At 70.9% G+C, this 47,322-nt stretch carries 34 protein-coding genes, 8 tRNA genes, 1 other RNA gene, 1 pseudogene and 1 riboswitch; of the genes and pseudogenes, 26 read left to right on the plus strand and 18 right to left on the minus strand.

The window, feature by feature from the left end:
- The 3 genes from ACFU5K_RS10335 to ACFU5K_RS10345 form a co-directional block, all read left to right on the plus strand.
- Nucleotides 1-375: transposase (locus ACFU5K_RS10335; protein ID WP_384058831.1), on the plus strand; the 375-nt coding region annotated here is incomplete at its 5' end.
- Nucleotides 376-618: 243 nt separating this feature from the next.
- A riboswitch (cobalamin riboswitch) is annotated at nt 619-693 on the plus strand.
- Between the two features lie 90 nt (nt 694-783).
- Nucleotides 784-4,383 carry a cobaltochelatase subunit CobN gene (gene cobN / locus ACFU5K_RS10340; protein ID WP_384058833.1) on the plus strand — a complete coding sequence of 1,200 codons (3,600 nt, stop codon included), beginning with the start codon at nt 784-786 and terminating at the stop codon, nt 4,381-4,383.
- 73 nt (nt 4,384-4,456) lie between these two features.
- Nucleotides 4,457-5,203: an IclR family transcriptional regulator gene (locus tag ACFU5K_RS10345; RefSeq protein WP_384058835.1), complete on the plus strand. Its 747-nt coding sequence runs from the start codon at nt 4,457-4,459 to the stop codon at nt 5,201-5,203.
- A gap of 99 nt (nt 5,204-5,302) precedes the next feature.
- On the opposite strand, the gene ACFU5K_RS10350 is transcribed toward ACFU5K_RS10345, so the two are convergent.
- Complete coding sequence (locus ACFU5K_RS10350) at nt 5,303-6,037, minus strand: SDR family oxidoreductase (protein WP_384058837.1); 735 nt, start codon at nt 6,035-6,037, stop codon at nt 5,303-5,305.
- Nucleotides 6,038-6,184: 147 nt separating this feature from the next.
- Between ACFU5K_RS10350 and ACFU5K_RS10355 the strand changes: the two genes are divergently transcribed.
- Together ACFU5K_RS10355 and ACFU5K_RS10360 are read left to right on the plus strand one after the other, a co-directional pair.
- Nucleotides 6,185-6,661 (plus strand): RrF2 family transcriptional regulator, encoded by a 477-nt coding sequence (locus tag ACFU5K_RS10355; protein ID WP_384058932.1) that lies wholly within the window; start codon nt 6,185-6,187, stop codon nt 6,659-6,661.
- Nucleotides 6,662-6,867: 206 nt separating this feature from the next.
- A complete protein-coding gene (locus ACFU5K_RS10360; protein ID WP_384058839.1) occupies nt 6,868-7,815 on the plus strand; it encodes an ABC transporter ATP-binding protein in 948 nt (315 codons plus the stop codon).
- Nucleotides 7,816-7,830: 15 nt separating this feature from the next.
- Here the strand turns inward: ACFU5K_RS10360 and ACFU5K_RS10365 are convergent, their stop codons facing one another.
- From ACFU5K_RS10365 to ACFU5K_RS10375, 3 genes are all read right to left on the minus strand, one after another.
- Nucleotides 7,831-8,724 carry a phosphorothioated DNA-binding restriction endonuclease gene (locus tag ACFU5K_RS10365; RefSeq protein WP_384058841.1) on the minus strand — a complete coding sequence of 298 codons (894 nt, stop codon included), beginning with the start codon at nt 8,722-8,724 and terminating at the stop codon, nt 7,831-7,833.
- Between the two features lie 94 nt (nt 8,725-8,818).
- Nucleotides 8,819-11,269 (minus strand): helicase-associated domain-containing protein, encoded by a 2,451-nt coding sequence (locus ACFU5K_RS10370; protein ID WP_384058934.1) that lies wholly within the window; start codon nt 11,267-11,269, stop codon nt 8,819-8,821.
- A 278-nt stretch (nt 11,270-11,547) separates the two neighbouring features.
- Nucleotides 11,548-11,635 (minus strand) — tRNA-Ser (locus ACFU5K_RS10375).
- Between the two features lie 132 nt (nt 11,636-11,767).
- Between ACFU5K_RS10375 and ffs the strand changes: the two genes are divergently transcribed.
- The 6 genes from ffs (at nt 11,768) to ACFU5K_RS10405 (ending at nt 20,443) form a co-directional block, all read left to right on the plus strand.
- Nucleotides 11,768-11,864, plus strand: an RNA gene (gene ffs, locus ACFU5K_RS10380) — signal recognition particle sRNA small type.
- Nucleotides 11,865-11,943: 79 nt separating this feature from the next.
- Entirely contained in the window at nt 11,944-14,187 is a 2,244-nt protein-coding gene (locus ACFU5K_RS10385) for a DNA polymerase III subunit gamma and tau (RefSeq protein ID WP_384058843.1), read from the plus strand.
- A 107-nt stretch (nt 14,188-14,294) separates the two neighbouring features.
- Entirely contained in the window at nt 14,295-15,548 is a 1,254-nt protein-coding gene (purD, locus tag ACFU5K_RS10390; protein WP_384058845.1) for a phosphoribosylamine--glycine ligase, read from the plus strand.
- A 321-nt stretch (nt 15,549-15,869) separates the two neighbouring features.
- Nucleotides 15,870-17,621: a hypothetical protein gene (locus ACFU5K_RS10395; protein WP_384058847.1), complete on the plus strand. Its 1,752-nt coding sequence runs from the start codon at nt 15,870-15,872 to the stop codon at nt 17,619-17,621.
- A 184-nt stretch (nt 17,622-17,805) separates the two neighbouring features.
- Entirely contained in the window at nt 17,806-19,269 is a 1,464-nt protein-coding gene (locus tag ACFU5K_RS10400; protein ID WP_384058849.1) for a N,N-dimethylformamidase beta subunit family domain-containing protein, read from the plus strand.
- 247 nt (nt 19,270-19,516) lie between these two features.
- Nucleotides 19,517-20,443: a phosphoribosylaminoimidazolesuccinocarboxamide synthase gene (locus ACFU5K_RS10405; RefSeq protein ID WP_384058851.1), complete on the plus strand. Its 927-nt coding sequence runs from the start codon at nt 19,517-19,519 to the stop codon at nt 20,441-20,443.
- A gap of 46 nt (nt 20,444-20,489) precedes the next feature.
- On the opposite strand, the gene ACFU5K_RS10410 is transcribed toward ACFU5K_RS10405, so the two are convergent.
- From ACFU5K_RS10410 to ACFU5K_RS10430, 5 genes and pseudogenes are all read right to left on the minus strand, one after another.
- Nucleotides 20,490-20,565: transfer RNA gene (locus ACFU5K_RS10410), tRNA-Gly, on the minus strand.
- A gap of 22 nt (nt 20,566-20,587) precedes the next feature.
- Nucleotides 20,588-21,017: pseudogene (locus tag ACFU5K_RS10415) on the minus strand (DNA-binding response regulator); the annotation flags it as partial.
- Between the two features lie 249 nt (nt 21,018-21,266).
- A tRNA-Gly gene (locus ACFU5K_RS10420) sits at nt 21,267-21,339 on the minus strand.
- Nucleotides 21,340-21,418: 79 nt separating this feature from the next.
- A tRNA-Gly gene (locus ACFU5K_RS10425) sits at nt 21,419-21,490 on the minus strand.
- A gap of 152 nt (nt 21,491-21,642) precedes the next feature.
- Nucleotides 21,643-21,978 (minus strand): Lsr2 family protein, encoded by a 336-nt coding sequence (locus ACFU5K_RS10430; protein ID WP_384058853.1) that lies wholly within the window; start codon nt 21,976-21,978, stop codon nt 21,643-21,645.
- Between the two features lie 387 nt (nt 21,979-22,365).
- Between ACFU5K_RS10430 and purS the strand changes: the two genes are divergently transcribed.
- The 8 genes from purS to purM all read left to right on the plus strand — a co-directional run bounded on the left by purS (nt 22,366) and on the right by purM (nt 30,989).
- Entirely contained in the window at nt 22,366-22,617 is a 252-nt protein-coding gene (gene purS / locus ACFU5K_RS10435; protein ID WP_384058854.1) for a phosphoribosylformylglycinamidine synthase subunit PurS, read from the plus strand.
- Nucleotides 22,614-23,294: a phosphoribosylformylglycinamidine synthase subunit PurQ gene (purQ, locus tag ACFU5K_RS10440; protein WP_384058856.1), complete on the plus strand. Its 681-nt coding sequence runs from the start codon at nt 22,614-22,616 to the stop codon at nt 23,292-23,294. Before purS ends, purQ begins: the two co-directional genes overlap by 4 nt.
- Entirely contained in the window at nt 23,291-25,540 is a 2,250-nt protein-coding gene (gene purL, locus ACFU5K_RS10445; protein ID WP_384058858.1) for a phosphoribosylformylglycinamidine synthase subunit PurL, read from the plus strand. Before purQ ends, purL begins: the two co-directional genes overlap by 4 nt.
- A 108-nt stretch (nt 25,541-25,648) precedes the next feature.
- Nucleotides 25,649-26,173, plus strand: coding sequence for an ArsR/SmtB family transcription factor (locus tag ACFU5K_RS10450; RefSeq protein ID WP_384058860.1), 525 nt, complete (start codon nt 25,649-25,651; stop codon nt 26,171-26,173).
- Between the two features lie 79 nt (nt 26,174-26,252).
- On the plus strand, nt 26,253-27,047 hold the full coding sequence (locus ACFU5K_RS10455) for a sterol carrier family protein (protein ID WP_384058862.1): 795 nt from the start codon (nt 26,253-26,255) through the stop codon (nt 27,045-27,047).
- Between the two features lie 37 nt (nt 27,048-27,084).
- Nucleotides 27,085-27,939 (plus strand): META domain-containing protein, encoded by an 855-nt coding sequence (locus tag ACFU5K_RS10460; RefSeq protein ID WP_384058863.1) that lies wholly within the window; start codon nt 27,085-27,087, stop codon nt 27,937-27,939.
- Nucleotides 27,940-28,328: 389 nt separating this feature from the next.
- Entirely contained in the window at nt 28,329-29,855 is a 1,527-nt protein-coding gene (gene purF / locus ACFU5K_RS10465; protein WP_384058865.1) for an amidophosphoribosyltransferase, read from the plus strand.
- Nucleotides 29,856-29,915: 60 nt separating this feature from the next.
- The gene (gene purM / locus ACFU5K_RS10470; protein ID WP_384058867.1) at nt 29,916-30,989 is read left to right on the plus strand and encodes a phosphoribosylformylglycinamidine cyclo-ligase; all 1,074 of its coding nucleotides are present in this window, start codon (nt 29,916-29,918) and stop codon (nt 30,987-30,989) included.
- A 153-nt stretch (nt 30,990-31,142) separates the two neighbouring features.
- On the opposite strand, the gene ACFU5K_RS10475 is transcribed toward purM, so the two are convergent.
- Nucleotides 31,143-31,400: a DUF3073 domain-containing protein gene (locus ACFU5K_RS10475; RefSeq protein ID WP_073750911.1), complete on the minus strand. Its 258-nt coding sequence runs from the start codon at nt 31,398-31,400 to the stop codon at nt 31,143-31,145.
- Between the two features lie 345 nt (nt 31,401-31,745).
- On the minus strand, nt 31,746-32,837 hold the full coding sequence (locus ACFU5K_RS10480; RefSeq protein WP_384058869.1) for a Leu/Phe/Val dehydrogenase: 1,092 nt from the start codon (nt 32,835-32,837) through the stop codon (nt 31,746-31,748).
- A gap of 177 nt (nt 32,838-33,014) precedes the next feature.
- On the opposite strand from ACFU5K_RS10480, the gene ACFU5K_RS10485 reads away from it, so the two are divergent.
- Together ACFU5K_RS10485 and bldC are read left to right on the plus strand one after the other, a co-directional pair.
- Nucleotides 33,015-33,860 (plus strand): hypothetical protein, encoded by an 846-nt coding sequence (locus ACFU5K_RS10485; protein ID WP_384058871.1) that lies wholly within the window; start codon nt 33,015-33,017, stop codon nt 33,858-33,860.
- Nucleotides 33,861-34,521: 661 nt separating this feature from the next.
- On the plus strand, nt 34,522-34,728 hold the full coding sequence (gene bldC, locus ACFU5K_RS10490; protein ID WP_003949541.1) for a developmental transcriptional regulator BldC: 207 nt from the start codon (nt 34,522-34,524) through the stop codon (nt 34,726-34,728).
- A gap of 547 nt (nt 34,729-35,275) precedes the next feature.
- Here bldC and ACFU5K_RS10495 read toward each other — a convergent pair.
- The 3 genes from ACFU5K_RS10495 to hrpA form a co-directional block, all read right to left on the minus strand.
- Nucleotides 35,276-35,623: a DUF6274 family protein gene (locus ACFU5K_RS10495; RefSeq protein WP_384058873.1), complete on the minus strand. Its 348-nt coding sequence runs from the start codon at nt 35,621-35,623 to the stop codon at nt 35,276-35,278.
- A gap of 141 nt (nt 35,624-35,764) precedes the next feature.
- Nucleotides 35,765-35,839 (minus strand) — tRNA-Asp (locus ACFU5K_RS10500).
- Nucleotides 35,840-35,955: 116 nt separating this feature from the next.
- On the minus strand, nt 35,956-39,903 hold the full coding sequence (gene hrpA / locus ACFU5K_RS10505) for an ATP-dependent RNA helicase HrpA (protein ID WP_384058875.1): 3,948 nt from the start codon (nt 39,901-39,903) through the stop codon (nt 35,956-35,958).
- Nucleotides 39,904-40,277: 374 nt separating this feature from the next.
- Between hrpA and ACFU5K_RS10510 the strand changes: the two genes are divergently transcribed.
- Nucleotides 40,278-41,051 carry a DsbA family protein gene (locus tag ACFU5K_RS10510; protein ID WP_384058877.1) on the plus strand — a complete coding sequence of 258 codons (774 nt, stop codon included), beginning with the start codon at nt 40,278-40,280 and terminating at the stop codon, nt 41,049-41,051.
- A complete protein-coding gene (locus ACFU5K_RS10515; RefSeq protein ID WP_384058878.1) occupies nt 41,048-41,878 on the plus strand; it encodes a cytochrome c biogenesis CcdA family protein in 831 nt (276 codons plus the stop codon). Before ACFU5K_RS10510 ends, ACFU5K_RS10515 begins: the two co-directional genes overlap by 4 nt.
- 54 nt (nt 41,879-41,932) lie before the next feature.
- Here ACFU5K_RS10515 and ACFU5K_RS10520 read toward each other — a convergent pair.
- From ACFU5K_RS10520 to ACFU5K_RS10535, 4 genes are all read right to left on the minus strand, one after another.
- A tRNA-Phe gene (locus ACFU5K_RS10520) sits at nt 41,933-42,009 on the minus strand.
- 22 nt (nt 42,010-42,031) lie between these two features.
- Nucleotides 42,032-42,106, minus strand: a tRNA-Asp gene (locus ACFU5K_RS10525).
- A 38-nt stretch (nt 42,107-42,144) separates the two neighbouring features.
- Nucleotides 42,145-42,217 (minus strand) — tRNA-Glu (locus ACFU5K_RS10530).
- Nucleotides 42,218-42,394: 177 nt separating this feature from the next.
- Nucleotides 42,395-43,912 carry a metallophosphoesterase gene (locus ACFU5K_RS10535; protein WP_384058880.1) on the minus strand — a complete coding sequence of 506 codons (1,518 nt, stop codon included), beginning with the start codon at nt 43,910-43,912 and terminating at the stop codon, nt 42,395-42,397.
- 125 nt (nt 43,913-44,037) lie between these two features.
- On the opposite strand from ACFU5K_RS10535, the gene ACFU5K_RS10540 reads away from it, so the two are divergent.
- From ACFU5K_RS10540 to ACFU5K_RS10550, 3 genes are all read left to right on the plus strand, one after another.
- A complete protein-coding gene (locus ACFU5K_RS10540; protein WP_384058882.1) occupies nt 44,038-44,400 on the plus strand; it encodes a metallopeptidase family protein in 363 nt (120 codons plus the stop codon).
- Nucleotides 44,401-44,551: 151 nt separating this feature from the next.
- Nucleotides 44,552-45,115, plus strand: a complete 564-nt coding sequence (locus ACFU5K_RS10545; protein WP_384058884.1) for a hypothetical protein — start codon at nt 44,552-44,554, stop codon at nt 45,113-45,115.
- A 240-nt stretch (nt 45,116-45,355) separates the two neighbouring features.
- Nucleotides 45,356-47,322 (plus strand): DEAD/DEAH box helicase (locus ACFU5K_RS10550; RefSeq protein ID WP_384058936.1); only part of this gene is annotated, 1,967 nt, incomplete at its 3' end.

The following is a 47,322-nucleotide window of genomic DNA, read 5'->3' on the forward strand; positions in this document are numbered from 1 at the left end:
GTCCTCGACCTGGACGAGGACATCGCGACAGCGGAGTGGGAGTTCCGACGCCGCACGAAGATCGAGGAGCTGTTCCGGGACACCGCATACGGCGCCGGGCTGAACCATCTGCCCTCCGCCTCGCACGCCGTCAACGCAATGTGGATGTGGGGCGCGCTGCTGGCCTACAACCTCTCGGCCTGGCTCCAGACGATCGCGCCCCTCGACACCACCGGCGCCCGCCGCCGGATCGCCACCGTTCGCCGCCTGTTGATCAACCGGGCCGCCCGACTGGTGACCACCGCACGCCAACCCCGCCTCCGGTTCACCCCGGCCGCCGACGAACTGATCGCCATCACCCTGGCACGCGTCCGCGCAACCGTCACGGCCCACTGACCCCGCGCCCGGCCCGCGCACACCCGACCAGACCAGAACCCCGCCCCGGAAAGCCGTCCACCTGGCACGACAGCCAGAACACCGACATGCCGCAAACCCAACAACACCCCGGATTACGCAAGTTGACCGCTGACGGCCCGCGAGCACGCCACTACCTGCGGATTCGGGTCAGTACCCCCCACCCGGCGCCTACTATGCCTAGCGGCGGTCCGTCGGGTCCGCCATCGCCATACGGCGACAGGGGAGGAAGCCCGGTGAGATTCCGGCGCGGTCCCGCCACTGTGAGCCCGGCCCACCGGCCGTGCGAGTCAGGAACTCCCTTCTCCGAACCCGGGCTTCGCGCCGGGGCAGGGGAGACCTGACGACACTGCCCGGGGCGTGGACACCCCGAGGAAGGGCTGACGCCGCATGATCCTGCTCCTGTCGACGTCCGACACCGACCTGCTGAGCGCGCGCGCCTCGCAGGGTCCGGTCAGCTACCGCTACGCCAACCCCTCCCGGCTCTCCCAGGACGGCCTCCCGCAACTGCTGGAGGGCGCCGACCTCGTCGTCGTACGCCTTCTCGGCGGTGTGCGTGCCTGGCAGGAGGGGCTGGACCAGGTGCTGGCGACCGGTCGGCCCGTCGTCGCACTGACAGGTGAACAGGCCCCCGACGCACAGCTGATGGCCGCCTCGACCGTGCCCATCGGCATCGCCGCCGAAGCGCACGCCTACCTCGCGCACGGCGGCCCCGCCAACCTGGAGCAGCTCGCCCGCTTCCTCTCTGACACCGTGCTGCTCACCGGCCACGGCTTCGAGCCGCCGGCCCCCGCGCCCGCGTGGGGCCCGCTGGAGCGGACCGCCCGGGAGGTGACCGGCCCGACCGTCGCGGTGCTCTACTACCGCGCCCACCACATGAGCGGGAACACCGACTTCGTCGAGGCGCTCTGCGCGGCCGTGGAGGACGCGGGCGCCCGCCCCCTCCCGCTGTACGTCGCCTCGCTACGCACCCCGGAGCCCGAGCTCATCGACGAACTCCGGGCCGCCGACGCCATCGTGACCACCGTCCTCGCCGCGGGCGGCACCAAGCCGGCCACCGCGTCGGCGGGCGGCGACGACGAGTCCTGGGACGCGGGCGCCCTCACCGGCCTCGACGTCCCCGTCCTCCAGGCGCTGTGCCTCACCAGCCCTCGCGCGGCCTGGGAGGAGAACGACGAGGGGGTCTCCCCGCTGGACGCGGCCACCCAGATCGCGGTGCCGGAGTTCGACGGGCGCCTGATCACGGTCCCGTTCTCCTTCAAGGAGATCGACGAGGACGGACTGCCCGCGTACGTCGCCGACTCCGAGCGTGCCGCCCGGGTCGCCGGGATCGCCGTTCGGCACGCCAGGCTCCGTCACATCCCGGCCGCCGAGAAGCGGATCGCGCTCGTCCTGTCCGCCTACCCGACCAAGCACTCCCGGATCGGCAACGCGGTCGGCCTCGACACCCCCGCCAGCGCCGTCGCACTGCTGCGCAGGCTCCGGGCTGAGGGCTACGACTTCGGTCCCGGGGAGGAGATCCCGGGGCTGGTCTCCGGCGACGGCGACGAGCTGATCTACGCACTGATCGAGGCGGGCGGTCACGACCAGGAGTGGCTCACCGAGGAGCAGCTGGCCCGCAACCCGGTCCGCATCCCCGCCGCCGACTACCGCCGCTGGTTCGCCACGCTGCCCGCCGAGCTGCGCGCGGCCGTCGAGGAGCACTGGGGCCCGGCCCCCGGCGAGATGTTCGTCGACCGGTCCCGCAACCCGGATGGCGACATCGTGCTCGCCGCCCTGCGCCGCGGGAACCTGTTGATCCTCATCCAGCCGCCGCGCGGTTTCGGTGAGAACCCGATCGCGATCTACCACGACCCGGACCTGCCGCCCTCGCACCACTACCTGGCCGCGTACCGCTGGATCGCCGCGTCCGCCGACGACAGCGGCTTCGGCGCCGACGCGATGATCCACCTCGGCAAGCACGGCAACCTGGAGTGGCTGCCCGGCAAGAACGCCGGTCTCTCCGCCGCGTGCGGGCCCGACGCCGCGCTGGGCGACCTGCCGCTGGTCTACCCGTTCCTGGTCAACGACCCGGGCGAGGGCACCCAGGCCAAGCGCCGGGTGCACGCCACGCTCGTCGACCACCTGGTGCCGCCGATGGCCCGCGCGGACAGTTACGGCGACATCGCGCGGCTGGAACAACTCCTCGACGAGCACGCCCAGATCGCCGCGATGGACCCGGCCAAACTGCCGGCCGTCCGCGCCCAGATCTGGACCCTCATCCAGGCCGCGAAGCTCGACCACGACCTCGGGCTGGAGGACCGCCCCGAGGACGAGGGTTTCGACGAGTTCATCATGCATCTCGACGGCTGGCTCTGTGAGATCAAGGACGTCCAGATCCGCGACGGCCTGCACGTCCTGGGAACGGCTCCGGCCGGCAAGGACCGCGTCAACCTGGTCCTCGCAGTCCTGCGCGCCCGGCAGATCTGGGGCGGCACGGCCTCCCTTCCCGGCCTGCGCGAGGCGCTCGGCCTCGACGAGTCGGCCGCCACCCGCACCGCCGCCGACGAGACCGAGGAGAAGGCCCGCGCGCTCGTCCAGGCGATGGACGACGCCGACTGGGACCCGGCCGCCGTGCCCCGCGTGGCCGCCGGACACCCGCAGGCTGTAGCGGACATCCTCGACTTCGCCGCCCGCGAGGTCGTGCCCCGCCTCGCCGCGACGACCGACGAGCTCGACCACGCCGTCCACGCGCTGAACGGCGGCTTCGTCCCCGCAGGACCGTCCGGCTCCCCGCTCCGCGGACTGGTCAACGTCCTGCCGACCGGCCGCAACTTCTACTCCGTGGACCCGAAGGCGGTCCCCTCCCGCCTCGCCTGGGAGACCGGCCAGGCCCTCGCCGACTCGCTCCTGGAGCGCTACCGCGCCGACAACGGCGACTGGCCCACCTCTGTGGGCCTGTCCCTGTGGGGCACCAGCGCGATGCGCACCGCCGGCGACGACATCGCCGAGGCGTTCGCCCTGCTCGGCGTACGCCCCGTCTGGGACGACGCCTCGCGCCGGGTCACCGGCCTGGAGGCGATCCCGTACGAGGAACTGGGCCGCCCGCGCATCGACGTCACGCTGCGCATCTCCGGCTTCTTCCGCGACGCGTTCCCGCACACCATCGGCCTGCTGGACGACGCCGTGCGCCTGGCGGCCTCCCTCGACGAGCCGGCCGAGCGGAACTTCGTCCGCGCCCACACCCGGGCCGACCTGGCCGAACACGGGGACGAGCGGCGCGCCACCACCCGGATCTTCGGCTCACGCCCGGGTACGTACGGCGCCGGGCTGCTCCAGCTGATCGACTCCCGCGACTGGCGCACGGACGCCGACCTCGCCGAGGTGTACACGGTGTGGGGCGGCTACGCCTACGGCCGTGAGCTGGACGGGCGTCCGGCCCGGGACGAGATGGAGACCGCGTACAAGCGGATCGCGGTGGCGGCGAAGAACACCGACACCCGTGAGCACGACATCGCGGACTCGGACGACTACTTCCAGTACCACGGCGGCATGGTCGCGACCGTACTCGCGCTGAGGGGAACCGCCCCGGAGGCGTACATCGGCGACTCGACCCGCCCCGAGACGGTCCGCACCCGCACCCTGGTCGAGGAGACCTCCCGGGTCTTCCGTGCCCGGGTGGTCAACCCCAAGTGGATCGAGGCGATGCGCCGCCACGGCTACAAGGGCGCCTTCGAGCTCGCCGCCACGGTGGACTACCTGTTCGGATACGACGCGACGACGGGCGTGGTCGCGGACTGGATGTACGACAAGCTCACCGAGACGTACGTCCTCGACCCGGCGAACCGCGAGTTCCTCCAGCAGGCCAACCCCTGGGCGCTCCACGGCATCGCCGAGCGGCTTCTGGAGGCGGAGTCCCGGGGGATGTGGGAGAAGCCGGACCCCGCGGTCCTCGACGCGCTGCGGAAGGTCTTCCTGGAGACCGAAGGCGATCTGGAGGGCGAGGACTGAGGCAGTGCCCGGCCGGGCAGGGTCCCCGCCGGCCTGCCTTGCCGCCCCGACGCCCAGGGTCCACGCTTGTGGCATGGGTGATCCCGCGGACCACACGCCCATGGCGGCTGTCCAGCACGCTTTCCGCCTGCTGGAGGCCGTGGGGGCTCACGAGTGCGGCGCGCCCGCGAAGCAGCTCGCGCGCGAGGCCGGACTATCCTTGGACGACGCCGTGGAAGCGCTGCGCGGGCTCACCGACGACGGCTATATCCGCAGGCTCGACGACGGCGGCCTGACCCTCAGCGACAAGCTGCACGGCAACGTCTCCGGGCATCCGGCCGACCCGGTACGCCCGGCTCTCGCCTCGCTGCGGGACGAGGTGTCGGCCGCCTCCTATCTCACCTTCTACGAGGAGGGTGAGATCCGGATCGCCGAGATCGTCGACGGGCCGCAGACGCCCAAGGTCAACCTCTGGGTCGGGTTCGAGGACGCCGGACACGCGACGGCCCTCGGCAAGTGCGTGCTGCGCGAGCTGGACGACGATGCGAGGTGCGACTACCTGGCGCGGCACGCCCTGCCCGACCTCACGCCCCGCACGATCACCCACCGGGAGGAGCTGCTCCGGCAGCTCGAATCGTCGACGTCGACGCCGGTGATGATGGACCGTGAGGAGTACGACCTCGGCACGGTGTGCATCGCGGTGCCCGTGTACGACGGCACGAAGCTCGGCTCGCTCGGGGTCTCCTTCCGGGCGGACCGGATGTACCGCACGAGGCAGGTCAGAGAGAGCCTGCTGGCCTCGGCGGACCGGGTGAGCAGGGGCCTCGCCTTCGGCGGCTGAGAGCAGCCGCCGGGCGAGCGGTGGGCGGGGGCGGCGCGCCTGCGAACGGGCGGGACGCCGGAGGGCCGCGTCCGCCGCCCGCCCCCTCGGGTCACTGGGTCAGCGTGCCAGCCAGTCGCGGTAGCGGGTCGGGGCGATGCGCGCGCCGGGTCCGGCCACGATGGCGTCCCCCTGGACGGCGGCGAACATCCCGGCCGTGTCGTCCGTGACGACGGTGCGTTTGTCGCCGTGCGCGGCCAGCGTGATGCCGCCGAGTTCGTCGAGCGTGTAGGTATCGGCGCCCGCGATGTCGAGAGTGCCCTGGAGGGGACGGCCCGCCGCGACCTCGGCGACGATCGCGGCCACGTCCGCGGCGGCGATGGGCTGGATCGGGGTGGCGGGCAGCCGGACGGTCTCCTCGTCCGCGCTCCAGGACATGACGGCGTCCATGAACTCGAAGAACTGTGTGGCGCGGACGATCGAATACGGGACGGGACCGGCCTTCAGCAGGTCCTCCTGGAGCACCTTGGCGCGGTAGTAGTCGAGCCCGGGCACCCGGTCGGCGCCCACGATGGACAGCACCACCGCGTGTCCGACGCCCTGGTCCCGGGCGGTGGCGAGCAGGTTGTCCATCGTCGTCCGGAAGAAGTCGAGCGAGGCCTCGTCGAAGGTGGGCGAGTTGGTCACGTTCACGACGGCGTCGGCTCCCTCCAGGGCGGCCGGCAGGCCCTCCCCGCTGATGAGGTCGACTCCGGTGGACTGTGAGTGCGGCACCGCCTGGTGTCCGGCCGCTTTGAGGTCCCGGACCACCTGTGAACCGATGAGTCCGGTTCCGCCGAGCACTGCGATCTTCATGTCGTACCTTCCCTGAGGCGTACGGGCGATATGCCGGTAATGCCCGACTCTGCGCCACTCTACGCCCGAAACTCGGATAACTCTTGTCCGAGACAATACTCGGACAAGAGTTATCCGGGTACAGGAAGGTACTGTGAAGTGGTGAAGATGTCGGGTGGAGTCGAATGGGCGTTGCACTGCTGCACCGTGCTCACGACCAGCAACGAGCCGGTTCCCGCCGCACGCCTCGCCGAACTGCACGACGTGTCGGGCAGCTACCTCGCGAAACAGCTCCAGGCGCTCTCGCGGGCGGGACTGATCCATTCCACCCAGGGCAAGTCGGGCGGCTACGCCCTGACCCGCTCCCCGGAGACGATCACCGTCCTCGACGTCGTCCAGGCGGTCGACGGCCCCGCACCCGCCTTCGTCTGCACGGAGATCCGGCAGCGAGGCCCCCTGGCGACCCCCGCGGCCGCCTGCTCCACCCCCTGCGCGATCGCCCGCACGATGGGGGCGGCGGAGTCCGCGTGGCGCGCCTCGCTGGCCGCGGTCACGATCGCCGACCTCGCCCGTGACGTCGAGGCGGACTACGGCCCTCAGGCCATGGCCGGCATCGGCAACTGGCTTGCGGACAGGGATTCCTGACCCTGCGGCCGGACCGTGCGGGGTACCTCACCTCACGCGGGCCCACGTGCGCGGGTATCACTCCCCTCGGCAAGGGGCCGCGTCCTGGGGCTCAGGGGTCCCGCATCCCGATAGCAGCCGGATAGACCGGCGGGCAGGGGCGGATAGGCGGTTTTGGGAGAGTGGCTTTGCCAGGCCACCCCCACCCAGATCGTGAGGACTCGAAGATGATCGAAACCCGACCACGCCCGGTGTCCGAGGAGGTGTCGTCCTCGGATCCCGTCCGGCTCAGTTCTGTCGTGAAGCGGTTCACCGATGCCAAGGGAGAGCAGTTCACCGCTGTCGACGGCATCGACTTGAGCATCCGGCGGGGTGAGATCGTGGCCTTCCTCGGACCGAACGGCGCCGGGAAGACGACCACCATCGACATGCTGCTCGGGCTGACGCGGCCCGACGAAGGCTCGGTGCGGCTGTTCGGGGGCGAGCCGCGGCAGGCGGTGCGCTCCGGGCAGGTTGCCGCGGTGCTCCAGACGGGCGGGCTGCTGCCCGACCTGAGTGTCGAGGCCACCGTACGGATGCTCGGCTCGCTGCACCGCGGCGCCGACGTCGACGCGGTGCTGACCCGGGCCGGACTCGACGAGCTGCGCGGCCGCCGCGTCGCGGAGTGCTCCGGCGGCGAGCAGCAGCGGCTGCGGTTCGCCCTCGCCCTGCTGTCCGGGCCCGAGCTGCTGGTCCTCGACGAGCCGACGGCCGGCATGGACGTCGTCGCCCGCCGGGACTTCTGGGCCACGGTCCGTGAGGACAGGGAGCGCGGCATGACGGTCATGTTCGCCACCCACTACATGGAGGAAGCGGACAGGTTCGCCGATCGGGTGGTGATGATCGACCGCGGCCGTGTCGTCGTCGACGGTTCGGTGTCCGACGTGAGGTCCGCTCTCAGCGGGCGCACCGTGTCGGCGCGGATCGGTGAGCGGAGTGCCGCCGCCCTCGCGGAGTCCCCGCTGGTCCGCTCGTGCACCCCGCGCGGCGGGCGGTACCACTTCGACACCACCGACTCCGACGCGCTGCTGCGCCTGCTGATCGAGCAGACCTCCGCCGCCGACATCGAGGTCACTCCGCGCAGCCTCGAAGAGGCCTTCATGACCCTCACCCATCAGAACCGGGCACTCTCGTGACCGCCGGGTCGGCGGTCAGGCGGTCGTGGCGGGACGTGGGCTGCCGTGGAAGACCTGGCCGGTGTGCCAGGAACGGTGGGCGGCGGCGATGGGGCGGACGCCCGGCTGGGGGCCGATGAGCGGACGGCCGGCGAGCGTGATGACGTGCTCGCGGGCGGCGGTGCTGTGGCCGACGAAGCTCTGCGAGACCAGGATGCGGTGGCCCTCGCCGAGGCCGAGTACGCCCTTGTCGAACAGCTTGTGGTGCAGTGAGCACAGGCACAGCCCGTTCTCGACGTCGTCCGGTCCGTCGAACGCCCACCAGCGCACATGGGCGGCCTCAAGCCCGACCGGCACCGCGCCGATCCTGCCGTCGTACCCGCAGAAGGCGCACTGGTACTCGTACGCCGTCAGGACCGCCTCCCGCATGCGCCGGTCCCGCTGCCTGCGCGCGGCCGAGAGCTGTCCGGTCTCGGCCTCCTCCAGCTCCAGGCCGACGGCTTCGCACAGTTCGCCGTGGAGGGAGGGCGGGAAGTTCAGATCGAGGAGTACGCGTGCCATCCGCCCGAGAAGGGACGGCTCACGCCGCAACGCTGCCCGTAGCTCCGGCGTCAGCCGCCCGGCGGCGCCGGTTGCGCGCAGTTCCCTGACCCCGGTCCCGGGGCTGCCCGGCCCACGCTCGGTGCGCACCTCCCAGACGCCGTCACTCACCAGGTGATGGAAGGGGTAGGCGGGAGTCGTCCGGATGCCGGGACCGTACTCGGCGAGCAGTCCCCGCAGGTCCGCCTCCACGGCGCTGTATCGCAGCTCGTCATCGGCGTCCTGCTGGAACCGGCTGAGCGCGTACAGGAACAGCAACGGCTTGTGCGGAGCCCGCGTCCCGCTCCTCGTCCACTGCCTCAACTGCGCGGCACGCTCGACCCAGTTCATGGTCGACGATGGTAGTGGCGGCTCGTCGCAGTGCTTGGTGGCGGGGCATGGCCGCGGTGACCGGCCGAACACCGAGCCACGACGCGGATCACGGCTACCCGGGCATGATGCCGTGGATGCGGGAGAGGGTGAAGACCCGTTCGTCGTCGCGCAGGTGGCACCAGGCGTACAAGTAGGGCGGGTCGAGCACGAGCTCGCTGAGGATACGTACGGTCCGGTTGCCCGAGGCGGCGACGTACTCGACCGTGATGGCTGTGCCGACGTCGACGGCATGGGCGAGCTGGCGGACATCGCTGTACGCCAGGTTCTTCGCGTACGCGGCGACGATCTCCTCGGTGTCCGTGCCGTAGGGGACCCCGGTGCCGAACGGGTCGGGAGCCGGGAGTGTCGGCGGGGCGGCCCGCAGCCTGGCGGCCAGCGTGCTCAGGTCGACGGTCACCGGAGTCATCTGAGTCACCGTCGGCACGGACCGCTGCCGCTGGCCTGGGAGTGGGGGGACCGGGACCGGGGCGGCGGCACGTCGGCGCCGGGGCTTCTCGACGCGTACGGTCCCGTCGGCCCTCTCGGCGACGGGGGCGTAGCCAGCGGCCCGGAGCGCGGCGAGGGTCTTGTCGAGTGGGGTCCGGCTGACCAGCACGGTCGGCGCCAACACGCGTAGGCCGAGGGCGGCGAGCTTTCTGTGAGTGACGAGTTCGGCGAGGAGGGCGGCTTCTTCGCCATGGATCACACAGGCAGCGGGGGCGATGCGCACACGGCCGTGAGTGCGTGCGGAGTCGTTGATCAGGTACAACAGCGGCTGGGGGAGGGCGCCGACCGCGACGGCGCCCAGGTCAGCCGCGATGGCATCCGCCGTGCGGCCCGTGTCCAGGGCACGGCGAACGGTTGTGGGGCTGAACCGCCACACCGATGCCGTGCCACCGACTTCCTTGTCCGCGACGGTGTCCAGCAGTGCGGCGAGGCGGGCGGACGGTGTGCCGGTGACAACGGCGGTGAGGTCCGCGCCGAAACGGGCTGCCCTGGTGGCTGCCGGCAGCAGCCGCTCACAGGCAGCGGCGAGCGTTTCGGCGGCTTCGGTGTCGTTGGCCCGCAGAGCGGCACCGATGGGGGACAGGCAGCCGCGGGCGACGACCCCGAGCAGTTCCGCTTCCCGGATTGCGGTGGCGAAGGGCGTGGTGTCCTGGGGGAGTTGTTCGGCGAGCGGGCGGTGCCAGGCAACCATCGGCCCCAGTTCCGCGGGGCTGTACACTCCCCGGTGCGCCGGGAACTCCGCTGCGGCGGCGAGGAGCCCCTCTCGGGCCTGTATACAGCCGCCGCAGGGCGGTGTTCCGGCGAGCGCGGGCAGTACCTTGCCGTCCTCGTCGCGGGCCTGGGCCGGAGTCAGCGGCAGCGTCCGCCAGGTGTGGAGAAGCGCGGTGAGCTGCTCCGCTGGTTCTCGTTCCGCCCAGGTGTCGTATCCGTCCGTTGCCGCGACCCGGTCGCCGTCCTGGGCCAGCAGCCCGGCGTCGTACGCCGTCTCCAGAACAAGACGCACGACGATGTCGTCGCACTGCGCCGCCTTGCTGATCCGGGACAGCTCACGTGCTCCGACCCCGCCGGACTTCAGCAGGACCGGCGGAGCGGCGGAGCACGTCGCCAGAACCGACGCGGCATGTGCGGCGAACGCCGTGGCGGCTGCCGCCGCCTCCCGGTCCACTTCCGCCGAGGTGACGGACGCCGTCCGCACGACGGGCGGGACGGGCTCGAAGGGGGCGTGCCAGCCGACTCCGCGCAGTGCGAGCGCCACCTCGGCGGGCATGCGTGTGGATCCGTACCCGGAGTACCGGTCCTGGACCAGCAGTCCCCGCTCCAGTGCCCAGCGCGCACCCGGCTCGGAGTCGGCCGACGGGGCCCTGAACGTGATCAAACGCGCCGGTGATTGAGCCTGTTCACCCTGGCGAGACGCTCGCCGCTCAAGCAGCTTCCGGGTGGACGCAGGTGCCGAAGTGATCACCGCGGCCACCCGCTCCGGATTGCTGTGGTGTTCCAGCAGGGCGGTCAGCCGATGCTTCTTGGTGGTGCCGGGCGACGGGACGCCCAGGGCCACCAGCATGCGGCGCAGTTCCTCGGAGGTCGTGTCCGCCAGTAGCCGGGTGAGCGGTGCGTCCAGCCCCAGCGGCGAGTCCCACGCCTGCCGCAACGGCGCCGCCATGCGCAGCAGCCCTTCGCCGTCCGGCCAGACGAGTGCACGGTCGGCCAGCGCCTCCAAGGCCGCGTCCAGCCCGCGAGTGCTCTCCGTTCCGGTCGCATCCAGCAGATCGGCCAGGGCGGCACATGGAACGGGCCCCAATGCCGCCAGTGCCTCGGCTACCTGCAGGTGTGGCAGCGCGAGTCCGGGCAGCACCGAGGCCACCGACGCCGGGCGCTGAAGGCGGTCCGCGAGTTCGCCGAACGATCGTGGTTCCGGCGGGGACACGGCATCCGGGCGAGCTGCCAGGACCCGCTCGAGCCGGTCGACTTCCAGATCACTCAGCCACGTGGCCAGAGTTGATCCGCTGGGCTTGCTGATGGGGACACCTCACAAAGACGAGTGCCGGTGGTCTCTGACCGGAATCGGTCCTGCACAGACCCAGAATGGCGGATCGCGGGGGACGCCTGCGTCCTGAGTCGGCAGAAACCCGCTTCTGAGTGAAGGTGATGTCCTGTGACTCGACCCGTCGACGGCAAGTCGGCGGAATGGAATGTCTCTCATGTCGGAAATGAATGAGGCCAGAACTGAGACTACCAACGTCGAAGGGCCCCACCGCAAGCGGTGGGGCCCTTCGACGTATTGCCCGGTGAGAGCAATGGCGGAGGATACGAGATTCGAACTCGTGAGGGGTTGCCCCCAACACGCTTTCCAAGCGTGCGCCCTAGGCCACTAGGCGAATCCTCCGCCGCAAACAATACAAGACGCCAGGGGGTGCTCGCGAACACGTTCCCCGTAGATCGTTCCGGAGTGCTCTCCGGCCGGATCGTCATGCGGGAGCGGGTGGACGGCGGGGGGCGGGGATCGGCTAAGGTGGGCGTCAGCCCCTCACGTGGCGCTATCTGACTGAACTCCCCCAGGGCCGGAAGGCAGCAAGGGTAGGTCGGCTCTGGCGGGTGCGTGGGGGGCCCTTGCGTGCCCGGGGTGTGGTTTCCCGCCGGAGCGGTGTCCCGGGGCGGGACCGGTTGTCGGTGCGCCCCGATAACCTCGTATGTGTGTCGTCCCTTGCGCTGTACCGCCGTTATCGCCCCGAGTCCTTCGCCGAGGTCATCGGTCAGGAGCATGTCACTGACCCGTTGCAGCAGGCCCTGCGGAACAACCGGGTCAATCACGCGTACCTGTTCAGCGGGCCGCGCGGCTGTGGAAAGACGACCAGTGCGCGCATCCTCGCCCGCTGCCTGAACTGCGAGCAGGGCCCCACGCCCACGCCGTGCGGGAAGTGTCAGAGCTGCCAGGACCTCGCGCGCAACGGGCGGGGGTCGATCGACGTCATCGAGATCGACGCCGCGTCCCACGGTGGTGTGGACGATGCCCGTGACCTGCGGGAGAAGGCTTTCTTCGGGCCCGCTTCGAGCCGGTACAAGATCTACATCATCGACGAGGCCCACATGGTCACGCCGGCAGGGTTCAACGCCCTGCTGAAGGTGGTCGAGGAGCCGCCGGAGCACCTCAAGTTCATCTTCGCGACCACCGAGCCCGAGAAGGTCATCGGCACGATCCGGTCGCGTACGCACCACTACCCCTTCCGGCTCGTGCCGCCCGGGACACTGCGCGGCTACCTCGCGGAGGTGTGCGCCAAGGAGAACAGTTTCGTCGAGGAGGGTGTGCTGCCCCTCGTGGTGCGGGCGGGCGCCGGTTCCGTGCGTGACTCGATGTCCGTCATGGACCAGCTGCTCGCCGGTGCGCGCGACGACGGTGTGACATACGCCATGGCGACCTCGCTCCTCGGCTACACGGACGGGTCCCTGCTGGACTCCGTCGTTGACGCCTTCGCGGCGGGCGACGGGGCCGCCGCCTTCGAGGTCGTGGACCGCGTGATCGAGGGCGGCAACGACCCCCGGCGCTTCGTCGCGGACCTGCTCGAGCGGCTGCGTGACCTGGTGATCCTGGCCGCCGTGCCCGACGCCGGCGACAAGGGGCTCATCGACGCCCCCGCCGACGTGGTGGAGCGGATGCAGGCCCAGGCATCCGTCTTCGGCGCCGCGGAGCTGAGCCGTGCCGCCGACCTGGTCAACGAGGGGCTCACCGAGATGCGCGGGGCGACCTCCCCCCGGCTCCAGGTGGAGCTGATCTGCGCCCGGGTCCTGCTGCCCGCCGCCTTCGACGACGAGCGTTCGCTGCAGGCCAGGCTGGACCGGCTCGAGCGCGGTGCGGCTTCGTTCGTGCCCGCGGGTCCCGGCCCCGCCATGGGGTACGTACCGGGACCGGCCGCCCATGGAGCCGGGGCGGCCGGGGCGCCCGGGGGTCCGGCCGCCGCCCGTGCTGCCGTTCGGGGGGACGCCCCGGGCGGTGCTCCCGCCGACGTGCCCCCGGCCGCGCCCGTCGCCTCGGAGGCCGTGGCACCGCCGGCCGCCCAGCAGGCGCCCGCCCCCTACGAGCCTCCGGAGCATCAGGAGGCCCCGCCCGTCGAGCAGCCCCCGGCCGGACAGCGCCCCGGGGCGTGGCCCGCCGCGGCCGGAGCCGGCAGCGGGGCCGAGGCGGCCCGCCGCCCCGGCGGCTGGCCGACGGCTTCCGCGCCCGGCGGTGGTGTCCCGCAGACACAGCCGCCCCCTCCGTCTCCCGCCCAGGCCGCACCGACCCCCGCCCCGGCGGCGCAGGCGCCGGCCCAGGGGGACCCGGGTCTCGCTCAGGGCGCCGCCCAGGTCCGCAACATGTGGCCAGACATCCTGGAGGCAGTGAAGAACCGCCGCCGCTTCACCTGGATCCTGCTCAGTCAGAACGCCCAGGTCACGGGCTTCGACGGCAGCACCCTGCAGATCGGCTTCCTGAACGCCGGGGCGCGCGACACCTTCGCGAGCAGTGGCAGCGAGGAGGTGCTCAAGCAGGCGCTGGCCCAGCAGTTCAACGCCAACTGGCGGGTGGACGCGGTCGTGGACCCGTCCGGTGGTGGCGGCATGCCACCACAGACCGGTGGAGGCGGAGGAGGAGGTGGCCGGCCCCCGGCCGCGCCGTACCAGCCGCCGTCGGCGCCGCAGGCACCGTCCTACGAGCCCCGGCCCGCCCCCGCCGACCAGGCTCCGCCGGCCGCACAGCAGCCTCCGCAGCAGCAGCAGCAGCCCGGCCGCGCCGAACCGTCCTCCTACGACCGGGCGGCCCCCGAGCCTCCACGGTCGGTCGCGCCCGAGGACGACACCGCGGAGGCGGACGACCCAGACCTGGTCGACTCCGCGCTCTCCGGGCACGACCTGATCGTCCGCGAGCTGGGGGCCACGGTCGTGGAGGAGTTCACCAACGACTGAGGTCTCGGGACGACGCACCTTCGCTCCGGCTTCCCAGCGCGCTTCTCGGCCGTCCACGGAGCGGAGCCCGTCGAGGCCTTCCGCCCCCGGCGGCTAGGCTGCATCCCGTGAAGGTCCTCGTCATCGGCGGCGGCGCCCGCGAACACGCCCTGTGCCGCTCTCTCTCCCTCGACCCCGATGTCACCGCTCTGTACTGCGCTCCCGGCAACGCCGGAATCGCAGAGGTGGCCGAACTGCACCCGGTCGACGCTCTCGACGGCGCCGCCGTCGCGCGCCTCGCCACCGAACTGGGCGCCGAGCTGGTGGTCGTCGGTCCGGAGGCACCGCTTGTCGCCGGTGTCGCCGACGCCGTCCGCGCGGCCGGCATCCCCTGCTTCGGCCCCTCCCGTGAGGCCGCACTGCTGGAGGGCTCCAAGGCGTTCGCCAAGGACGTCATGGCCGGTGCCAACGTCCCGACGGCCCGGAGCTACGTCTGCACGACGCCCGCCGAGATCGACGAGGCCCTCGACGCGTTCGGGGCACCGTACGTCGTCAAGGACGACGGTCTGGCGGCAGGCAAGGGCGTCGTCGTCACCGACGACGTCGAAGCCGCCCGCGCGCACGCGCTGGCCTGCGACCGGGTCGTGATCGAGGAGTTCCTCGACGGTCCCGAGGTCAGCCTCTTCGCGATCACCGACGGCACCACCGTGCTGCCCCTCCAGCCCGCCCAGGACTTCAAGCGCGCCCTGGACGGCGACGAGGGTCCGAACACCGGCGGCATGGGCGCGTACTCCCCGCTCCCATGGGCCGATCCGAAGCTGGTCGACGAGGTCATGCAGACCGTTCTGCAGCCGACCGTCGACGAGCTGCGCCGACGCGGCACCCCGTTCTCCGGGCTGCTGTACGCGGGTCTCGCGATCACCTCGCGCGGTGTGCGGGTCATCGAGTTCAACGCCCGCTTCGGCGACCCGGAGACCCAGGTGGTCCTGGCCCGGCTGAAGACCCCGCTGGCCGGTGTCCTGCTCGGTTCCGCGAACGGCACCCTCGACGCCCTCCCCGCCTTGAAGTGGCACGACGACGCCGCCGTCACGGTGGTCATCGCCTCACGCAACTATCCGGGGACGCCCCGGACCGGGGATCCGATCGAGGGCCTCGCGGACGTCGTGGAGAAGGATGCGCCGCACGCGTTCGTCCTGCACGCCGGTACGCGGCAGGACGGTGACGCGGTCGTCAGCGCCGGAGGGCGCGTGCTCTCCGTGACGGCGACCGGCAAGGACCTCACGCAGGCCCGGGAACGCGCCTACACGGCGCTCGGCCGCATCCGGCTCATCGGCTCGCAGCACCGCACGGACATCGCTCGCAAGGCCGCCGACGAGGCCTGAGCCCCGCCCGTCGCCTGTGCCCGGCCCTCGCCCTAGGGCCGGGCACAGGCGCGTCCGGCGTCCGCCCGAGGCCCGTCGGGTTCGGCAGGGGCGTCCTCGGGTATCACCGGACCCCTGCTCGCCCGCGCGTCAGCAGCTTTGCCCAAAGCCATTCCATCGAGTGACGGCTCGGCCATCCGGATGACGGCTGCCGAGCCCCCAACTAGGGTGCGGCGCAAGCGTTCCGGCACTTGGCCCACAGGCATTGCGATGTCAGTGACGGGTGCCACAGTGGGGGAGTGACCAACACCGTCGCGGGGGCAGAGGGGGTGACGTACAGCCGTGTCCGGTACCGGTTCGGTTGAGGAGCTGGGCGCGCACGCAGCGCGCGCCAGAGCTCGGGCCCTGCTGCGTATCCGCAGCAGAGCCACCGCCCTGGCGATCCTCCCGGCGGGCGTGGCCGTCGTGCTGCTCGTCGCGAGCGGCCAGGGGCGCGTCGACGGAAGCGTGTGGTCCACGGCCGCCTGGGTGGTGACGGCGTGCGCCGTCGTCGTGCTGCTGGTCGCCGCCGGGGTCGGCGTCGCCCTGGCGCGCGCGAAGCCCGCGATCAGTCCGACGGTGCCCCTCGCCGAGACGGCGGCCCCCGACCTCTACCGGCTGGTCCGGGATCTCGCCGACCGGCTCGACGTTCCGGCGCCGTCCGCCATAGCGCTGACCCCCGACTGCGACAGCTGGCTGGAGGACCGTACACACCCCTCCGCCGGACCGGGCGGGTCGGACGTGGCCGGAGGACCGGCCGGTGGTGCGCGCAGCCGCCGTGTTCCGACGGCCCCCGTGCTCGTCATCGGCTCTCCGTTCCTGTGGTGGATGAGGGTCGCCGAGTTGCGCGCCGTGCTCGCCCCCGTCGTCGCGGGCACCGGGCCGTCCGCGCACCCCGACATAGCCGCGGCCCGCCGTTTCGTCCGCGGCCTGGACGCCGCCGTGGCCGACGCCGCGCTGCCCGGTCAGGGGGCCGTGCGGCGGATCCCCACAGCCTTCGTGGGGTGGGTCGCCAAGGTGATGCTGCGCGGGTGCCGTGGCCATGCCGCCGAGATGGAGCGCTGTGTCGCCGCCGCCGCGTCGGGCCGTGCCCAGGACGTCGACTACAGCCTGAGAATCCGCGCCCAGGAGCAGGTCGGCCTCGCCTACGCGGGCTGGGACCGGCTGCTGACCAGGGTCGCGTTGCCCGCCTGGCGTATGGGCCGCTGGCCATCGCGGCTCGACGCGGGTGTCGTCTCCGCGCTGACGGAGCTCTCGCGGCGCGACCGGCTGGCCGAGGGTTTCACCGACCGGCTGGGGGAGCGACCCGCCTGTGACCTCATCGAGGAGCCGGGCGCTGCCGACGAGGCGGCCTCGCTGCTCGCGGCCCGGCTCTTCCACGGCGGCCCGGCGCAGACCGGCCCCGGCTGGGCCCCTGTCGACTGGCAGCAGTACCCGGAGGAGGTCGTGGACCGGAAGTGGCGCTCGGAGGCGGCCCGGCTGCACCGGGTGCTCGACGCGCTGGGGGTCGCCACGAGTGTGCCTGCGGGGCTACCAGGGGCCTCCGGGGCGGACGGAGCCGTGGTTCCCACGCTGGCACGCGTCATCGATCATCTCTCCGCGCCGGGCGCCGACAGCGATGCGCTCGCGGCCGGGATCGGCGCGGCCGTCGCCCGTGACGAAGCGGGGACCGAGCCGCGTTCCGGGACTGTGGCCGGCGGCGCGGGGTCCGGCGGCACCGCGGCGGAGGGTTCACCGGCCGGGGCGGCCACCGGCGCCATGGATCTCTGGGGTCCCGTGCCGCTTCCGCTCTTCCCCCTCCAGCCACCGCGTACGGGCACGGAGCTGCTCGCCGACCACGTGGTGGCGATGGTCTGCTGCGCCGCCGTGGACACGGCGGGGGCAGCACCCGGCCTCGACTGGCTCGACGGTCCCGCCCTGCTGGTCGACGGCGGCCGGAGGTCGGATCTCGGAGCCCCTGTGCTCAGTCTCGTGGAGGACGGCGACGCGGAGCCGCTGCGCTCCTGGCTGACCGCGGTGGGCGTCCGCGCCGACAAGCCCGTACGCCTGGGTTGAACGACCGTCCGTCCATATAGCGTGCGAAATGTTCTGAATGCCAGCTCAATACCCGGATGAACTCCTTCCGGTCACATTGATTCGCGACGAACGGTGACGGACCGCACGCGTTATGTGATGTGCTGGGGGCAGGCGCCGGCGTCCGGCGTATCTGGTCTCACGGGGGACGAGGGAGGGGTGCGGGATGGGGGCGGAGCATATCCAGCGGTGGGAATCGGGTGCCCTCGCGCACGCTGTGAGCGACCCCTTCGGCATGGGCCCACTGCCCTGGCTGCGCGGCAGCGAGAACTACTTCGACGACACCGGTCAGGTCGTCCCCTGGTACGCCGACCCCGACCTCGGCCGCGGCGGATCGGGCGGCGGTACGCGAACCGCAGACGACGTGCACCGCCAGATCAAGGGGTTCGTGTCTCCCGGCGCCGCGGCTCCCGGCGAGGCCATCGACTTCCACATCACCGTGGACCCGCCCCAGCAGTTCTCCGTCGACGTCTACCGCATCGGGCACTACGCGGGAGACGGCGCGGCCAAGATCACCACGAGCCCGCGCCTGTCCGGCATCGTGCAGCCGCCGCCGCTGACGGCCGAGCGGACGGTGTCCTGCCACCACTGGTGGCTCTCCTGGCGGCTGCAGATCCCCACGTACTGGTCGGTCGGCGCGTACGTGGCCGTGCTGACCACCGCCGACGGATACCGCTCGCACATCCCCTTCACGGTCCGCGACGACCACCCGGCGGACCTGCTCCTCCTGCTTCCCGACATCACGTGGCAGGCCTACAACCTCTACCCGGAGGACGGCCGGACCGGCGCCAGCCTCTACCACGCGTGGGACGAGGGAGGCAGGCTGCTGGGGGAGGAGGACGCCGCCGTCACGATCTCCTTCGACCGCCCCTACGCGGGCGCGGGCCTGCCCCTGCACGTGGGCCACGCCTACGACTTCATCCGCTGGGCCGAGCGCTACGGCTACGACCTCGCCTACGCCGACGCCCGTGATCTGCACGCCGGTCGGGTCGACCCCAGTCGCTACCGGGGCCTGGTCTTCCCCGGTCACGACGAGTACTGGTCGATCCCGATGCGCCGCACGGCCGAGCGGGCCAGGGACATCGGCACCTCCCTGGTGTTCCTCTCCGCCAACACCATGTACTGGCAGGTCGGCCTCGGCCCGTCGCCCTCGGGCGTCCCCGATCGCCTGCTCACCTGCCGCAAGCGCCGCGGCCCCGGGAAGCCGGCGCTGTGGCGCGAGGTCGACCGCGCGGAACAGCAGTTGCTCGGCATCCAGTACGCGGGCCGGGTCCCCGAACCTCACCCCTTGGTCGTGAGGAACGGCGGGCACTGGCTCTGGGAGGCCACCGGGGCAGCCGAGGGCGATGAGCTTGCCGGGCTGGTCGCCGGCGAGGCCGACCGCTACTTCCCGCGCACGAGCCTGCCCGAGCACGAGAACCGCATGCTGCTCGCGCACTCCCCGTACAGCGACGGCGAGGGGGCCACCCGGCACCAGGAGACCTCGCTCTACCGCGCCCCTTCGGGCGCGCTCGTCTTCGCTTCCGGCACCTTCGCCTGGTCCCCGGCGCTGGACCGTCCGGGCCACGTGGATGCCCGTGTCCAGCGGGCGACGGCGAATCTCCTCGACCGGATCTGCAAGCGCGACTGACCGGCCCGGCCCGGACGGCCAGCCCGGGGTGCCGCACGCGGCGTCCTGTGCCCTGGACGCGGCCCTGGACGCCGCCCCGGATGCCGCGCGTCGGGACTCTTGGTCGCCATGCTCCATCGCCGGGTTTCCGGGCCCGCCGCAGGCCCGGGCGCCGTCGCCCCCGTCCACGGGGTGACCCCTGTCGGCGTGGCCCCTTCGCATGCGGGACAATCGGAACGACTCCTGGATCAACCTACGCGGAGGCAGCGTGTCCGGTTTCGTAGAAAAGCCCGAGCCCGTGCAGGTGCCGGGACTCACCCACCTGCACACCGGCAAGGTGCGCGACCTGTACCGGAACGAGGCCGGTGACCTCGTCATGGTCGCCAGCGACCGTATCTCCGCGTATGACTGGGTCCTGCCCACCGAGATCCCCGAAAAGGGCCTTGTCCTCACGCAGCTGTCGCTGTGGTGGTTCGACCAGCTCGCCGATCTCGTCCCCAACCACGTGCTCTCGACGGACCTCCCGGCGGGTGCGCCCGACGACTGGGCCGGCCGCACCCTGATCTGCCGCTCGCTGCGGATGGTGCAGGTCGAGTGCGTGGCGCGCGGCTATCTGACCGGCTCCGGCCTGACCGAGTACGACGCGACCCGCACGGTCTGCGGCCTCGCGCTGCCCGAAGGCCTGGTCGACGGCTCCGAGCTGCCGGCACCGATCTTCACCCCGGCCACGAAGGCCGCCGTCGGGGACCACGACGAGAACGTCTCGTACGAGGAGGTCGCCCGCGAGGTCGGTGCCGAGACGGCGGCGGTGCTGCGCCGGACGACCCTGGACGTCTATGGGCGGGCCCGGGACATCGCGCGTGAGCGCGGAATCATCCTCGCCGACACGAAGTTCGAGTTCGGCTTCGCGCCCACCGCCGACGGCGGCGAGGAACTGATCCTCGCGGACGAGGTGCTGACTCCGGACTCGTCACGCTTCTGGTCCGCCGAGAGCTGGGAGCCCGGCAGGGCGCAGCCTTCGTACGACAAGCAGTTCGTGCGGGACTGGCTGACCTCCCCGGCCTCCGGCTGGGACCGCCACGGCGAGGAGCCGCCGCCGGCGCTTCCGCGGGAGATCGTCGAGGCGACCCGCGCCAAGTACCTGGACGCGTACGAACTTCTCACCGGTCTCAGCTGGCCGGTCGACGGCCACTGACGGAACGAGAGAAGGCCCCGGTCGTGATGACCGGGGCCTTCTTCCATGGAGCGGACGACCAGGTTCGAACTGGCGACCTCAACCTTGGCAAGGTTGCGCTCTACCAACTGAGCTACGTCCGCGTGCGCCGAAGCGCGGTGCTTACTATACCCAACCTTTCACCCGGGCGAGACGCACCGCCGCATGACGGTGCTCCGCGCGAGAGTTCGGAGACGGCCGCTGACCGAGGGCCGGGCGCGGTTGCCCCGCGACAGGGAGGTGCGCTCCGCTGTCTCGCCGACGGGCCCCCCGTCGGCCGCGAGCTTCGAAACCTCAGCCCCCGGGCCGTCAGCGGCGGTCCCCGGCAAAGACAATCGCGGCGCCCAACTCCGTTTCCGCGGAGCGGTTCCCGGCGTACACGGTCCGGATGATCTCGACCGCCTTGCGAACGCTGACCGCGCTCCGGGCGAAGGGCCACGTCTGCGGCGAGTGTGCGGTCCAGAGCCCCGGGCCGTCAGTGACTCGTCACGAACATCGCCCCGCAGTCCGGCAGTCCGGTTCGCAGCGATGTGGCGACCTTCACACCGTCCGCGCCCGCAGCCGCGGGGCGAGCGGGGTTCGCGGCATCGCTGGTGTCACGCAGGGCGCAGACCTCACTGTGCGGCACGAGAGAACGAGATCGCGGTCACTTCTCCGGAGCCCTTGGAGTCGCTGAATTCCCCGGAGCAGCGCTACGGGGGCCGCGTTGCCTTGATGCGGCGTGGGCGGCCCAGTTCTGCCGGGCGTCGATAACCGGAAACGTCAAAGGCCCCGGGCCGAAATCGACCGGGGCCTTTGACTCAAGAGCGGACGACCAGGTTCGAACTGGCGACCTCAACCTTGGCAAGGTTGCGCTCTACCAACTGAGCTACGTCCGCATTGCTACCACTCGGCTTTCACCGGTGGAGCGCTCACTACTCTACCTGATCCACTGAGTGGTCTGGTAAGGCAGTGCAGAGCGGGTGACAGGAATTGCACACTGCGCCTTCCCCCTGGAAGGGGGATGTTCTACTACTGAACTACACCCGCACGCTGCGTCGGACCCGGCTTTTCGGCCTTGCCCTTCGGCGTGCTCCAGACTCTAGCCGACCTGCAGGGGTGTTGTGCAAGTCGGCTCCCCGAGGTGTTGCCCCGGGGAGGGACGGGCGCTGAACCGGAACGGAACATTCCGGGCGTCGCCCTCAACTGGCCGCGTGGAACGCCTCGTAGACCTTCTTGGGGATCCGGCCGCGGGCCGGCACCTCCATCCGGTGCGAGCGGGCCCAGGCGCGCACGGCGGCGGGGTCGGGCGCCAGCGAGGTGTGGTGGTAGGCCACCGGGGCCTTGCCGCGCTTGCCGGTATTTGTCTGCTTTCGGCCGGCCGAGACGTACGGGGCCAGCGCCTTGCGCAGTTTCTTTGCATTGGCGGGATTGAGGTCGATCTCGTACGACTTCCCGTCCAGGGAGAAGGTGACCGTTTCCGCCGCTTCTCCCCCGTCGATGTCGTCGGAGAGTGTGACCACGACGCGCTGAGCCACGGATATCGGTCCTTTCCTGCGGCATCGTCGCGTCTGTCAGGCGCTGATGCCGGCCTTCCGGCGGCTGGGCGGATACGGATCGACGGTTGTCGACTGTTCCGGGGCAATGGTGCTTTCCCTGTATTCATTTGTACAGCGGTGGGAGCCGCATTGTGAAGCCCGCCCAATTACTTCCGCGTGTTGCTTCCGTGTGACGCCCTCGCTCAATCGCGGTGAAGATTTTTTCCTCAGGTTTTTCCGTGTGTTGCCTCGCTTCGATATCGCGGTGTGATCCTCGCCGCCCGATATCTACCCGCGTAGAATTTCTGGCCAGGTACGCTGAGTGGACCCGCGGGGATCTGGGGAACCCCTCGGAGACACAGCCGCACCACACCACCGGGAGTGCCAGTGGCACGCGTCGTAGTCGACGTCATGCTCAAGCCGGAGATCCTCGACCCGCAGGGACAGGCTGTGCAGCGCGCGCTGCCCCGTCTCGGCTTCGACGGAATCGCGGACGTTCGTCAGGGAAAGCGTTTCGAGCTCGAGGTCGAGGGGCCGGTCGACGATGCCGCCCTCGCCCGTATTCATGAGATGGCCGAGACCTTCCTCGCCAACACCGTCATCGAGGACTTCACCGTCAAGGTGGAGGAGGAGAAGTGACCACCCGTATCGGCGTCGTCACTTTTCCCGGCACGCTCGACGACCAGGACAGCCTGCGGGCCGTACGGATCGCGGGGGCCGAGCCCGTATCGCTCTGGCACCGTGACAAGGACCTGCACCAGGTCGACGCCGTCGTCCTGGCGGGCGGGTTCAGCTACGGCGACTACCTGCGCGCCGGCGCCATCTCGCGTTTCTCGCCGGTGATGGAGACGGTCATCGCGCAGGCGAAGGCCGGTATGCCGGTCCTCGGTATCTGCAACGGCTTCCAGATCCTGACCGAGGCGCACCTGCTGCCCGGTGCGATGCTCCGGAACAATCACCTCCACTTCATCTGCCGCGACCAGAAGCTGCGGGTGGAGAACGCGGAGACCGCCTGGACCTCGGACTACACGGCGGGCCAGGAGATCTCCGTACCGCTGAAGAACATGGACGGCCGGTACACCGCCGACGAGCGCACGCTCGACGAGCTGGAGGCCGAGGGCCGCGTCGCGTTCCGCTACGCCGACGTGAACCCGAACGGCTCGCTGCGCGACATCGCCGGCATCACCAACGCCGCAGGCAACATCGTCGGGCTGATGCCGCACCCGGAGCACGCCGTCGAGCCGCTCATCGGCACCGGTCGCACCGACGGCCTGGGTTTCTTCACCTCGATCATCAAGAAGCTGGTCAACGCATGAGCCTCGACACGGTCAAGCACGCGGCCGAGACGCCGGACGCCGGACAGCCCTGGAAGGAGCTCGGCCTCAAGGAGGACGAGTACGCCCGCATCCGGGAGATCCTGGGCCGCCGTCCCACCGGCGCCGAGCTCGCCATGTACTCCGTGATGTGGTCCGAGCACTGCTCCTACAAGAGCAGCAAGGTCCACCTCAAGCAGTTCGGCGAGAAGGTACCCGCCAACGACGCCATGCTCGTCGGTATCGGCGAGAACGCCGGTGTCGTCGACGTCGGCCAGGGTTACGCGGTCACCTTCAAGGTCGAGTCGCACAACCACCCCTCGTACATCGAGCCCTACCAGGGTGCGGCGACCGGCGTCGGCGGCATCGTCCGCGACATCCTCGCCATGGGCGCCCGTCCGGTCGCGGTCGTCGACCCGCTGCGCTTCGGTGCGGCCGACCACCCCGACACCCGGCGCGTACTGCCCGGCATCGTCGCGGGCATCGGCGGCTACGGGAACTGCCTCGGCCTGCCGAACATCGGCGGCGAGGTCGTCTTCGACGCCTGCTATCAGGGCAACCCGCTCGTCAACGCCGGCTGCATCGGCGTGATGAAGCACGAGGACATCCACCTCGCCCAGGCCTCCGGCCCCGGCAACAAGGTCATCCTCTACGGCGCCCGTACCGGCGGCGACGGCATCGGCGGAGTCTCCGTGCTGGCTTCGGAGACCTTCGACGACACCAAGCCCACCAAGCGGCCCGCCGTCCAGGTCGGCGACCCGTTCCAGGAGAAGCTCCTCATCGAGTGCACCCTGGAGATCTTCAAGGAGAAGCTCGTCGCGGGCATCCAGGACCTCGGCGGCGCCGGGCTCTCCTGCGCCACGAGCGAGCTGGCCTCCGCGGGCTCCGGCGGCATGCGCGTCGAGCTGGACACCGTGCCGCTGCGCGACTCCTCCCTCTCGCCCGAGGAAATCCTCATGAGCGAGTCGCAGGAGCGCATGTGCGCGATCGTCGAGCCGCAGCACGTGGACCGCTTCCTGGAGATCTGTGAGAAGTGGGACGTCATCGCCACCGTCATCGGTGAGGTGACCGAGGGCTCGCAGCTGGAGATCTTCTGGCACGGCGAGCAGATCGTGGACGTACCCCCGCGGTCCGTCGCGCACGAGGGGCCGACCTACCACCGGCCGTTCGCCCGCCCGTCGTGGCAGGACGCGCTCCAGGCGGACGACGCCGGGAAGCTCGCCCGCCCGGCGAACGGCGCCGAGCTGCGCGAGCAGGTGCTCAGGCTGGTCGCCTCCCCGAACCAGGCCTCCAAGTCCTGGATCACCGACCAGTACGACCACTTCGTGCAGGGCAACACCGTGCTCGCGATGCCCGAGGACGCCGGCATGGTCCGGATCGACGAGGAGTCGAACCTGGGCGTGGCCATGGCGACCGACGGCAACGGCCGTTACGCCAAGCTGGACCCCTACACGGGCGCGCAGCTCGCGCTGGCCGAGTCCTACCGCAACGTGGCCGCGTCCGGCGCCAAGCCGCTCGCCATCTCGGACTGCCTGAACTTCGGTTCGCCCGAGGACCCGGACGTCATGTGGCAGTTCGCGGAGGCCACGCGCGGTCTCGCGGACGGCTGCCTGGAGCTGGGCACCCCGGTGACCGGCGGCAACGTGTCGCTGTACAACCAGACCGGTGACACGGCGATCCACCCGACGCCGGTCGTGGCCGTGCTCGGCGTGATCGACGACGTCACCCGGCGCACGCCCGTCGCGTTCTCCGAGGAGGGGCAGCTGCTCTACCTCCTGGGTGACACCCACGAGGAGTTCGGCGGTTCGGCCTGGTCCGAGGTCGTCCACCAGCACCTCGGCGGCATGCCGCCCAAGGTCGACCTGGGCCGCGAGAAGCTGCTCGGCGAGATCCTGATCTCGGCCTCCCGCGACGGCATGATCGACGCGGCGCACGACCTCTCCGACGGCGGCCTGATCCAGGCGGTCACCGAGTCCTGCCTGCGCGGCGGGAAGGGTGCGCGGCTGGTCGTCCCGGACGGTCTGGACGCGTTCACCTTCCTGTTCTCGGAGTCGGCGGGCCGCGCGGTCGTCTCGATCCCGCGCAGCGAGGAGCTCCGCTTCAACGACATGTGCGGGGCGAGGGGTCTGCCCGTCGCCCGGATCGGTGTCGTGGACGGCGAGGAGATCGAGATCCAGGGCGAGTTCAGCATTCCGCTGAGCGAGCTGCGCACGGCGCACGAGGGGACCCTGGAGGGTCTGTTCGCCTAGGTTCTGCCTGAGCCGAAAGCCCCCGTCCGGGTCGACCGGACGGGGGCTTTCGACGTCCTCACGGAAACTCGTTGATTGATGTTACGTAATTACGTAAGGTTGTGTTCTGTGGAGCTTGAGGAACGCGTGGCCGAGCTGGAGCGCCGGCTCGCGGTGCTGGAGTCGGCCGCGGGCGGCGGCAGACCGAAGCTGGGCGACGGCGACTTCTGGGCGCTGGACGGTCTGAAGGACCAGCTCGGCCTGGTCGGGGACGCAGCCGCCGACGGCGGGGTGCTGTTCACGGGCGCGGTCAGGCTGCCCGCAGGCGAGCGCTTCGAATGGCAGTACGGCGCGCTCACCGAGGGGCTCCTCGGCACCGACGAGGACCGCCCCGACTGGGCGGAGGCCGCCGAGCCCCTGGCGGCTCTCGGCCATCCGGTACGGCTGCGGCTGCTCCGCGAGATCCTCGCGGGCCGGCGTACCGTCGCGGAGCTCGCCGGGCTCGACGAGACGGGCACGACCGGGCAGATCTACCACCACCTGCGACTTCTCACCGCCGCGGGCTGGCTGCACATGACGGGGCGGGGGCGCTACGAGGTGCCAGGGGCCCGGGTCGTGCCGCTGCTGGTGGTCCTCACGGCGGCCCGGCCGTGAACCGCGGGATACCGGCGAGGTGTTCACAGTCGCGGAGGCTGTCGGCCGGCTGTCGGACCCGGCGGTTAGTCTCGCCCTCATGCCACCGGCCAAGAAGCGCCCCCGGGCGTACGACATGTCCAGGACCCGGTCCGCGGTGCTGGCCCAGTTCGCCCACGTACGGGACGCCGTCCGGGCCATGACGCCCGAACAGCTCGCCCTGCCCGCGCCGGGGGGACGCACCGTGCGGGACGTGGCCGCGCGCGTGGCCACGGTCCTGGACAGGGCGAGCCGTGCCATGGAGCTGCCACCGCCCGCCGGCGGCCCCAGGCCGGGCACGGCCCTGCTGGAGTGGCCGTTCTCCGCCGACCGGGACATTGGCGGGACCGACGAGGAGGACCCGGCGGCGGACGGCCCTGATCTCGACGCGTTGTACGAGGAGACGGCCGCGCGGTTCACCGAACTCGTGCCCGCCGGCGCCCAGGACCGGCTGCTGACCACCCGGGCGGGCACGATGCGGCTGGGCGACTTCCTGGTGACCCGTACCGTCGAGCTCGTCATCCACACGGACGATCTCAACCGGGCGACGGACCTCGGCATCCCGTACGACCGGCAGGCACTCGCCGCCTGCACCCGGCTGCTCGCCGACGCGCTCGCGGACAAGGCCCCGGGCGGCTCCGTCGAGGTGCGCGTCCCGCCCTTCGCCGTCGTGCAGTGCATCGGCGGTCCCAAGCACACCCGTGGGACGCCGCCCAACGTCGTGGAGACGGACCCGCTCACCTGGATGCGACTGGCCACCGGCCGCACCAAGTGGGCGGAGGCACTCGGCTCGGCGCAGGTCAGCGCCAGTGGTGAGCGTGCCGACCTCGCGTCGTTGCTGCCGCTGACGGTCTGAGGGGAACCGGATCGGCTGGTCGGCCCGTCACATGGCCATGCGCACACAACGTATGGCCGTCAGCGCCCTTGCCGTCCTGACCACCTTCACCCTGGCCGCCTGCGGTACGGAGCCGGGCCCCGGAGCGGGATCCGGGGACTCGGGCGACCCCGGAGACGGCAGCGGCACCGTGCGGACCGAGCCACCCCTGACCGGTGTCCACTGGAACGTGTCCTCCCTGACCGTCGACGGGAAGAAGACCACCGCGCCCGCCGGAGCCCATGTCGAGATCGGTTCCGAGGGGAAGGCCACCGGCAGTCTGGGCTGCAACCGCTTCAAGGCGGACGTCCGCATCGACGGTTCCGCGGTCACCGTCGGGCAGAGCACCACCACCGCGATGGCGTGCGCGGACGACGTCCAGGAATTCGAGGTCGCCATGGGCCGGGCCTTCCACGGCAAGCTCGACGCAGCGGTCGCCGGGAGCGGCGACGCGCGGACGCTGACCCTGACCACCGCTCAGGGCGATTCCATCGCCCTGAACTCCGAGCCGTCGGCCCCGCTCACCAAGACCGGGTGGAAGGTGAGCGGCCTGCACTCGGGCGATGTCGCCTCCTCCCTGCCCGACGGTACGACGGGCAGGGCGCGGCTCACGTTCGGCGAGGACGGCACCGTGGAGGGGAACCTCGGCTGCAACTCCTTCCACGGCAAGGCGGTCGTCTCCGGCTCCACGATCACCTTCGGCCCGCTGGCCTCGACCCGGAAGATGTGCCCGGGCGGGTCGATGAAGCTGGAGCGGGCGCTGCTCGGGGCCATGAAGGGGGAGACGACGTACACGATCGCGCACCGCACCCTGTCGCTCACGGCGAAGGGCGGCGACGGATTCGAAGCGACCGCCCGGGCTACCGGGCGGTGACCACGGTGCCCGCGAGGCGTTCGCGCGGGGCTCACGGGGCTCCCGCAGCGGTCGCGCGGTGTGAGGCTCGCCACGAAACGAGCGTTCGGCCACGACCAGGTCCGCTCCTCCGTACGGCTCACCGAGTGCCACGATCGAGCAGCGGACGGGGGCGGACGGCCGACAGGACCGACCCGTCGGTAACCGGCGCCCATCCCGTGCCACGGGCGCCCGGCACCCGGTCCGGGCCTCTGACGCGGGGACGACCATGATCACGAGCAGTGATCGCCCGGCCTCACCCCGGACCGTCGGCCGGCGGCCTGCGAGGGCGTGTCCGCAGCCCTCCCCGAGCTCCTGCCAGGCGCTCACCCAATTCGGACCGGTGGTCGATCTCGCCTACACTCGGTGGCGTGCCTCGTGGTGATGGACGACTCAACCACGACCTGCTCCCCGGAGAGAAAGGCCCCCAGGACGCTTGCGGCGTCTTCGGTGTCTGGGCTCCCGGCGAAGAGGTCGCCAAGCTCACCTATTTCGGACTGTATGCCCTGCAGCACCGTGGACAGGAGTCCGCGGGCATCGCAGTGAGCAACGGGTCCCAGATCCTGGTCTTCAAGGACATGGGACTGGTCTCGCAGGTCTTCGACGAAACGTCTCTGGGATCGCTCCAGGGCCATATCGCGGTCGGTCATGCCCGTTACTCCACCACCGGTGCCTCGGTGTGGGAGAACGCGCAGCCGACGTTCCGTGCCACCGCGCACGGCTCGATCGCCCTGGGTCACAACGGCAACCTGGTCAATACGGCCCAGCTCGCCGAAATGGTCGCCGACCTTCCCCGTAGGGACGGCCGTGCCACCCAGGTCGCGGCGACCAACGACACCGATCTGGTGACCGCTCTGCTCGCCGGGCAGAGAGACGCCGACGACAAGCCGCTCACCATCGAGGAAGCCGCCAGCAAGGTGCTCCCCGGGGTGAAGGGCGCCTTCTCGCTCGTCTTCATGGACGAGCACACCCTCTACGCGGCCCGTGACCCGCAGGGCATCCGCCCGTTGGTCCTCGGCCGGCTCGAGCGCGGCTGGGTGGTGGCCTCCGAGTCCGCCGCCCTGGACATCTGCGGTGCGAGCTTCGTCCGCGAGATCGAGCCGGGTGAGCTCGTCGCCATCGACGAGAACGGCCTGCGCACCTCCCGCTTCGCGGAAGCGAAGCCCAAGGGCTGCGTCTTCGAGTACGTCTACCTCGCCCGCCCCGACACCGACATCGCCGGGCGCAACGTCTATCTCTCCCGTGTGGAGATGGGCCGGAAGCTGGCTGCGGAGGCCCCCATCGAGGCCGATCTGGTCATAGCGACGCCGGAATCGGGAACCCCCGCGGCCATCGGTTACGCCGAGGCGAGCGGAATTCCGTTCGGAGCCGGCCTCGTCAAGAACGCCTACGTCGGCCGGACCTTCATCCAGCCCTCGCAGACCATCCGCCAGCTGGGCATCCGCCTCAAGCTGAATCCGCTCAAGGAAGTCATCAAGGGCAAGCGCCTGGTGGTCGTCGACGACTCGATCGTCCGCGGCAACACCCAGCGCGCCCTGGTGCGGATGCTCCGCGAGGCCGGTGCCGCCGAGATCCACATCCGGATCTCGTCCCCGCCGGTCAAGTGGCCCTGTTTCTTCGGGATCGACTTCGCCACGCGCGCCGAGCTGATCGCGAACGGCATGACCGTCGACGAGATCGCCACCTCCATGGGTGCCGACTCGCTCTCGTACATCTCGCTCGACGCGATGGTCGAGGCGACGACGATCGCCAAGCCGAACCTGTGCCGCGCCTGCTTCGACGGCGAATACCCGATGGAGCTCCCGGACCCGGAGCTGCTCGGCAAGCAGCTGCTGGAGACCGAGCTGGCCGCCGGCCCCGCCGCGACCGCGGCTGCCGACGCGCTGCGTCGTCCGTGATCCGGACCGACCGGCCGCTTCCCCACCAGCCCCGCACTCCCACACGAAAGATCCCGGGCCATGTCTGAGACAACAGGTGCTTCCTACGCCGCGGCGGGCGTCGACATCGAAGCCGGTGACCGCGCCGTCGAGCTGATGAAGGAGTGGGTGAAGAAGACGAAGCGCCCCGAGGTCGAGGGCCTCGGCGGCCTCGGCGGGTTCGCCGGTCTCTTCGACGCCTCGGCGCTCAAGCGCTACGAGCGCCCGCTGCTGGCCTCGGCGACCGACGGCGTCGGCACCAAGGTCGATCTGGCCCGGCAGATGGGCGTGTACGACACCATCGGCCACGACCTCGTCGGCATGGTCGTCGACGACCTGGTCGTGTGCGGAGCAGAGCCGCTCTTCATGACCGACTACATCTGTGTCGGCAAGGTGCATCCCGAGCGTGTCGCGGCCATCGTCAAGGGCATCGCCGAGGGCTGCGTCCTCGCGGGCTGCGCGCTGGTGGGCGGCGAGACGGCCGAGCACCCCGGCCTGCTCGGTCCCGACGACTTCGACGTCGCCGGCGCGGGCACGGGCGTGGTCGAGGCCGACCGCCTGCTCGGCCCGGACCGTATCCGCAAGGGTGACGCCGTGATCGCGATGGCGTCCTCCGGTCTTCACTCCAACGGGTACTCGCTCGTGCGCCACGTGGTCTTCGACCGCGCCGGATGGGCCCTGGACCGCGAGGTCGAGGAGTTCGGCAGGACGCTCGGTGAGGAGCTCCTGGAGCCCACCAGGATCTACTCCCTGGACTGCCTGGCACTGACCCGTACGACCGAGGTGCACGGCTTCAGCCACGTCACCGGCGGCGGTCTGGCCAACAACCTGGCCCGGGTGATCCCCGACGCGCTCCACGCCACGGTCGACCGCGGCACCTGGACGCCCGGCGCCGTGTTCGATCTGGTCGGCAAGGCCGGGCAGGTCGAACAGCTGGAGCTCGAGAAGACGCTCAACATGGGTGTCGGCATGATCGCGATCGTGCCGGCCGACTCGGTCGACGCGGCACTGACGACGCTGGCCGACCGGGGCGTGGACTCCTGGGTCGCCGGCGAGATCACCGAGCGCGGTGACCACGCCGCAGGCGCGGCCCTGACCGGAAGCTACGGACGGTAGGACCGCATGTCCGCCGGTCCCGGCCGGGTGCCGGACCGGCGGCGGGCCGTACACGAGTGGTGCTCCGCGGCGAACGCACCGGCCGTTCCTGGCCCGGACAGCACAGAACCCGGTCCGGGCGGACCCGGACCGGGTTGATGTGTCAGAGCGAGGTCAAGCGCCGCGGCGCTGTGACGACGGACCGGACTGTTCGTCCTCGTCCGCGTCCTCGTCGTCGTTGTACAGATCCGCGTACTGTGCGTACGGGTCATCTTCCTCGTCGTCGTCCTCGAACGGCTCTGCGTTCGGTGGCTGACTCGAAGGCGATGCGCCCAGCTCATTGGCCAGACGCGACAGGTCCGTCCCGCCGCTGCTGTACTTCAGCTGGCGGGCGACCTTGGTCTGCTTGGCCTTTGCCCGGCCGCGCCCCATGGCTCGACCCCCTCGGTGACGGGGCTCGACGGCCCCAGAGTCTTGACACGCGTTCATGTTTCAGGACGGACTCTCGGCTGAGAGACCGCGCCCGTGGCTTTAACGGTACCTGCTTCCTCGGCCATACGGTACGCCGCCCGCATCACGTGCCTTCGCGCAGGACCGCCGAGGAGCCCTCCCTCGCTGGTCAAGACCGATTTTAACCTCTTGTTGGCGGCCGACCCGCCGACCTGAGTGAGTCTTGTCTCCCAGGGGCGGGCCGGCCGCTCCGTCACCCCTACGCCGCTTCCGTCGCCGGACTCTCGCCGAGGCCCGGCGACGGGTGCCCGCGGCGTGTCGCACCGGTCAGGGGCGGCGGGCCTCGGCCATCCGCTGCTCGGCGATCCGGTCGGCGGCGGCGGCCGGCGGGATCCCGTCCGCCTTCGCACGTGCGAATATGGCCAGCGTGGTGTCGAAGATCTTCGCCGCCTTCGCCTTGCACCGGTCGAAGTCGAAACCGTGGAGTTCGTCGGCGACCTGGATGACGCCACCGGCGTTCACGACGTAGTCCGGCGCGTACAGGACCGAACGGTCGGCAAGGTCCTTCTCGATACCCGGGTGCGCCAGTTGGTTGTTCGCCGCTCCGCACACGATCTTCGCGGTGAGCACGGGGACGCTCGCGTCGTTCAGCGCGCCGCCCAGTGCGCACGGCGCGTAGATGTCCAGGCCCTCGGTGCGGATCAGCGCGTCCGTGTCCGCGGCCACGCCGACCTCGGGGTGCAGGTCGGTGATCCGGCGGACGGACTCCTCGCGCACATCGGTCACGACGACCTCCGCGCCGTCGCTGAGCAGGTGCTCGACCAGGTGGCGGCCCACCTTGCCGACGCCTGCGACGCCGACCTTGCGGCCGCGCAGCGTGGGGTCGCCCCACAGGTGCTGGGCGGAGGCCCGCATGCCCTGGAAGACGCCGAACGCGGTGAGGACGGAGGAGTCGCCCGCGCCGCCGTTCTCGGGCGAGCGGCCAGTGGTCCAGCGGCATTCCCGGGCGACGACGTCCATGTCGGCGACGAAGGTGCCGACGTCGCACGCGGTCACGTACCGCCCGCCCAGCGATGCCACGAACCGGCCGTAGGCCAGGAGCAGTTCCTCGGACTTGATCAGCTCCGGGTCGCCGATGATCACGGCCTTGCCGCCGCCGTGCTCGAGGCCGGCCATGGCGTTCTTGTACGACATGCCGCGCGACAGGTTCAGCGCGTCCGTGACGGCCTCCTCCTCGGAGGCGTACGGATAGAAGCGGGTTCCGCCGAGGGCGGGGCCCAGGGCGGTGGAGTGCAGGGCGATGACGGCCTTGAGGCCGGTGGCGCGGTCCTGACAGATGACGACTTGTTCGTGGCCCCCCTGATCCGAGTGGAACAGGGTGCGCAGCACATCGACAGGTACGCCGGTCACATCGGTCACTGTGGTGACTCCCAAGTACGAAGCGGCGGAAGACCCTCCTGAAGGTGGGGAGGGTCCCGGCCGGCCCGGCAGCGGCCGGTCCGACTGGGCAAGAGCGTAAGTCCTCGGGACACGCGGATCTGCTCCGGTGCGCGGGATCACCCCCTGGTGGAGTACGGGCGTGACACGATTTACCGCATGTCGGTGGTCTCTTCGGTGCTCGTCCCATACGCGTCCTATCTGCGGGTGTACGAGCCGCTCGCCGCTTTCCGGGAGCCCGAGCGGGGTCACTGGGCCCGTTACGCGCAGCGGCCGGTCCTGCCCACGGCACAGGACGAACTGCGCCGCTCGCTGGCGGACTTGGTGCCCATCCCGCCGGTGCCGGTGCCGGTGCACGAGAGCGGGGACGCCTTCGTGGCGGAGATCGACGGGGTGGTGTGCGTGTGCCCGTGGCGCACCCGGATGCGGGGCTGGATGGCACTGGGCGAGCTGGGGGGTATGTTTCCGGCCAACGTGCTGGACGCGGTGCTGCCCCCGGTGGTGCGGGGCCAGGCGGTGGCGGACTACGAGCGGTGGGCGGAGCGGAACCCGGACGCCCGTCCCTGGATCCGGACCACGGTGTGGCACGTGCCGGTGCGCTGGTTCGTCCTGTTCGACGACGCGGAGCGCGAGTACGTCGCGGCCGGCGCCGACGGGGGGCGGCCCTCCCTGCGCTACCGGACTCCGATGGTGCAGGCGCGGCGGCGGCTGGCGAGGGCCCTGCGGACGCTGCGGGAGACGGTCGACGAAGGGCCGCTGACCGAGGGGCTCGTGGATGTCGGGCGCTGGCTGGAGGAGTTCCATCCGCGCGGTCTGGTCGAGCTCGACTACGGCGGCCTCGTGCACGCGCTCTCCGGCGAGCAGCTCGCCGGTGACCGCTCGGCCGCGGACGTGGCCGAGGGCATCGCGGCTCTGCGCGCCGGGGACAGCGACGCCGCGGGTGTCGCGTACGGGCGTCTCGTCGACCGCTGGCGGGCGGTACGCGACCTGCAGTCCTCCAACTAGCCCGAAGCGGTGTGAATTGGAGCGCAACGCCGCATAGAGGTGTTCAGTGCAGGGAAGAGACATCCTGTGAGGTGTCCGACACTTGCGGGCACCGGGGACGGCGGGCGGAGGTGGACGGGATGTCCTGAGGGGACCGGGAAGACGCGCGACCACGTGCCTGGTGCGACGCGTGCGACGGGCGGGGCGAGGAAGCGCTGTCGCGGCCGTCGGGACCTACGTCCCGAACCGGGCCTTTGCCTCAAGCGTGACGGACAGCACTAACAGGGCCCTTGCGCCCTTCCCTACTCCTCATGCCAAAATAGGACAAGGAGTCCGGGAGGACTCTGTTCGTCCAACTGTGGGCGGAATGCTTTGCATTGCACGCTATGGGGGGTCTGACGACTTCTGACGACTCCTGGTTGACCTGTGACTGATCGTTACTGGGGCGTGACTGTCCGCTATGGCATGGTCCATCGGCTTCCGTCGCTGATGAACACCTGGGAGGGCAATTCCATCGGTTTGGCCGACGTGGCTGGACGGATGGTGTAGTTGTAGTGCCGAGGACAAGCCGTTCGTCCTATAACCGACTCGGCCCGCGTCCGTCATTTCGGGCAACGCGGGTCAAGGTGCAGAATTTAGAGGAAAGAACCGAGATGGTTCGGTTCTCCCGAGGAGGCCGCTCATGACCGCTCGCACCCCTGATGCCGAGCCGCTGCTGACCCCGGCTGAGGTCGCCACGATGTTCCGCGTGGACCCGAAGACGGTCACCCGTTGGGCAAAGGCTGGCAAGCTCACGTCCATCCGCACGCTCGGTGGACATCGCCGGTATCGCGAGGCAGAGGTCCGCGCACTGCTTGCGGGTATTCCGCAGCAGCGCAGCGAGGCCTGACACACCCCTGTCGCCGCAGCCATAACAGGGTTCCGGAGGGTCCCCCAGCCCCCGGTTATCCCACTCATAGCTCCACACGACGGGTGCCCGCCCCAACGGGCGCCATACCTGTGACCATGCGGGTTCGTCGTTCGATCGCGCTGGACTCCGCCGGGTCCAGTGCGATCTTCGTTTTTCCGGAGGGTCTTGCCCGGGGGAGCGGGGTGGCGCGTTCGCGGGCGCGCGGCTCTCCGGACGGCCGCGCCGGCCTCCCGAACCGGCCTCCCGAACCGGCCGACGGGTCGGTTTGCGGAGCCTGGGCGTGTGACTGTGGGCGGGACTGTTCGGGACTGTTCGCCCGGGTCCCGGACGTCGTGGGGCGGCTCGTGCGGAACGGTCCGGGATGTACTCCACAGGTAGTGCAATTGCACATATTAAATTCGCCAGTTGTAGGAAGTGCGTAAGGTGCCCCTTCCTGAAAACAAGTTCAGTGACTCCCGTCACACCGCTGCGAGCTCTCCAACTACGAGCCTGCCACTTCCGGAACGCCGCCGACTGCGGCCGATGGTCACGCCCCGGCGGGACTTCGGTCACCGGGAGGGGCCTCGCCGTGGTCCGCGGGAGGCTCCGTGGCGGGAGCGTCACCTTCCGCGGTGACGCCCCGCGGGCCGGCCTCGCCGCGAGTGCGGCTCCCGCGGCCGCTGTCGGCGCTCTCCGGGGCTGCCAGAGGCTGGTCCGCTGCGCCCGATTCGGCCGCCCCTGAAGGCTCCTGGGGGGCCGTCAGGGGCTCCATGGCCAGCCGCAGCAGCCGATAGCAGATCGGGCAGTGCCGGGTGAGGTGGCGGTAGCCGGAGGCCGCCGCCAGGTGGGCGCGCAGCAGCGCGCGGGTCTCGTGCCTTGCCGTGGACGCGGACATGCGCGCGACCTCCCGGTGGACCCCGCCGCCCCCTGCCGGGTGAACCGGGGCGGACTCCGTCCTACGGGGGTACCCGCGTCCGGTGCCGTAGTCAAGAAGCACGAAAGCCCGGATCCAGGGGATCCGGGCTTTCGTCTACTGCGGTCCTGACGGGATTTGAACCCGCGGCCTCCACCTTGACAGGGTGGCGAGCACTCCAAACTGCTCCACAGGACCTCGTTTTCGCTTCCTGCCTTGCGGCTGGCTGCGAAGACAGACACTACAGGAGGTTCCGGGGCCAGGTCGAACTCACCCACCGTGCGGGAGCTGTTACGGACCGGCGGCGGGTCTCCTCACGGCGCCGCCGCGTCGATCGCCTTCACGATCCGCTTGTCCGAGACGGGCTGCGCGGTGCCGAGCGCGTGCGCGAAGTAGCTCACCCGCAGCTCCTCGATCATCCAGCGGATGTCCAGGACCTCCTGCGGCAGGGGCCGTCCCTGCGGGAGCTGTTCGAGGAGCCAGGCGTACTCGTCCTGCATCTCGTGGACCTTCTCCATGCGCGTCGTGTCGCGCTGGGCGTTCGCCGGCATCTGCTGCAGCCGGCGGTCCTCGGCGACCAGGTAGCGCATGAGGTCGGGCAGCCTGCGCAGCCCCGTGGCGGTGACGAAGCCGGCCGGCACGAGACGGGCCAGGTGGTCGCGCACGTCGGTGACGTTGTTGATCAGGACCAGGCTGTTCGTCGACTTGAGCCTGCGCTCGCAGGCCTGCCAGGCCGCCAGGATCTGCTGCACCTGGCCGACCGTGCGGACGGTGAGGTCCACGATGTCGGCGCGCACCTTGTCGTAGAGCCTGCGGAACGACGCCTCGTCCCAGGCCGGTCCGCCGTGCGCGGCGATCAGCCGGTCCGCGGCCGCCGTCGCGCAGTCGTCGAACAGCGCCTGGACGGACCCGTGCGGATTGCGCGACAGTGCCAGCTTCTGCTGATTGGTGAGCTTGTCCGAGGCGAACTTGGCGGGGTTCACCGGGATGTTCAGCAGGATCAGCTTCCGGGTACCGCGCCACATCGCCTGCTGCTGCTCGGCCTCCGTGTCGAAGAGCCGTACGGCGACCGTGTCGCCCCGGTCGATGAGTGCCGGGTAGGCCTTCACCGGCTGACCCGCCCGGCGGGTCTCGAACACGCGGTCCAGGGTGCCGATGGTCCAGTCGGTGAGGCCCGCCCGCTCGACGGACTCGCCCGAGGGCCCGGCCGTGGCCGCCGCGGCATCGGAGAGGGCCTGCCGCGCCTTGGGACGCAGCTGGATCCTCAGCGCCTCCAGGTCCTTGTCCTCGGCGACCTTGCGGCGCCGTTCGTCGGTGATCCGGAAGGTGATCTTGAGGTGGTCCGGGATCCGGGACAGGTCGAAGTCGTCGGCCGTGACCGGTACGCCGACCATCCGCTGGAGCTCACGGGCGAGGGTGAGCGGCAGCGGCTCCTGCAGCGGGACAGCCCGGTCGAGGAACTTGTCCGCGTAGTTCGGCGCTGGGACGTAGTGCCTGCGGATCGGCTTCGGCAGCGAGCGGATCAGCTCGGTGACGACCTCCTCACGCAGGCCCGGGATCTGCCAGTCGAAGCCCTGGGACGTGACCTGGTTGAGCACCTGGAGCGGGATGTGGACGGTCACGCCGTCGGCGTCCGCGCCGGGCTCGAACTGGTAGGTCACCCGGAATTTGAGCTTCCCCTGCCGCCAGGAGTCCGGGTAGTCGTCCTTGGTGACGGCGCCGGCCTTCTCGTTGATGAGCATCGAGCGCTCGAAGTCGAGGGCGTCGGGCTCGTCGCGGCGCTTGTGCTTCCACCAGGAGTCGAAGTGGGCTCCCGAGACGATGTGCTCGGGGATCCGCCGGTCGTAGAAGTCGAAGAGTGTCTCGTCGTCCACGAGGATGTCGCGGCGCCGGGCGCGGTGCTCCAACTCCTCGACCTCGCCGAGAAGTTTGCGATTGTCATGGAAGAACTGGTGGTGCGTGCGCCAGTCCCCCTCGACCAGGGCGTTCCGGATGAACAGATCGCGGGACGCCTCCTGGTCGATACGGCCGAAATTGATCTTGCGCTGGGCGACGATCGGTACCCCGTAGAGCGTGACGCGCTCGTACGCCATGACCGCCGCCTGGTCCTTCTCCCAGTGCGGCTCGCTGTAGGTGCGCTTCAGCAGGTGCTGGGCGAGGGGTTCGATCCACTCCGGCTCGACCTTCGCGTTGACGCGCGCCCACAGCCGGGAGGTCTCGACCAGCTCGGCCGACATCACGAACCGGGGCTGCTTCTTGAACAGCGCGGAGCCCGGGAAGATCGCGAACTTGGCGCTCCGGGCGCCCACGTACTCGTTCTTCTCGGTGTCCTTCAGCCCGATGTGCGAAAGGAGGCCGGCCAGCAGCGAGGTGTGCACCGCCTGCTCGGGGACGCCCTCGTCGGCCTTGGGCTCCTCGACGCTGATGCCCATCTGCTTGGCCACCGTGCGCAGCTGCGCGTAGATGTCCTGCCACTCCCGGATGCGCAGGAAGTTCAGGTACTCCTGCTTGCACATCCGGCGGAACGACGAGGAGCCGCGCTCCCTCTGCTGCTCGCGGACGTAGCGCCAGAGGTTCAGGTACGCCAGGAAGTCGGACGTCTCGTCCTTGAACCGGGCGTGCTGCTGGTCGGCCTGGGTCTGCTTCTCCGCGGGCCGCTCGCGCGGGTCCTGGATGGAGAGCGCGGCGGCGATGACCATGACCTCGCGGGCGCAGCCGTTCTTGTCGGCCTCGATGACCATGCGGGCCAGGCGGGGGTCGACGGGCAGCTGGGAGAGCTTGCGCCCGAGCGGGGTGAGCCGCTGCCCCTTCTTCCCCTCCTGGGGGGACTTCTCCCCCGCTTCGAGCGCGCCGAGCTCCTGGAGGAGCTGCACGCCGTCACGGATGTTGCGGTGGTCCGGCGGGTCGATGAAGGGGAACTTCTCGATGTCGCCGAGGCCCGCCGCGGTCATCTGGAGGATGACGGAGGCCAGGTTGGTCCGCAGGATCTCCGGGTCGGTGAACTCCGGCCGGGTGACGAAGTCGTCCTCGGAGTACAGCCGGATGCAGATGCCGTCCGACGTACGGCCGCACCGGCCCTTGCGCTGGTTGGCGCTGGCCTGGGAGATCCGCTCGATCGGCAGCCGCTGGACCTTGGTGCGGTGGCTGTAGCGGGAGATGCGGGCGTTGCCCGGGTCGATCACGTACTTGATGCCGGGGACGGTCAGCGAGGTCTCGGCGACGTTGGTCGCCAGAACGATCCTGCGGCCCGTGTGGCGCTGGAACACGCGGTGCTGCTCGGCGTGCGACAGGCGCGCGTAGAGGGGGAGCACCTCGGTGTGTCTGAGGTTGCGTTTGTTCAGGGCGTCCGCGGTGTCCCGGATCTCGCGTTCGCCGGAGAGGAAGACCAGGACGTCGCCGGGGGCCTCGTGGCCCAGCTCGTCGACGGCGTCGCAGATCGCGGTGATCTGGTCCCGGTCGGAGTCGTCGCCCTCTTCCTCGAGGAGGGGCCGGTAGCGCACCTCCACCGGATAGGTACGCCCGCTGACCTCGACGACCGGCGCCGCGCCGAAGTGGCGTGCGAACCGCTCGGGGTCGATGGTCGCCGAGGTGATGACGACCTTGAGATCCGGGCGCTTCGGCAGCAGGCGGGCCAGGTAACCGAGCAGGAAGTCGATGTTCAGGGACCGCTCGTGGGCCTCGTCGATGATGATCGTGTCGTAGGCCAGCAGCTCGCGGTCCGTCTGGATCTCGGCGAGCAGGATGCCGTCGGTCATCAGTTTCAGGTACGTCGACTCGGGGTTCACCTGGTCGGTGAAGCGGACCTTCCAGCCGACCGTCTCGCCCAGCGGCGTCTTCAGCTCGTCCGCGACCCGCTCCGCGACCGTACGGGCGGCGATCCGGCGGGGCTGGGTGTGCCCGATCATGCCCCGGACGCCCCGTCCCAGCTCCATGCAGATCTTGGGGATCTGCGTGGTCTTGCCGGACCCGGTCTCACCCGCGACGATCACGACCTGGTGGTCGCGTATCGCCTCCAGGATCTCGTCCTTCTTCTGGCTGACCGGGAGCTCGTCTGGGTACGACAGAGCGGGCAGCCGGGCGGCGCGCGTGGCGAGCCGTTCGGCCGCTTTGCCCGCTTCGGCCGCGATCTCGTCCAGAACGGACTGTCGGGCCTCGGGCTTGCGGATGCGGCGCGCTCCTTCGAGGCGCCGGCCGAGCCGGTTCGCGTCGCGGAGCGAGAGCTGTCCGAGCTGGGACTGGAGATCGGCGAAGGAAGTAGACATACGGATCCCAGGATCTCACCCGGGCGCGAGGAGTGGCGAACCCATTTCGTACCGGCCCCGTCGGGCGGCCAGGGATGCGTCACATCGGTGACCGAGCGGTCATGCGCAGTCACAGCACGTACCATTTCGGGCAGCTGATCACTCGTTCCCCGTCCAAGGCGGTCCCGTGTCCCCTTCGCAGCGGCGCAGCCCGGCGGCCGCGCGTGATGTCCTGCGGCGGGCGCCCCGCGTGCCGCAGGGTGCGGTGGGTGCCGTACTCCGCCGGTACCGGGCGATATCCCCACCCGCCGAACTCTCCGAGCCGAGGGTGCAGGCGGGCCCTCCCCGCTCCACTCCCCCTCACCCGATACACCCGCACCAGCCCGGAGTGCCGCATGCCCACGCCCCACCGCACCTGGTCGACCACGAGGAAGCCGCTGTTCCTCGGCCTCGCCGTCGCGCTCGCCGCAGGACTGCTCGGCCTCGTCTCCTATCTGGCCACCGCCCCCGACGGTGCCGCTTCGGACACCCCGGCCACCCGTGCGACCGAGGGCACCGACCCCGACGTCCGCCGCGAACTGGCGGAACTCGCCCGCCGCGACGCGGGTGACAAGCTGGCCCTGGGACGCACCGACGCCCCGGTCGTCCTCATCGAGTACGCCGACTTCCAGTGCGGCTACTGCGGCAAGTTCGCCCGGGACACCGAACCCGAACTGATCAAGAGGTACGTCGAGGACGGCACCCTGCGGATCGAGTGGCGCAACTTCCCGATCTTCGGCGAGGCGTCGGAGGCGGCGGCCCGCGCTGCCTGGGCGGCCGGGCGGCAGGACCGCTTCTGGGCCTTCCACCGCGCCGCCTACGCCGAGGACGCCAAGGAGAAGGGCTTCGGCAAGGCCCGGCTGAGGACCCTCGCCGGGCAGGCGGGCGTCAAGGACCTCGACCGGTTCGCACGCGACAGCGCCAGCCCGGCGGCCGCGGAGGCGGTCCGCGCGGACCGGGAACAGGCCTACGGGATCGGCGCCACGTCCACCCCGTCCTTCCTCATCAACGGCCGTCCCGTCGCCGGTGCCCAGCCGACGGCCGTCTTCACCCAGGCCGTCGAGGAGGCCGCGGCGGAGGCCGCGAACGTGGGCAGCGCGGGCAACGACGCCGGTGACCCCGCGAAGTGACCCCGGACATCGGCTACTTCGCGGCACTGCTCGGCGGACTGCTCGCCCTGGTCAGCCCGTGCAGCGCCCTGCTGCTCCCGGCCTTCTTCGCGTACTCCGTCGACTCCGCCACACGGCTGCTGGCGCACACGGGGATCTTCTACGCCGGTCTCGCGACGACCCTCGTCCCGCTGGGCGCGGCGGGTTCGTACACCGGGCGGCTGCTCCACGGGCACCGGGACGCGCTCGTACTCGGCGCGGGCTGGCTGATCATCGGGCTCGGTCTCCTCCAGATCGCCGGTCTGGGCTTCGCCTCCCGGCGGATCGCCGCACTGAGCGGCCGGATCAGGCCCACGACGGCTCTTTCCGTCTACGCCCTGGGTGCGGTCTACGGACTGGCCGGCTTCTGTGCGGGCCCGATCCTCGGAGGCGTCCTCACGGTGGCGGCCGTCAGCGGCAGTCCCGTCTACGGCGGGCTGCTTCTCGCCGTCTACGCACTGGGCATGGCCGTGCCGCTGTTCGTGCTCGCACTGCTCTGGGACCGCTTCGACCTGGGCCGCAGGGCCTGGCTGCGCGGCAGGACGCTGCACTTCGGCCGCCTCGGAGTGCACAGCAACTCGCTGCTGTCCGGTCTCCTCTTCGTCGGACTCGGCGTGCTCTTCCTCGTCTACGACGGAACGACCGGGCTGCCCGGACTCCTGGACGTCGACTCGTCGTTCGCCGTCGAGCAGTGGGCGCAGCGCGTCGGCGCGAGCGTGCCGGACGTGGCGGCGCTGACCGTGGTAGTGGCCGTGGCCCTGCTGGTGCCGGTCGTCCATGCGATCCGCCGGCGCCGCGACGACCAGTGACGGGCGGCGGGTGCGGGTACGACGAAGGCCCCGTCCGGGGACGGGGCCTTCGGGTGGTGGCTGGGGCCGGGATCGAACCGGCGACCTATCGCTTTTCAGGCGATCGCTCGTACCAACTGAGCTACCCAGCCACGCAGCTCATATGGGCTGCAGCGGTCCTGACGGGATTTGAACCCGCGGCCTCCACCTTGACAGGGTGGCGAGCACTCCAAACTGCTCCACAGGACCAAGCTGTTGTGCGACTAAGTGTCGCACAGGGTGGTGCGTGCCCCCAACGGGATTCGAACCCGTGCTACCGCCTTGAAAGGGCGGCGTCCTGGGCCACTAGACGATGAGGGCAAAACAGCTGTTGTTGCTGCTTCTGCGTCTGTCGCCCCAGGGGACGTGAGAAGCATCTGACTCAGCTTCGCCTCGAGAGGTTCCGCTTCTTCCTCAACCAGTACTGGCATCAGAACGGTCGAGCCCTGACCGGCGCCCGTTTGGGCACGTCGCAGACTGTACTACGGCGTTTCGGTGTCAGCCAAACCGATTGGGCGAGGGGGACGCCCCGGCTTTGTTCTCCTCCGGAAGGTGGCGGCCGACCTCGGCCGTCGTGAGGCCGAGCCCGCCCAGCGTGATCTCGTCCCAGGCCTGCAGGTGCCGGGTGGAGCGGTCCAGGTAGAGCACCGAGGCGCGCACCTTCTCGGGCTTCTCGTTCTGTACGGCGCGCAGTCCGCCGCCGCCCGTGGAGCCTTCGACCTTCAGGCGGGTGCCCAGGGGGAGCAGTTCGTTCACCCGGTGGTGGATATGGCCCGCCAGGACCAGAGGAACCGTTCCGTCGGTCTCCCGGGCCGCGTTCGGGTCGTGGGCCACCGCGATGTCCACCGGGGTGCCCGCCCGCTTCTGGTCGCGCAGCGCCGAGGCGAGACGCATGCCGGCCAGTTGCTCGGCGGCCTTGCCGCCCGGGGGGCGGGAGCGGTCGGGGGTGAACTGGGGGTCGCCGGTGCCCGCGATGCGCAGCCCGGCCACGTCCACCGCGGCACCCTCGTCCAGGACGTGCACGTTCTTCGTCTTCTCCAGATACGCCTGGGTCAGCTTCGAGTCGTGGTTGCCCCGCACCCAGACGTAGGGGGCGCCGAGGTCCCGGGCCGGGTCCAGGAAGCCGTTCTCGGCGGCCGTGCCGTGGTCCATCGTGTCGCCGGAGTCGATGATCACGTCGATCTCGTACTGCTCGACCAGCGGCGCGATGATGTGCCAGGCCGCCGGGTTCAGGTGGATGTCGGAGACGTGCAGGACCCGGATGGTCCCGGGGTCGGGCTGGTAGACGGGCAGCGTGGACGTGGCGTCGTACAGCTTGGTGACGTTGGTGACGAGGCGCGCCAGTTCCTGCTGGTAGACGTCGAATTCGGTGACGATCGACCGGGCGTCGCCGACTACCGACGGGGCGCTGGAGAGCAGCCCCGAGAACTTCGGCTCCAGGACCGACTTCGGGTTCCAGGTGGCGTACGCGCTCACACCCGAGGCCGCCAGGAGCGCCAGCGCGAGCCCGCCGGCCGCCAGCGCGCGGCGCGGGCGGCGGTAGACGACGAGGCCGAGGGCGGTGGCCCCCGACACGACGGCCACGCAGGAGCGGACGGCCAGCTCGCGGGTGCCGGAGGCGACGTCGTCGGTGACCTCCTGCTGCAGGCCGGACAGGCGCTCGGGGTGCTTCACCAGGGCCTGGGAGCGCTCCGGGTCCAGCTGGTCGACGTCCACGTCCAGGCGGACGGGGGCGTGGTGGGAGTCCAGCTCCAGGGCGCCGAGGGGAGACACGTTGATCTTGGTTCCGCCGCTCACCGACGGCCGCAGGGTCATGGTCGTGTCCATGGGCCCCACCGGCGTACGCACGCTGCCGACCACCAGCAGCCCGAGCCAGGCACCCAGCACCACCACTGCCAGCAGCCCGAGCGCATGTTGCCAGGGGTGCGTCGCGGGGGCGAGGCCGAGGGCCGAGGGAGAGCGGGAGGGGCGGAGTCGGCGGACACGGGCGGCTGCGGCGTGGAACGGGCGTGCCATTGGGCGCGTATGCCCCGAACGGACGGCGGACATGCGGGCCGGCGGGCGGTGGTGGGCCGGGCGGGTGGCCCGCGGGCGGGGAGCGGCCCGTCCGCACAGGGGTGGCCGTAAGTGACAATGGCCGGGTGCTGGAGATGACGCGCGAGGAGTTCGAAGAGCTGGTGAGCCTTGCTCTTGACCGTGTCCCGCCGGAGCTGATGCGGCTGATGGACAACGTCGCGGTGTTCGTGGAGGAGGAGCCCGAGGAATCCGAGGACCCGCGGGACCGGGAACTGCTCGGCCTCTACGAGGGAACCCCGCTGACCGAGCGCGGCGAGTGGTACGCGGGAGTGCTCCCGGACCGGATCACCATCTACCGGGGGCCGACGCTGCGCATGTGCGAGACGCGCGAGGACGTCGTCGCCGAGACCGAGATCACCGTCGTCCACGAGATCGCCCACCACTTCGGCATCGACGACGAGCGGCTGCACGAGCTGGGTTACGGGTGAGCACCCGGCTCGCGCCGGCGCTCCTGGCGGCGTCGGGGGAGTGAGTGGGGGAGCGCCGTGTGTGCGGGTGTTGTGCCGGGGCGTGTCCCCGGTGGGGGCAGGGGAGTTGAACACAGCGCCCCCGTCCCTCTCCGCCCCGGAGGTCCATCCCGTGCGCCAGTTGTCCGCCCGCGTCCGCTGGGCAGCCGTCACCGCGCTGACGATCGCCGCGTCCACCGGCTGCATGAGCGTCGGCGACGACGCAGGGGACCCGTCACCCACGCGACAGGCGGACCGGAAGGGTGCCTCGGCCCGGCCGGACGGGGACACCGCTTCCGGCTCCGGGTGGTCCGGTTCCGGGCGGGCCGAGGCGCAGTCCGACCGGCACGACGCCCGCCGCAAGCCGGACGCGAAGGCCCCGGGCCGGGGCGCGTCGGCCGGTCCCGAGGGCGGCACCCCCGGGGTGCCCGGTACCGCCCCCGGCACATCCGAGCCCACGCGTGGCGGGCCGCTGCCCACGCCCGAGCCCAGCGCACCCGGGCCCGCTGAGCCGCCACCCCCGCCGGTGAGCCCGGAGCCGCCTCCGCCCTCGCCCGACCCGGAGCCGTCGCAGCCGCCCGAGCCGCCCACGGCTTCGCCGGCCGCGGCGCAGTTCCGTACGGACGCGATGGGGGTGCCGGACCGGGTGGACGTGTGGCCCACTCCGAGGGCATCGCCGCAGGTCGCGCCGGTGTGAGCACCGAACTGGACGCCCCGGTTTGCGCGAAGTGGGGGAGGGTGCGTATGGTAGTAGATCGTTTGATCCCATTGCCCGGCGCCGACACAGAAGAGCGCCGTGTGGCGCGTACTCTCCCTTGCCGTGGCTGGACCGCATTGAGGCGGTCGAAATTGCGAAAACACGGAGTTACGGGCGCGTGCCGAGACTCCGGAAGGTTTCGCATTTCGCATGTCAATTTCCAGTTCTGACCACACCGTCATGTCCGAGAGCGTCGAGAACGACGTCGAGATCATCGAGGTCGTGGAGGCCGCCGAGTCCCTCGTGGCCCAGGCTCCCGACGCGGTCGTCGAGTCTCCCGCCGCCGAGTCCCCCGCCGAGGAGGCCTCCGCCGAGGACGCCGAGCCCGGCATCACGTTCGCCTCGCTGGGCCTGCCCGAGGGCATCGTCCGCAAGCTCGCGCAGAACGGTGTGACGGCCCCCTTCCCGATCCAGGCCGCGACCATCCCGGACGCCCTGGCCGGCAAAGACATCCTGGGCCGTGGCCGTACCGGCTCCGGCAAGACCCTCTCCTTCGGTCTGCCCACCCTGACCGCGCTGGCCGGCGGTCACACCGACAAGAAGAAGCCCCGCGCGATCATCCTCACGCCGACCCGTGAGCTCGCGATGCAGGTCGCGGACGCGCTCCAGCCCTACGGCGACGTACTCGGCCTGAAGATGAAGGTCGTCTGCGGCGGTACGTCCATGGGCAACCAGATCTACGCGCTGGAGCGCGGTGTCGACGTCCTCGTCGCCACCCCGGGCCGACTGCGCGACATCATCAACCGTGGCGCCTGCTCCCTGGCCAACGTCCAGGTCGCGGTCCTCGACGAGGCCGACCAGATGTCGGACCTGGGCTTCCTGCCCGAGGTCACCGAGCTGCTCGACCAGATCCCCGGCGGCGGCCAGCGCATGCTCTTCTCCGCCACCATGGAGAACGAGATCGGCACGCTCGTCAAGCGTTACCTGAGCAACCCGGTCACCCACGAGGTCGACAGCGCCCAGGGCAACGTCTCGACCATGTCTCACCACGTCCTCGTCGTGAAGCCGAAGGACAAGGCGCCCGTCACGGCCGCGATCGCCGCCCGCAAGGGCCGCACGATCATCTTCGTCCGCACCCAGCTGGGTGCCGACCGCATCGCCGAGCAGCTCATCGAGTCCGGCGTGAAGGCGGACGCGCTGCACGGCGGCATGACGCAGGGTGCCCGTACCCGCGTGCTCGAGGACTTCAAGAAGGGCTTCGTCAACGCGCTCGTCGCCACCGATGTCGCCGCCCGCGGTATCCACGTCGACGGCATCGACCTGGTCCTGAACGTGGACCCGGCCGGTGACCACAAGGACTACCTGCACCGCTCGGGCCGCACCGCCCGTGCCGGCAAGTCCGGTGTCGTCGTCTCGCTGGCGCTGCCGCACCAGCGTCGTCAGATCTTCCGCCTCATGGAGGACGCGGGCGTCGACGCCTCGCGTCACATCGTCCAGGGCGCGGGCGTCTTCGAGCCCGAGGTCGCCGAGATCACCGGCGCCCGGTCGCTGACCGAGGTCCAGGCCGACTCCGCGAACAACGCGGCCAAGCAGGCCGAGCGCGAGGCCGCCGACCTCACCAAGCAGCTGGAGCGCGTCCAGCGCCGTGCCGTCGAGCTGCGCGAGGAGGCCGACCGTCTGGTCGCCCGTGCCGCACGCGAGCGGGGCGACGACCCGGAGGCGGCGGTGGCCGAGGTGGCCGCCGAGGCCGAGGCCGCGCTCGTCGCCGCCGTGTCCGTCCCCGAGCAGCCTGCTGCCCGCGAGGACCGTCGTGACGACCGCGGCAACTACGCCCGCCGTGACGACCGCGGCGGCGACCGGGGCGGATACCGCGGCGGCAACGACCGCGTCGGCGAGCGCAGTGGCCGTCCCGCCGGTGGCAACGGTTACCGGGGCAGCAGCGACCGCCCGTCGTTCCGCGGGAGCAACGACCGTCGTGAGGACCGTCCGGTCGGTGGCGGTTTCCGTTCCGGTGGCGGCGACCGTCGCGACGACCGTGGTGGCCGTTCGTTCGAGCGTCGTGACAACGACCGCCCGGCGTTCAACCGTGACCGCCGTGACGAGCGTCCCTCGGGCGGTTTCCGTTCCGGTGGCGGCGACCGTCGCGACGACCGTGGTGGCCGTTCGTTCGAGCGTCGTGACAACGACCGCCCGGCGTTCAACCGTGA

The sequence above is a fragment of the Streptomyces sp. NPDC057428 genome (genome assembly GCF_042803195.1).
Taxonomy (GTDB): domain Bacteria; phylum Actinomycetota; class Actinomycetes; order Streptomycetales; family Streptomycetaceae; genus Streptomyces.

Bases quoted from the DNA above. Each gene is read 5' to 3' on its own strand.
- purL (WP_384058858.1), top strand. From the start codon at position 23,291: ATGAGCCTCGACACGGTCAAGCACGCGGCCGAGACGCCGGACGCCGGA.
- cobN (WP_384058833.1), top strand. From the start codon at position 784: ATGATCCTGCTCCTGTCGACGTCCGACACCGACCTGCTGAGCGCGCGC.
- ACFU5K_RS10350 (WP_384058837.1), bottom strand. From the start codon at position 6,037: ATGAAGATCGCAGTGCTCGGCGGAACCGGACTCATCGGTTCACAGGTG.
- ACFU5K_RS10510 (WP_384058877.1), top strand. From the start codon at position 40,278: ATGCCCACGCCCCACCGCACCTGGTCGACCACGAGGAAGCCGCTGTTC.
- ACFU5K_RS10355 (WP_384058932.1), top strand. From the start codon at position 6,185: ATGTCGGGTGGAGTCGAATGGGCGTTGCACTGCTGCACCGTGCTCACG.
- ACFU5K_RS10360 (WP_384058839.1), top strand. From the start codon at position 6,868: ATGATCGAAACCCGACCACGCCCGGTGTCCGAGGAGGTGTCGTCCTCG.
- purM (WP_384058867.1), top strand. From the start codon at position 29,916: ATGTCTGAGACAACAGGTGCTTCCTACGCCGCGGCGGGCGTCGACATC.
- ACFU5K_RS10485 (WP_384058871.1), top strand. From the start codon at position 33,015: ATGTCGGTGGTCTCTTCGGTGCTCGTCCCATACGCGTCCTATCTGCGG.
- ACFU5K_RS10475 (WP_073750911.1), bottom strand. From the start codon at position 31,400: ATGGGGCGCGGCCGGGCAAAGGCCAAGCAGACCAAGGTCGCCCGCCAG.
- ACFU5K_RS10400 (WP_384058849.1), top strand. From the start codon at position 17,806: ATGGGGGCGGAGCATATCCAGCGGTGGGAATCGGGTGCCCTCGCGCAC.
- bldC (WP_003949541.1), top strand. From the start codon at position 34,522: ATGACCGCTCGCACCCCTGATGCCGAGCCGCTGCTGACCCCGGCTGAG.
- ACFU5K_RS10455 (WP_384058862.1), top strand. From the start codon at position 26,253: ATGCCACCGGCCAAGAAGCGCCCCCGGGCGTACGACATGTCCAGGACC.
- ACFU5K_RS10365 (WP_384058841.1), bottom strand. From the start codon at position 8,724: ATGAACTGGGTCGAGCGTGCCGCGCAGTTGAGGCAGTGGACGAGGAGC.
- ACFU5K_RS10495 (WP_384058873.1), bottom strand. From the start codon at position 35,623: ATGTCCGCGTCCACGGCAAGGCACGAGACCCGCGCGCTGCTGCGCGCC.
- hrpA (WP_384058875.1), bottom strand. From the start codon at position 39,903: ATGTCTACTTCCTTCGCCGATCTCCAGTCCCAGCTCGGACAGCTCTCG.
- ACFU5K_RS10460 (WP_384058863.1), top strand. From the start codon at position 27,085: ATGCGCACACAACGTATGGCCGTCAGCGCCCTTGCCGTCCTGACCACC.
- ACFU5K_RS10345 (WP_384058835.1), top strand. From the start codon at position 4,457: ATGGGTGATCCCGCGGACCACACGCCCATGGCGGCTGTCCAGCACGCT.
- ACFU5K_RS10535 (WP_384058880.1), bottom strand. From the start codon at position 43,912: ATGGCACGCCCGTTCCACGCCGCAGCCGCCCGTGTCCGCCGACTCCGC.